Here is a 57671-nt window from a genome sequence, read left to right as displayed (position 1 = left end):
TTGGTTGATAGGGAGTGTATCGAGAAATTCATTAGCAATGAGGAAGAGAGGTTTTGAAGGAATTTGATTAAAATTTTCAATGCTATGGATTTGTTTTTGATAAGAGAAAAGGCGCTTTTTTTGTTCTTTTGCAAGTTTTTTGCTTATTTCGATCAGAAAAATTTCAGCAGCATTAAATGCCGTTTGAGAGAGCTTTTGGATGGTTCGCAAAATGTCATCCATCAAAGTTCCTCGTCCTGGACCTATTTCAGCGAGGATAAAAGGGTGAGGGCACCCTTGAGCTTTCCAGCTTGCAAGAGTCCAAATGCCAATCATTTCTCCAAATAATTGGCTTATTTCAGGTGCTGTAATGAAATCACCAGCACGTCCAAAAGGGGTTTGTGTTTGATAATAACCAAATTGGGGATCGGTGAGTGCCAACGTCATATATTGGCTAACAGTGATTGGTCCATTAAGGACAATCATTTCTTTAATTTTTTCTTTGAGATTGGCCATTTTCTGTCGATTTATATTTAAAGGCGTGGAGAAGAAGATAACCCCCTAAAAGAAGCATGGGAAGAGATAAAGCCATGCCATAGGTAAAACCAGTAGAATGGAAAAGAGTCGAAAACCATTCTGGATCTTCTTGAGGCGCACGGTAAACTTCAGAAATGCTGCGTGTTACTGCGTAGCCTATAATAAATGTTCCTGATACAGTACCGGGACGCTTTAATGCTTTGAATCCAAAAATAAGAAGACACAGGATGATGAAGAGAAGAAATCCTTCCATAAATGCTTCGTAAAGCTGGCTTGGATGGCGCGGTAAATAGTAAGGATCGAGAGGAAAACAAACAGCCCAAGGATGTGTAGTGATATTGCCCCATAACTCTTGGTTGATGAAGTTGCAGATTCGTACAATGCCGATACCAATAGGAGCACCTGCAGCAATGATATCAAACATGGCTCGTATGTTAATATAATTTTTACGGGCAAACCAGATCATAGCAATGATAATACCAATAAGTCCGCCATGAAAGGACATTCCCCCATCCCATACGGCAATAATAGCACTTGGATGGTTAAAATAGTAAATGGGATCCCATACAAGAACTTGTCCTAAACGCCCTCCGATAACAACACTTATGGCAGACCAGACAACAAAATCTCCGATCTTTTCTTTATCCATAGGAGGGTGGTCTCTATACCATAGAGATGTTTTTTTTAATAATTTTTGCGCATACCACCAAGCAAAAAGAATACCCAGTACGTAACCAAGTCCATACCAATGAAGTGCTATGGGACCTAGCTGGATAATGACAGGATCAAGGAAAGACGGAAAAGCAATGGCTGGACAAGACAGATTGTTCATGAGTTAAGCATTTTACATTATACGAGATGAATATGAAGTGACTCTGATGGTCAGAAATGACAGATGAATGCACAATGGTCAAGTCAGTAGGGAGGCTAGTCAGAAAGGGAGATAGATTTCCACTGATTTATCGCGGTAAAAAATATGGTGATAAAGGAATATTAAAAAATCTTAAACAAAATCGTTATGAAAAGTCTACATAGTATGTAAAATATAGAGTAAAAGGAACAAATTACAGTATCTAAATGTTATGAGAATACGCTATAATGCGTGCGTCAATAATTAAAATTTAAGGAAAAATGTTATGCGTAATGGATCAAATCGTATTCTTGATGAATTAGCAAAATTAGCAACGGATGCTGCTGACGTTGCGCAAGGCATACGACGTGAAGCTGGAACAGCTTTTCGTGTGCAGGCTGAAAAGATAGCAAACAAACTTGATCTTGTTTCTCGCGAAGAGTTTGAGACTTTTAAGGAGATGGTGCTGAAAATCCATGCTGATAATGCTGATTTGAAAAGGCGCCTTGATGATTTAAAAAAAGATGATTAAAAAAACGCAGACACAAAAAAGTAAAATAGTTTCTTAAAAAAAGAATCTTCAAAAAATATCCCCAATTTTTCAATGTGATGCGTGAAACTAAAAAATGCTTAATCTTGAGTCTGTTAGAGCGGATCATTTGTTTATTTTTGATTTTTTTTTTGGGTAAAATACATTTTTTTGAATCAGGGGGGCTGGCGCTATGAAATTGTATCAATACACTGAAAAGACTTGATGATTCGTTTTATGACTATCAGGTTGCCCTAAACAGCGCGATTGTGTTCTGGGTGTTTGTGTACTGTCGATGTTTTTATGTGTATTTGTTTGGTGTAAAGGTTCTGATTGTAGCAAAATATTGTTACAGTTTAGACGGTTTATATTCTGTTGACAATGTTTTAAGATGATTGAGGATTGTGATGAGGCTTGCATTTTGCGCCACAGAAAGAAAAGAGCACCCTGTTGACTTTATCGAACAGATTGCCTGTGAATATGATTGGTCGTTTGAGCGGGATGCACAAGATGAAATTAGCGTTTGTGTGGAAGGAAAACGCGCAAACTATCGTCTTGCTTTTTCATGGATGGAAGAGCATGAAGCACTTCATTTAGCTTGTTCGTTTGATCTCTCTACTAAAAATGCTCGAACAGCTGAAATACAGCGCTTATTGCTAGCAATTAATGAAAAGTTGTTGTTGGGACATTTTGATTACTGGCAAAGGAATAATTCAGTCATTTATCGACAAGGTCTTCTTTTGGCTGGTGGGATGCATCCATCTCATATACAGGTTGAAACATTGTTGATACATGCACTTAAAGCTTGTGAAAGCCATTATGTTGCATTTCAGATGGTTGCTTTGTCGGGAGAAAGTGCTTACAAAGCACTGCAATACACTTTGTTTGAAACTGTAGGGAATGCCTAAAATATACAGTCTGTTATTTTTACAGACGGTTTGCGGAAATATTGCTCATAGGGGGACATCAAGAATAGCGCGCACTCCCCCGAGTGGGCTTTCATCTAATTGTATATTGCCACCATGGCTGCGTGCTATGTCTTGAGCAATAGAAAGACCAAGTCCTGTTCCACTTGCATCTTGATTTCGCGCTTTATCAAGTCGAAAGAATGGCTTAAAAACTTCTGTGCGCATATTTTTATGAATTCCAGGTCCATTATCATCGATTATCAATATAAAAGATTCTTGTTGAGAGTTAGCGGTTAGTTTAACAGTCGTGCCGTAACAAAATGCATTTGTTACAAGATTGCTGACTAAGCGTGTGAAAGCACGGGGACGTACTTGTATTTCTGTAGGACCTTCAATGGTGTAAGAAAATTGACGTTTGTGAAGACGAGCATCGGTGGAGAATTTTTTCATAAGAGCATTTAAATCAAAAGTCTTGACACTTTCACTTCCTTCACCACGAGCAAAAGCAAGATAATCTTCTAACATATTTTGCATGTCACTTACATCTTGCTCAAGCGGTTTAATATCAAAGCCAGTATTTGCTAATGCTAGCTGAAGTTTAAAACGTGTAAGAATGGTTCTTAAATCATGACTTACTCCTGAGAGCATCATGGTGCGTTGTTCGATTTGGCGTTCAATACGTTCTCGCATACGTAAAAAAGCGATGCCTGCACGACGGACTTCATCAGCTCCTTGTGGTTGAAATCCTTTTGGTAAAGGACGACCGCGTCCAAAGCTTTCTGCTGCTTCAGCCAATTGTTGAATCGGTTTGATTTGATTGCGTAAAAAGTAAATTGCTATCAGCAATAAAACAAGAGCTGTTCCTACCATCCAGCTTAAAAAAATAGCAGTATTGGAAGCATAGGCTTGGCTGCGTGGAGCAAAGACGCGTAAGATGTTGTGACCAAGGTGGATACGGATTTCAACAAGATCAGAATCTCCTACGGTATCGATCCAGAAGGGACGGTTAATTTGGCGGGTGATTTCTTCACTTAAAAAATAGTCAAGAATTGCAAAAAATGGCTTAGGTCCTGGAGGGGGTAAGGAGGTAGGAGATAGAATAGAAATATTTAATCCCATACGTTGTTGTGCAATACGCTTGATATCTTCATAGTTATCTTGTTGGGGATATGTTTCAAGAATATCAATAATGGCTGAAATATCATGCACGACAGCCGTTGAAAGACGCTCCGTTACCATTTGCCAATGGCGTTCCATAAAGACATAAGCAATCACCGTTTGCAGAAGCACCATGGGAGCAATGATAATGATCAAAGAGCGAACATAAAGCCGTTTAGGCATTTTTTTCGTTAACCATCGAAGAAAAAATCTTAAAGGTTTGATCATTCTTGTGCCTATTCAATAGAGAGTTTATACCCTATTCCTCGCACGGTTTGGAGCCATATAGGCAGTGCTGGGTTTTTTTCGATCTTACGACGAAGGCGGTTGATCTGCACATCAATGGCACGTTCACTTATATTGCTGTCATCGGTCGCGAATTTATGGCGCGGAATTGTATCGCCTGCATTTTCGGCAAACATGACCATCATTTCTTGTTCTTTATCTGTTAATTTAATAATTTCTCCTCCTTTTTTGAGTTCGCGTCGTGAAATTGAAAATATATAAGGACCAAAAACTATTTGCTCAATTTTAGGTTGGTGAGGGGGAAAACCACGTCGTAAAATGGCGTTGATGCGAAGGAGAAGTTCACGAGGGTCAAACGGCTTAGCCAGATAATCATCTGCCCCTGCTTCTAATCCACGGATACGATTGTCTATTTCTGATAAAGCTGTTAACATAAAGATAGGGACATCTTTTGTTTGGCGGAGTGAATGAGTGAGATCAATACCGTTTTCGCCAGGCATCATGACATCAACAATAAGAAGATCAAAATCTAAACTTGCTAACAGTCGTCTTGCTTCATTCGCATTAGCTGAAACTGAAACACGAAATCCATTTTTAATGAGAAACTGAAATAAAAGATTGCGAATACGTGTATCGTCATCAATCACAAGAAGGTGAGGGGCATCGTCACACAAAACTTGAACGTGATTGCTCATTCTTAAAAAAAACCTTGATAAAAATTTAGTTTACACAAAATGCAAGTTTACATAAGTTGTATAAAGCTGTCGAGCAGCACCTTTACCTTAAAGGAAAGAAAGTTTTATTTATAAATTTAAAAAAGTTATTTTTGAAAAGGATATTATGGGTAGTCTTAATATACATATTATTCCAGTTACGACATTCCAACAAAATTGCACTTTGCTTTTTGATAGTGAAAGTAAAACGGGGGTTCTCGTTGATCCTGGTGGTGATTGGCCACGAATTCAAGACGTAATCGAAAAGAATGGTGTTATCGTTGAGGCTATTTGGATAACACATGGTCATTTTGATCATGTAGGAGCAGCAATGCAAGTGAAAGAAGCGCTTAATGTAAAAATTATCGGTTCACATCGCGATGATAAGCCTGTGATGGATGCCGTGAGCGAAAGCGCAAAAAATTATGGCATCACTGATGCTTGCATCTGTATTCCTGACCAATGGTTAGAAGATGGTGAGTGCGTTCATTTTGCTGGACATGTGTTTAAGGTTTTTCACACCCCAGGACATTCCCCTGGTCATGTTATTTATTTCAATGAAAAAGAGCGCTTAGCCCTCTTGGGTGATGTTCTCTTTCGTGGTTCTATCGGACGTACGGACTTCCCCTTCTGTTCTTATGAAAAATTGATGCAATCCCTTCGAGAAAAAGTTTTACCCTTAGGCGATGATGTTTGTTTTATCTGTGGGTATGGTCCCAAAAGTAGCATAGGCTATGAGCGCCAAAATAATCCTTTTCTTCAAGATTTTAATATATGAGCAAATAAAAAAACGCTTTGAAGCGTTTTTTTGTGCCATTTAAGACTTTTTAGTAGGGCAGAACAGAAGTTAATTTATTGGGGCATAACAAACGTGTTCCAAACCATTACGGTCTCGGAAAGTTCCTGTTTTAGGGTTGAAAGAACGGTATTTTTTCTTGCAATATTGAAGCCAATCAGACTCTAATGATTGTTGTACTGGCTCATATTCCACCGTTTGCGGAGCTTCATAAATTATCTGTTCTTGTGGAACCTGTTGATATACAATTTGATGCTGTGGTGCGGTTTGATAAACAACTTGTGGCTGTTCTGATTTTTTAAAAATTTTGCCGAGAAGTGCACCTGCTGCAAGAGCAAGAATGCCCATTGCTAAAGCTTCTCCTGAGTTATTTATATTAATACTACTGTGTTTTGTCTTTTTGCGCTCGACATAATGATATGTCTTGTGTTCAACATGATGGTGTTGTTGTGCTCCCCATTTATGGCTAACATAATGACGCGTGTGGGGGTTATCAAAAGAGTGATGTTCACTATGAGAAAAATGGGAGCTAAAATTGTGAGACGGTAAACCAGCCTCCCTTCTCATGTCATAGTTATGATACCATGCCATATCCGCAAGCGTTGGATCTAATGGCATCAAAACGGTTGCAGTAGACATTGCTGATAATACCGCTAATCTGATCACTTTTTTCATAATGATGCTCCTTGTGTAAATTCGTATTTTTCACATCCTACACGTTTCAAACTGAATAGAGCCTGAACAATTTTGGACTTTATTGTGACAAAAAAATAAAAATTCATTTAGTTAAAACTATTATCAATACAGTAAAATAAAATCATGACAGAATTTTGATTTCAATTAATGTACTCTTCTTAAGGTTAATTAAGCAGCTTGTATTTAGAGCACCAGATTTTTTACTATTGGTTATAAATTATTTATTGATGAGTACTTTTTTATTGCTTGATACAATATGAATTGAACAATAGGTGTATGAACAAAAGTTATCGTTTTTTATTATAGGCTTATGGTGCTAAGATAGAACCTTATTTGTGTGATTGAATACAGTCCTGTTTGACTACTCTCTTGTGAGGCTAAATATTGAGTTCGATATCATATTATAACTGTATAAATATAATATATTGCGGGAACTTTTTTTGATATATGGGAAACATTCTTGTTGGGATATGGCTGTTAGTTTGACAGTATTGGCATGACAAAATGCATTTGACACAAGATTGCTGATGAGACGCGTGAAGGCACGTGGGCGTGCTTGTATTGGTGTAGGGCTTTCAATGGTGTAGGAAAATTGACGTTTGTGAAGATGCGCATCGGTAGAGAATTTTTGCATAAGAGCATTTAAATCAAAAGTTTTAACACACTCACTTTCTTCACTACGGGCAAAAGCAAGGTAATCTTCTAACATATTTTGCGTGTCGCTCACATCTTGTTCAAGCGGCTTGATATCAAAGTCAGTATTTGCTAACGCTTGCTGAAGTTTAAAACGGGTGAGAATGGTTCTTAAATCATGGCTTATACCCGAAAGCATCATGGGGCGTTGTTCTATATAGTTAGAAGATGGTGAGTGTGTGTATTTTGCTGGACATGAGTTTAGGGTTTTACATACACTGGGGCATTCCCCTGGTCATGTTATTTATTTCAATGAAAAAGAGCGCTTAGCCCTCTTGGGTGATGTTCTCTTTCGTGGTTCTATCGGACGTACGGACTTCCCCTTCTGTTCTTATGAAAAATTGATGCAATCCCTTCGAGAAAAAGTTTTACCCTTAGGCGATGATGTTTGTTTTATCTGTGGGTATGGTCCCAAAAGTAGCATAGGCTATGAGCGCCAAAATAATCCTTTTCTTCAAGATTTTAATATATGAGCAAATAAAAAACGCTTTGAAGCGTTTTTTTTTGCCATTTAAGACTTTTTAGTAGGACGGAACAGAAGTTAATTTATTGGGGCATAACAAATGTGTTCCAAACCATTGCGGTCTCGAAAGGTCCCTGTTTTAGGGTTAAAGGAACGGTATTTTTTCTTGCAATAGTTAAGCCAATCAGATTCTAATGATTGCTGGAGTGGCTCATATGCCACCGTTTGCTGCACTTGATAAACTCTTTGATTTTGCGGAACTTTTTGATAAATTACCTGATTTTGTGGTACTATTTGATAAACCACTTGTGGCTGTTCTGGTTTTTTTAAAATTGTACCAAGAATCGTACCTGTTGCAAGACCAAGAATACCCACCGCTAAAGCATCTCCTGAGTTATCTATATGAATATTACTGTGTTTTGTCTTTTTGCGCTCGACGTAATGATATGTTTTGTTTTCAACATGATGATAATGGTGGTGGTGGTGGTGATGGTGTTGTTGTTGTTCCGTCTTACTATGTTTGGCTACAGACCTTTCATGTTTGGCTTTAAATCTTCTCTTGTCGTCATCAGAACTCTTGTGGAAATCATCAACAAACTTTTGGAAATCATCAGATAAAAAGCTACGTTTTTTATCAGAACAATGGGAGCGAGAAAAACCGCAAGGCAGAATATCAGCTTTCTTCCTCATTTCCCTTATCGCATCATCTGTTTCTTTACGCATCTTCCTCATCATATCATCTATTTCTCTCGAGATAGAGTCACTACGATTCCATGCCATATCCGCAAGCGTTGCATTTAGCGGCATCAAAACGGTCACAGTTGACATTGCTGATAATACCGCTAGCCTGATCACTTTTTTCATAATGATGCTCCTTGTGTCAATTCGTATTTTTCACATCCTATACGTTTCAAACTGAATAGAGCCTGAACAATTTTGGGCTTTATTGTGACAAAAAAAAATAAAAATTTATTTAGTTAAATCTATCGCGGAGACAGTAAAATGAAATCATAACAGAATTTTGATTTCAATTAATGTACTCTGCTTGAGGTTAATTAATAAGTTTGTATTGAGAGTCCACGATTTTTTACTATGGAATATAAACTCTTTATTTAGGGATAATTTTTTATTGTTTGGTACAATATGAATTGAACAATAGGGATATGAATAAAAGTTATCATTTTTTATCATAGGCTTATGGTGCTATGATAAAGTCTTATTTTACTTTATTTGTGTTATAGGACAGTGCCCTATTTGAATATTTTCTTGTAAGGATAAATAATATTGAGTTAGATATCAGAGTATAACTTTATAAAGATAATATATTTTAGAAATTTTTTATAAAATGTTCTCTCTCATGTTGTTTTAGACAAATTGAAGCACCGTTGATGTTGGAGGTTGTCTATTTTTCGGATAACGCTGTTTGCTTTTGAGCTTTCGTCTTTTTTAGAAGAGCTGAAGATTATTTTATGCGGTTTGAAATTTTTTGCTCCTTCATTGATTGCGTTTTTTTCGTTTTATTGTTGCTTGATTAGGGGTGTTTTTACGAGATTTTCCTTTTTGATTTTCCAAAATACCAGTGTCCATGGTTGGTCCCATGTGTGCAAGGTCTGGTTTGGAGAAAAGACTTGGTTGTAATACGCGCTCATGGGTGGATTGTTCGCTATGATGTGTTAAGGGATTTTCCGCGAGTTCTAGTTCTATCTTTTGTAATTGTTTGATTTCATCGCGAAGGCGTGCTGCTTCTTCAAAATTAAGATCAGCAGCTGCTTCATGCATTAATTTTTCGAGGTGTTTAATATGAGATGCTAAATTGTTGCCAACCATATTTTTTTTCTCGATGACATCAGGGATATTTGTATGAATATGGTTGGTTTCATAGCCTGAATTAAGAATATCTCCGATATTTTTTTTGATACTTTTCGGTGTGATATGGTGTTCTTCATTATAGGCTATTTGTTTTTGTCGACGTCTTTGTGTCTCCTGTAAGGCTCGTTCTATGGAACCAGTGATCGTATCTGCATAGAGGACAACACGGCCATCTACGTTACGTGCAGCACGTCCGATTGTTTGTATGAGGGAAGTTTCAGAGCGCAAAAAGCCCTCTTTATCGGCATCTAGAATGGCAACAAAACCACATTCTGGAATATCTAAGCCTTCTCGGAGCAAGTTGATACCGATGAGGACATCAAAGGTGCCAAGCCGAAGATCGCGTAGAATCTCAATGCGTTCTAATGTATCAATGTCGGAATGCATATAGCGTACACGAATACCTTGTTCGTGCAGATATTCCGTTAAATCTTCGGCCATACGCTTGGTTAGGACGGTCACTAGTGTGCGGTAGCCTTTTTGAATTGTTTTACGAATTTCATTCACAACATCATCGACTTGATTTTTGGCTGGACGAACCTCTGTTGGTGGGTCAACAAGCCCTGTGGGGCGAATAACTTGTTCTGCAAAAGTACCGTGAGATTGTTCTATTTCCCACCGTCCAGGTGTTGCGGAGACAGCAATCGTTTGTGGGCGCATAGCATCCCATTCTTCAAAGCGCAAAGGACGGTTATCCATACAAGAAGGGAGGCGAAAACCATATTCTGCTAAGGTTGCTTTTCTGCGAAAATCACCTCGGTACATACCACCAATTTGGGGAATGGTTACATGGCTTTCATCGATAAAAACAAGAGAATTGAGTGGAATATATTCGAATAAAGTTGGGGGTGGTTCACCGGGATTTCGTCCTGTTAAATAACGTGAATAATTTTCAATTCCCGGACATGAACCGGTGGTTTCCAACATTTCCAAATCAAAAACTGTACGTTGTTCTAAACGTTGTGCTTCTAAAAGACGTCCAGCTTCGTTCAACTCATCGAGGCGTTGAACGAGTTCCATTTTGATAGATTTCATCGCTTGGTTAAGTGTTGGGCGTGGTATTACGTAGTGTGAGTTGGCATAAATTTTAATTGATTGAAGATCGCCTGTTTTTTGTCCGGTGAGAGGATCAAATTCCGTAATTGTTTCCACTTCATCGCCAAAGAGCGAAATACGCCAAGCACGATCTTCGAGGTGGGCAGGGAAAATTTCGATTGTATCCCCTCGTACACGAAAGGAACCACGAACGAAGTTGATATCTTGTCGATAATACTGTTGAGAGACTAAATCAGCCAAGAGTTTTCGTTGATTGAGTTTGTCCCCTTTTTCTATTTCGAAGGTCATGGCCGTATAAGTTTCTACTGAACCAATTCCGTAGATACAGGATACAGATGCGACAATAATGACGTCATCACGCTCTAAGACAGCACGTGTTGCAGCATGGCGCATACGGTCGATTTGTTCATTAATTGAGGATTCCTTTTCAATATAAGTGTCTGAGCGTGCAACATAGGCTTCTGGTTGATAATAGTCATAATAGGAAACAAAATATTCGACGGCATTATGGGGAAAAAAACTTTTAAATTCCCCATAAAGCTGCGCTGCTAGAGTTTTATTGGGAGCTAAAATCAGAGCTGGACGCTGTGTTTTTTCAATGATATTGGCCATTGTATAGGTTTTCCCTGAGCCGGTAACACCCAAAAGCACTTGTGTGCGTTCATTTTTTTGAATTCCCTCGACCAGAGTTTTAATGGCTTGAGGTTGATCTCCCGCTGGTTTAAAAGATGTTTCGAGTTGAAATGGAATACCACCTTCAGATTTTTCAGGACGAATGGGGCGGTGAGGTGTCCATAATGCACCATTCTTAAAAAGAGGATTACCTGAAGCAATAAGAGCAGAAAGAGCTTCTACTGTTGCAGTAACACCATTTTTCATTGTTGTATCCTTTGATAGAAAAGTGCTGGTGATTTTAAAGAAAATACTAATTTTTACAAATTTATTACGACAACAGCAAAACGTTATTGAACAGATTTATTTTGGTTTATTAGAGCTTTCATTAGGATATTGATCAAGTTTTTATGAGACAAATTCTTCGAAGTATTTCTTTGGAAGGAGCATATTTGTGGTTGTTCGTGAACACTATTGCATTTTTGCCATGATGATATTCAAGAGGGCATAAGTTATTATGGCTGTTATGGAGAATAATCGGTACGTTTGGGCATTAAAGACATTGTATATGTGTGATAAAGATCATTTCCATCTTTAAATGAAAGATAACGAGATGACACCCAACCTATTTGAGTGTTATATCGGATATGGCACCAATTTCCTTCACAGTTTTTAACAAAAACTAATTCTCCAGCAGAGATTAAGCCGCAAAGTGCATATTGAGTGCTGGGACCTGTTCTAAAATTAAGATTTCTCGTAACAAAAGCATCTGCTGCCTCTGATATTGTTGTGGCTAAAAAGAAAGAGCCAAACATAAAAAAAATGACGATTTTTTTCATTTTTCTGTAAAGAATTTCTTTAGAGATTTTCTATCCTTCTCTCTTCATATTCTATATAATTTCTTTTACTAGATTATGATAAAACAGAAAAAAATACAATTCTTTCTTCTTTAGGACACTTTAAAGAGAAGAGTGAAGTTTAACGTTTTAAACACCAAAATGAGATGTTTTAATCACTATTTGTGCATGTTTTGTTTCCTTTATTTATTTTTATATGGAAAACAGCGATACTGTACTATATAATAAAAAAGATCGTAGTTTTCGGATTCCAAAAGTAATTTTGGAAGCCGTTTTTTGTATTTTTATTAAACCTTCCGTGTAATAGAAAGGGACGGATTATGGAAAAAGTTCCGATGACTACAGCTGGTTTTGAGAGTCTTAAAGAAGAGTTGCGTTGGCGTCAACAACAGGAGCGTCCGCGAATTATTGAAGCAATTTCTGAGGCGCGTGCGCATGGTGATTTATCTGAAAATGCTGAGTATCATGCAGCTAAAGAAGCGCAAAGTCATAATGAGGGGCGTATAAATGAGCTTGAAGATTATATCGCACGAGCAGAAGTTATAGATGTCTCGCGTCTTTCAGGTGACAAAATAAAATTTGGCGCAACCATTAAACTCTTGGATGAGGATACTGAGGAAAAAAAAGTGTATCAGATCGTAGGAGATCAAGAAGCTGATGTAAAGGTTGGTAAAATCTCTATTTCTTCGCCTATCGCACGTGCACTTATTGGCAAGCAAGAAGGTGATGTGATTGAGGTGAATGCACCAGGTGGTGCGCATAATTACGAGATCATTAAGGTTCAGTACATCTAAATAACATATGGATTATTATGCGTGTATCTTTGGACGAAACTGAAATTATTGCGCCTCACTTTAAAAGGCGTTTGTCGGGAGTAACATCTACGATTATTCAGCTTATTCCACTGCAACGCGAACAGGGTGTGCGTATATCCACTTTGGGGTTTGGTTTACCACGAACTTTACCAACACTTGCCTTTAAGGACCTTTTCGGACTTTGGAAAAGTCCGAAAGGGAAGCCGTTTCGTATTTGGCATGCACGACGCAATATTGAGATGCTTTGTGGGATCTTTTTGCGCGATGTTTTGCGAATGAAGCTGAAACTTATCTTCACATCGGCTTCACAACGTCATCATAAGCCTTTTACCAAATGGTTGATTCGCTGTATGGATAGGGTTATCGCTACCAGTACACGTACGGGCGTCTATTTAGAAGTGCCTCATAAGGTTATTATGCATGGGGTGGATGTGAGGCGTTTTACTCCACCACACACTCTTGATGATTGCTTTTCTTCGACAGGATTTCCAGGAAAATATGCGGTAGGATGTTTTGGGCGTCTGCGCTACTCAAAGGGAACAGATTTATTTGTTGATGCCATGATAGCATTATTGCCTGACTATCCTGAATGGACAGCACTTATCGCTGGTCGTACGACAGAGCAATATTATCATTTTGAAAAAGAATTACGCCAAAAGATTGCTAAGGCTGGTCTGGATGATCGCATTATTTTTCTTGGTGAGATTCTGGACATCCCTTTATGGTACCGTCGTTTAACACTTTATGTTGCACCCTCTCGTACAGAAGGTTTCGGTTTAACACCATTAGAAGCAATGGCATCACAGGTTGCGGTTGTAACGAGTGATGCAGGAGCTTATAAAGAATTGGTTGTAGAAGCGACAGGAACAGTTGTAAAAGCAGGAGATGGAGCGGCTTTAACAGCAGCAATTGAACCTTATTTTGCTGATGTAGAAAAAACATTGGCATCCGGAAAGAAAGCTTTAACCCATGTTCGTACGCACTTTCCTTTGGAAAAAGAGGCAAGCAAGATTGAAAGTGTTTACAAAGAACTGTTTGCAGAAAAAAGACTTTGATTATTATATCAAAAATCTTCTTGAGGAATGATAAAAGTATTTTCCTTAAAGGTTTTTCATAGTTATCAAGAAAACAGCTCAATGATATAAATGTTATTTTACAAAATTTATATTGTCTTTAGTAGAACACTATAAGAAGTTCCCAAAATTTTGGATAAAAGATTAAAAATGTATACGCTTGAGAGCGATATGTAGTTTATGATAAAGCATACTAGGAGAGAAGAAAGCTACTTTTATTCATTGATATTTTAGAATAAGAAAATAATGCTTTAACTCAAGTCTGGGGATTTATGCACTATCTTATACGGTGTCGTGCTGATATTGTTGGTTTTGTAAGACTTAAATAGATAGCAAAAAAAAACGTTTTCTTGTCTTAAAAAGATAATGATGGTATCTCCATGGATAAAATAGTCGTACATATTTTCAATAAATTCATGATAAGATGGATTTAAGATCAATATATATATATATGATTTTTATAGATAATTTACCTTTTCAATTTGAATAAGAGCTTTGAGTAGCGTAAGATTTTCTTATGTCAAATCTGTTGATATTAACAATGAGAGCTATCTTCTTGCACATCACAATTGGAAGAAGGCATGTGGTGGATAAAAACTATTGAAGACAGGGTGTAAAGAGATTTCTTATAAATTGTCTGAAATGCAGGCTGTTACGACATTAATAGAAAGAAAATAATATGGTGGTACTAATTTATATCTTATTTTTTTGTACCGACTTGCACCTTATTGTTATTTAAGTAAAAATGATGGTGCCCATTTTATATCTTTCATGAGGGCTGTCGTGAAATGGGGGTGATGAGTATTGTGAGATGTTTTTTACAAGCTTGTGAGTTCGTAATATAATAGCATTTTTTTCTATAAGGGTGTAACTCTATTAAAGAGAAAAAACACTTTTATCAGCAAATATTCATATTTTTTGCATGAGAGATTATTCGTAAAAAAGAATGTTCTATGCGTCCACTTTATTTGATAAAGAAGATCAATAAAGTGAAGTTTTATATGTTATGGCTTTGAAAATATTGGTATTTGATTGTTTTTGTTGAATTATTTTTATATCATTGATATGATGATTTGTATGGAAATTTTAGAAAATCTTCAGTGGATTGAGTAAGGGGTGAATATTATGACGCATACTGTTCTCGCCTTTTTATCTTGTCAATTTTTTATCATGGTAGCATAAAATACTCTCTGCATTAGAATTGTTCACGCCAGAAAGCGGGAATAAAAAGGACGAATATTGTTATGATTTCAAGGCGTCCAGCTAACATTAGAAAACTTAAAATCCATAAAGCATGGTCGTTGATTGTAGAGAAATTACCAGTGGGGCCAATAATATCTCCAAAGCCTGGACCAACATTTGAAAGTGCGGTTAAGACCCCCGTAAAGGCAGAGGTAAAGTCAAGACCGGTTGTAAGCAAAAGTGCAGTGCCGATAACAAGGCAAAACATATAAAGACAGACAAAAAACAAAACGGCTTGAGCAACATCATTTGATATATTTGAGTGATCGTAGCGCGCTTTTACAACGACATTAGGAGAAAGAAGTTTTTCTATATTTGTTTGTGTAATACGCCAAAGAATAATGAGGCGATTGATTTTCATGCCACCAGAAGTAGAACCAGCACATCCGCCTGTAAAAGAAACAATGAAGAAAACTCCAAGCGCAAACGGTCCCCAAAGTTGATAATCTTCAGCGCTGTAACCGGTGGTGCTAATAATGGATGAAAGGTGAAAAATGACATCAAGAAAAATCAAGTGGAACGCGCGATGATCATAAAACCGTAGCCATGCCGCTAAAGCAAAGCTGAAAAGGAGAACGATATGGAGAAAAACAATCACTTGTGGGTCAAGGAAGCGTTTAGAGTGTCCAGGAAGGACTAATTTAACATAAAGTACGAAAGGTAAAGCAGAAAGCAACATGAAGATTGTTGAAATAATTAAGATGGCTGGTGTATCAGAAAAATAGCCAAAAGAAGCATCATGCGTTGAAAAACCAGCTGTTGCTACTGTACTCATTGCATGGTTAATGGCATCAAATAAATTCATGCCTGCAGCAAAATAAGAAAGCATACAAGCCAATGTTAACCCAACATAAGCGATGATAATTCCGTTAGCAATTTGGTTGATGCGAGGCAATATTTTTTCAGATTTATCAGATGATTCCATATGAAAAAGTCGCACGCCACCCACACGCAGTGAAGGCAAAATTAAGAGGGCTAAACCGATAAAACCAATGCCCCCAATCCAGCATATAAGAGAACGCCATAATAAAATACTTCGCGATAAATTATCAAGATCAGAAAGGACTGTGGAGCCTGTTGTTGTAATTCCAGAAACAGATTCAAAAATGGCTCCTGCTAGAGAAATGGGAAGAGGAGAAAGATAAAGAGGTAAGGCACCTACGATGCTTCCTGTAAGCCAAAGACAAACAGTGAGCATAAAGCCAAGTCGTGCTGAAAAGCGACAAGTAGCTCCCTTAGTTGCTAAAAGAATCAGCGTTGCTAACATGGTGGTTATGGCACAAGAATAGAGAAAGCTTATCCAATTACGATTGTTGTCGTGCAAATCCACAAAAATTGGCAAAAGCATTGCTCCTCCCATGATTAAGGCAAAACGTGCACAGACATTGATAATAAATTGAAAAATGATCGTTCCCTATCTTTGTATCTCTTTTTATTATGGTTTTGTGCTCATAAGAAGTTACATTTTTCTCTTTATAGGATAAGGATTAATTCTTAACATTAGCGTGCCTTGATGAATTAGTAATCAGACCTTTTCATAAAACTTGAAAAGAAGTATACATAACATAATTAGGGCTCTTGAAAAATATTTTTTTAAAAGGCTGCATTCCGTTATCATTTATAGAATAATTAATTTATAATAAAGTGAAGGGGATTTAATGGTACAATCGCATATTCGTCTGCTGATTATTGGCTCAGGTCCGGCTGGTTATACAGCGGCGATCTATGCAGCAAGAGCAATGCTTAAGCCTGTTTTGGTGACGGGCTTGCAGCAGGGGGGACAATTGACAATTACAACTGATGTTGAGAATTATCCAGGTTTTGCAGATCCCATTCAAGGACCATGGTTGATGGAACAAATGGCAAAACAAGCTGAGAATATGGGGACAAAAATTGTTTATGATACAATTATAAAGGCTGATTTGTTGAAGTATCCTTTTGTCTTATATGGGGATTCAGGAACACAATATTCTTGTGATGCACTGATTATTGCAACAGGAGCTCAAGCGCGCTGGCTTGGTTTAGAAAGTGAACAGACCTTTATGGGCGGAGGTGTTTCCGCTTGTGCTACATGTGATGGCTTTTTTTATCGTGATAAGGACGTTATTGTCGTGGGAGGAGGAAATACGGCTGTTGAAGAAGCACTTTATTTATCGCATTTGGCTAAGAGTGTAAGCGTGGTTCACAGGCGGGGGCAGTTTCGGGCAGAAAAAATTTTGCAAGATAGGTTGCTGGCTTGTAATAATGTGCGTGTTCTTTGGGATCATGTGGTTGAAGAAATTGTGGGGCTGCCAGCTCAAGATTCAATGGGCGCTGTTGTAACAGGGGCACGTCTGAAAAATGTTAAGACAGGTCACGAGATGAAAGTTAATGCAGAGGGCATATTTATTGCCATTGGGCATGATCCTGCTGTTTCTCTGTTTGAAGGACAGCTGAAACAAAAACGAGGCGGCTATTTATGGACAGCACCCAACTCAACAGCAACAAGCATTGCTGGTGTTTTTGCTGCTGGGGATGTGACAGATGAAACATTCCGCCAAGCTGTAACAGCTGCGGGAAGAGGATGTATGGCAGCGTTGGAAGCAGAACGGTTTTTGGATATACCCAGGCGTTAGTCACTCATTGAGAACATAGAGAATATAGAGGTAGAATTAATTGTGGCGCCACCGTTGGATTGGGATAAGTTAAGGGTTTTTCACGCTGCAGCAGAAGCGGGATCTTTTACGCATGCTGCTCAAAAACTTCATTTATCTCAATCAGCCGTTTCACGACAGGTTTCGGCTTTAGAACAAGAGGTTGGGGTATCCTTATTTCAACGTCATGCGCGTGGTTTGATTCTTACAGAACAGGGAGAAACTCTTTATCGTACAGCTCATGATGTTTTGATGAAGCTTGAAAGTGTGCGTTTGCAATTAAGTGAAAGCTATGCAAAACCAACGGGGCACTTGCGTGTGACCTCGACCTTTGGAATGGGGGCAGGGTGGATTGCAGAGCGTATGCCAGAATTTCTTAGTCTTTATCCTGATATGCAGGTTCAGCTTTTGCTTTCCGATGAAGAGCTTGATTTGACAATGTGTCATGCGGATTGTGCTGTTCGCTTACATCAACCCAAACAACCTGATCTTATACAAAGAAAACTCTTTACAATTCATATGCATGTTTATGCTTCGGAAAAGTATATTGCAAATTATGGAAAGCCGGAAAAATTGTCTGATCTCGATGAGCATCGTATTATTTCGTTCGGTGAACCTGTTCCACCTTATTTGTCTGGTTTAAATTGGTTGGAAAAGGCTGGTAGAAGTGATGGATCATTGCGCGTTTCAGTTTTACAAATCAACAATATCATCTCAATAAAGAATGCGCTTATGCGTGATCTTGGGATTGCTGTGCTTCCTGATTATATCGTCAATAATGATGAGCATTTAGTGCGTCTTTTTCCTGATATGGTTGATATTCCCTCTTTTGATACTTTTTTTTGTTATCCTTATAATTTAAAGAATTTGGCAAGGTTAAATGCTTTTCGAGATTATATTTTTTTAAAAGCTCGCCAGTGGTCTTTTTAATATTAATATCTTAATTTATAAGGAATAATTAGCTGTTTTGCAACTTGAGACTCCCGTAATATTCTTTCGTTTCAAATTTGCCTATATTGAATCAATTAAAATTATTTGTTGCACATTAAAAGTGGAGGGAGTCCGTACGGGTAAATATTTTTGAAAAGAGGGATAAATGTTTTTTTACAAATGCTAGCAAACATGAGAGCTATTATATATTGAAAAATGGACAATCGTGTGATGGTGTAGTTAACATTTTTACTATTTAATTAAAGAGAGTGGTACATGATGGAGACAAATTTAAAGCTATGTGTTTATTGCATAGCAGATACGCTTAAGTCTTTATTGTGCTTTTCCTTATAAAATGACATAGAGTACTATCTCTTGATTATGTTGCCTCCCAGTTTCGTTTTCTTGAGTGTTCCCTTACGAAGATCTATCAGATTGATTTTATCTCTGAGGATCTTCCAAATTTGCCGGACATATGTCCGGCTTTTTTTTAATTTTTGAAAGAGTCCCTAGAAATTGCAATATATGGGAAGATGATAAAGAAAAAATTTCGAAACTGGTGGATATCCAAAAATTTTTTAAGAATACTAAAATTCAATGAGGAGTTTGAGAGGGGGTATTCTATTGTACTGTAAAAGTCTGTCTTTTAGGGGCGTGATATAAAATATTTAAAACCTTATACATGAAGTGCTTTTTATTAGAATGTGAGGTGAATATTTAAGGCAGGTCTTGTTCATAAAGCCTATGAAGTAAATCAAGTAGTTATTAAATAGAACTTAAAGGAAATTGGATTGCTTACACAACGATGGGAGGTGGCTTCTTCTTCGTTTTAGGACGAAGAAGAAGCTGAGAAATAGAAGAGATTTTATTGTAAGGGCCTTTGATTATAAGGGCAATTGTGTTTAAAAGTGCTCGGTCTTTTTTAGAGTTATAAATTGAATGGAGAAAGTAGAATAGGCGTGTCATCTCTTATGATAATAGACCGATTCATTTATTTGATAGCTAATTTTTTTTGATCTTTATCTACAGCATCTATTTTTGTGTTTATTCATAGATATTTTTGCTGAATCGATAGATTTAGTGACACAGTTTCAGATATTTTCTCGGATATACTAACATTCGGCAAAAAACAATCACAAGAGATGATATTAAAAATTTTAAATTAAACTGTTGCAAAAACGCTGTATACGTATACAAGCTTTTTCAAGTAATTCTTCTGATGTTGCATAAGAAATACGAAAAGTTGATCCAAGTCCAAAAGCAGATCCTTGGACGACAGCAACAGCTTCTGTTTCTAGAAGCGCTATGGCAAAGTCTTCATCATTCGTAATACGTTGACCATTGGGTGTTTTCTTTCCAATAAGTCCGGTGCAAGAAGGATAAACATAAAAAGCACCCTCAGGCGTTGGACAGTAAATGCCAGGAGCTTGATTTAGCATGGAGACAACGAGATCACGGCGTGCTTGAAAAATACTTTTATTTTTAGCAATAAAGTCTTGTGGTCCGTTGAGTGCTTCAACCGCAGCCCATTGTGAAATGACACTTGTTCCAGATGTTTGCTGTCCTTGAATGGTATCCATGGCTTTAATTAATTCTTGTGGTCCGCCTGCATAACCGATCCTCCATCCCGTCATCGCATAGGCTTTAGAAACACCATTCATTGTGAGTGTACGCTCATAAAGCGCTGGTTCTACCTGAGCTGGAGTCACAAAGGTAAAACCCTCATATGTGAGATGTTCATATATATCATCGGAAAGGATATAAACATGAGGATATTTTACTAAAACATCTGTAAGTTTTTTCAATTCATTATGTGTATAAGCGGCACCTGATGGATTTGAAGGAGAGTTAAAGATGAACCATTTGGTTTTGGGGGTAATGGCAGCTTCTAGCTCTTGTGGTTGGAGTTTATAAGAAAATTCGGCTTTTGTTTCTAAAAAGACAGGCGTACCATCGTTGAGTGCAACCATTTCTGGATAACTAACCCAATAAGGGGATGGAATGATGACCTCATCTCCTTTATTCAAAGTTGCCATGAATGCATTAAAGAGAATTTGTTTTCCACCAGTACCAACAATAATTTGTTCTGGTTGGTAAAGAAGGTTATTTTCTCTTTTAAACTTTGCAGAAATTGCTTGGCGCAATTCTGGAATTCCAGATATGGGAGGGTATTTTGTTTCTCCCCTTCGAATAGCTTCAATAGCCGCGTTTTTGATGTTGTCTGGGGTATCAAAGTCTGGCTCTCCAGCACTTAAAGCAATAACATTTCGCCCTAATGCTTTTAAATGACGGGCCTTTTGAGAAGCAGCAATTGTTGCAGAAGGTTTGATACGAGACAGCTTGTCGGCAATAAAAGCCATAATTTTAAATCCTTATATTATATCAACAAATGGTTATTGCTTTAAGGATATTCTATAAGAGATTATATTGTATGCAATAAAAAACTTCCAAAATACTCTTACACGGGCTTTATATTCTTCTTTTTTGAGATCTTTTACAAGATAATCTCTTCGTAGATTTTATGAAAGTTTTTGAGGAAGTATAAGAGAGGTTTGATAAATTGTGCAAAGGAGATAAGCAGTCTTTTATTTTAACAAGGTAAAATAATGCTTTATACAAAATAAAAAAATCTTCGTCTTTACAGACGAAGATTTCTAAATAAAATATTGCAGAATTTAAACTTTAAAGTGCTGCAAGGTTACCAGCGGCAAATTTTCCTGAACGACGATCTTGAAGAACATCATAAGAGATTTTTTGCCCTTCATTAAGACTGTTTAGACCTGAACGCTCGACGGCAGAAATGTGTACAAATACATCTGCACTACCATCGCTAGGCTGAATGAATCCGAAACCTTTTGTTGTATTAAACCACTTAACTGTTCCTGTAGACATAGGAAACTCCTTAGAATATATAATTATATTGAGCATTGAAGCTTTCATTTCTTCAATACGGTTGTAGATCGAAATTAGGTGGGAGAAGTTTCGCCGAAAGTGCAGATTGCACAGGAAAGAAAGTCACGTAACCGAAAATTCGATGAAACCTCTATAAAAGTTTTTAGAACAAAAAGCAAGTCTTAATCAATTTTTATATAAAGAAAAAATAAGAAAACAGTGTACATTTTGCTAAGTAGAAAAAAATTCAACTAAAATAACTTTGTAGTGAACGTACCTCAAGGTGCCTTTTTTTGAGTGCTTTGATCGCTTCTACGACGGCTTCGGCTCCAGCTATTGTTGTATAATAGGGAACATTTTGCATGAGTGCTGCATAACGTAATGATTTTGAGTCTGAGATGGCACTGGCAGTGCTAGTTGTATTAAAAATTAATTGAATTTGGCGATTACGAATAGCGTCTTCAATATGGGGATGTCCCTCTAGAACTTTGTTGATTTTTTTTGCTTCAACGTGGTGTTCGGTGAGAAATTTTTGTGTTCCACTTGTGGCGACAACAGAAAAGCCAAGCTCAGTTAAACGTTTTACAGGATTTAAGATGCGTTTTTTATCTTCATCCCTTACAGAAACGAACAAAGTTCCCTCTTTAGGGAGTTTTACACCAGCTCCAAGTTGGGCTTTAGCAAAAGCAAGCGAAAATTCATAGTCAAGTCCCATAACTTCACCGGTTGAGCGCATTTCTGGACCAAGAAGTGTATCAACACCTGAAAAACGAGCAAAAGGAAATACTGCTTCCTTGACGGCAATATGTTGTTTTTTTTGCAAAGAAGGTAATCCACCATAAGCTTGAAGAGCATCATGAAGCGTTTCTCCTGCCATAATACGTGCAGCCATTTTAGCAATAGGGCGACCAATCGTTTTTGCAACAAATGGGACAGTACGTGAAGCACGGGGATTGACTTCTAAGACATAAATGGTGTCATCTTTTATAGCATATTGTACATTCATTAAGCCGCGAACATGAAGTGCTTGTGCTAATGCTTTGGTTTGGCGCTCTAATTCAGTAACTATTTTATTTGAGAGCGTATGGACTGGTAGAGAACATGCTGAATCACCAGAGTGGATACCAGCTTCTTCAATATGTTCCATAATACCAACGATTAGTGTTTCTTTGCCATCACATAGACAATCAACATCTACTTCAATTGCTTCTGTTAAATAGGTATCAAAGAGAAGCGGATTTTTACCAAGCAATATATTGATTTGTCCTGTTGTGTCGTTAGGATAACGGACTTTGATATCTTCTGAAATTAATTCAGGGACACTCTCAAGTAAATAATTTTGTAAGCTACGTTCATCACGAATAATTTGCATAGCACGTCCTCCTAAAACATAAGAGGGACGTACAACCAAGGGGAAGCCTAGTTCGTGGGCAATGAGGCGTGCTTGTTCAATGGAGTGGGCAATACCATTTTGAGGTTGTGTTAAATTAAGTTTAAATAACAGTTTTTGAAAGCGATCTCTATCTTCTGCTAAGTCGATAGCGTCAGGTGAAGTACCTAGGATGGGGATGTTGTGTTTTTCTAGAGCGCTTGCCAATTTCAAGGGTGTTTGTCCGCCAAATTGGACGATGACTCCAACCAAATCTCCTTTTTCCTGTTCTGCTTCTAAAATAGCGATAACGTCTTCTGTTGTTAAAGATTCAAAGTAAAGGCGATCAGAGGTATCATAGTCGGTTGAAACTGTTTCAGGATTACAGTTAATCATAATCGCTTCAAATCCTGCATCACGCAGTGCAAAAGCAGCGTGGCAGCAACAGTAATCAAATTCAATACCTTGCCCAATGCGGTTTGGTCCACCGCCTAAAATAGCAATTTTTTTGCGTTCAGAAACGTGTGCTTCCGAGTGCTCTACACCTGCAAAGGGAACTTCATATGTTGAATACATATAGGCTGTAGGAGAAGAAAATTCAGCGGCACAAGTATCAATCCGTTTGAAGACGTGTTTAACATTCAGTGATTTACGTAAAGCTGCGATATAATCGGGTTCTTTCCCTGTAAGGGAGGCTAATCGCGCATCTGAAAAGCCCATAGCTTTTAACATACGTAAATTATCTGCATCTTGGGGTAATCCATGAATGCGGATACGCTGCTCCATTTCAATGATGGAGGCTATTTGTTCTAAAAACCACGGATCAATTTTGCTAATTTGGTGAATCTCATTTAAGGGTAAGCCTGTGCGCATGGCTTGAGCAATATAGCGTAGACGATCAGGGCTTGGTATGGCAATGGCTGAGCGTATAGAACTTTTTTCATCACCTTCAGCATGCTCTGGAATCACAATTTCATCAAGACCCGTAAGCCCTGTTTCAAGTCCACGGAGTGCTTTTTGTAACGATTCTTGAAAAGTGCGTCCAATTGCCATGACTTCTCCTACAGATTTCATCGCAGTTGTGAGGACAGGTGATGAACCGGGAAATTTTTCGAACGCAAAACGAGGAATTTTTGTCACAATATAGTCAATAGAAGGTTCAAATGATGCTGGTGTTGCACCACCCGTGATATCATTTGTTAATTCATCAAGTGTATAACCAACAGCCAGTTTAGCCGCTACTTTGGCAATGGGAAACCCCGTTGCTTTTGAGGCAAGCGCTGAAGAGCGAGAAACACGCGGATTCATTTCAATAACAATGAGGCGCCCATTTTCAGGATTGACAGCAAACTGTACATTGGATCCGCCCGTTTCAACACCAATTTCACGCAAAACAGCAATCGAAGCATTACGCATACATTGATATTCTTTATCGGTTAAGGTGAGAGCAGGTGCTACAGTGATCGAATCACCGGTATGAATCCCCATCGGATCAATGTTTTCAATAGAACAAACGATGATACAATTGTCGTTTTTATCACGAACAACTTCCATCTCATATTCTTTCCACCCTAAAACACTTTCTTCAATTAATACTTCTGTTGTTGGTGAAGCTTCAAGCCCACGTTCAATAATTTCATAGAATTCAGAGCGGTTATAAGCGATTCCACCACCAGTTCCACCAAGGGTGAATGAAGGACGAATAATAGCTGGAAGCCCAACAACATCAAGAGCTTGAACTGCTTTTGCTGTTGCATGAGCGATATAATGTTGTTTGCGATCAGCTTCGGTATGTCGCCAGTTGCGCTCAAGTTCTTCGAGTGCTTTGTCAAGCGCAGCACCAGAAAGCTTTGCTTTAAGTTCAGCACACGTTTTTGCGTGTTGTTGGCGATTTTCTTCTTTCAGTTCTGTTGCATTGGCTAACATAGAGCGTGGCGTTTCCAAACCGATTTTTGCCATCGCTTGGCGGAATAAAGCACGATCTTCAGCTTTATCAATAGCATCAGCATTGGCTCCTATCATTTCAACATGATAGCGGTCTAAAATACCCATACGCTTTAATGATAAAGCAGTATTGAGGGCTGTTTGTCCTCCCATAGTGGGTAAAAGGGCATCGGGACGCTCGTGGGCAATAATTTTGGCAACTATTTCAGGAGTAATGGGCTCTATATAAGTTGCATCAGCTAGATCTGGATCTGTCATAATCGTGGCAGGATTAGAATTTACCAAAATAATTCGGTAACCTTCTTCTTTTAATGCTTTACAGGCTTGAGTGCCTGAATAATCAAATTCACATGCCTGACCAATGATAATAGGTCCTGCTCCGATGATAAGAATAGATTTTATATCTGTGCGTTTGGGCATGACTTTTTCCTATGACAAATATCTATGTGCGATTGTTGCGGGCAAAATATTTCAGTTCTGAGGCTACAATCATTTTATAAGTTAAGTGACAAAGAAAGTAAGCATTAAAATACCTTTTCCATGCTTTTTTTCATAAAATTGAAGATAAATTTCCTTTTTGAGTTGAGTCATCTCGTCAGTCTATCAAAAGTATGACCTTTGATAAAAAAATAATAACAGTGCTCTAACAAATTAGAATATTCAAGCATACGTGGAGCATAAAAAGCCGGAACATCTTTCCAATCCATTGCCGGTATATTTTGTGTTTTATGACATTTTTTGCCTAAGAGAGCACGCGCTTTTTCTATTGCTTGTAAAACATAAGCCATTATTTATGGTTCAATGGGATTTCGTAAAATGAAGTGGAAAGCTTATCGTGTTGTTCTGTAAAATACTGCCGTTTAGAGCTGTGATATAAGGTATGAAAATTTACCACATTAAGGTATTTTTTGTTAGTATATGATAAAATTCAGGACAAGATTTGTCTGTAGAGAGCTTATGAAATAAACTATATCAAATGGTTTCAGTTGGAATCTGTTAGATAAATAGCAAGATTGTTGATAAATCAGCTCTGGTCGAAGTTTCTGTTTTAGGGTAGGGAACGTCAATCTATAGATGTGTCCGTTTCATAAAAGGATGAGAGTGTATTTTAATACAATGGCTAAGGAGATCATTTCAGAATGATTTTATTTGTTTTTAAAAGAGAGTGAATACTCTCCTTTTACTTTATGGATGATGTTCAAGACTTATTTAAAATATAAAGAAGGCTAAAATGCTAAACATTTCCCAAACAAGAGTATTCTGTTTGAAAGATGTATCAATAGGGAAACTTTTGGTGGCTAGGTCTCAAAAAGGGATTTGTCATATAGCGTTAGGAGATACTATAGAGCAATTATTACAGGAGTTTACGATACGCTTTGGTGATGCACAACAAGTTGTAGGTGATAATACATTTAAGAGAGAAGTTGCCCATATTATAGCCATGATAGAAACACCTAAGCTGGTAAAAAAATATAATTTTCCCTTAGATATAAATGGTACAGTTTTTCAACGACAAGTATGGGCAGTATTATGTGATATACCATGTGGTGAAACAATTTCCTATGAGATCTTAGCGTGCCGTATTGGTATGCCGAAAGCTTTTCGTGCCGTTGCTAATGCCTGTGCACGTAACGAATTGGCTGTTATCATTCCTTGTCATCGTGTTGTGCGTAAAAATGGTTTTATTTCAGGGTATCGTTGGGGGGACAAACGGAAACAGATTTTACTACAACGAGAACAAAATGGAGAAATTTAACTTTGTGTGATGGGCATTATAATCGTTACAGTTGTTCCTTTCATTTCTTTTGAAGTAATTTCAAGTTTTCCTTTGTGGAGTTCTAGCAAGGAGCGTGAAATGGCTAATCCAAGACCTGAGCCTGTATGAGACTTAGTAAGCTGATTTTCAACTTGTTCAAAAGGTTGCCCAAGTTTTTTAATTGCTGATTGGGGAATACCGACACCTGTATCTGTAATTTTAAAAATAAGGTTATTTTTTTTCTTGAAAGCGCAGACATCAATATTTCCGCCAGAAGGCGTAAATTTAACGGCATTAGAGATGAGATTAAGGAAAATCTGTTTCATTGCACGACCATCAACTTCAGCATGAAGTTCTGGGGTAATGTTTGTTGTAACAACAATATTTTTTTCTTGAGCTTGAGGCGTTAGTGTTCGTACTGCTTCACTAATGATGGGCTCAAGATCGGTATTTTTACAATCAAGCGTAAATCTTCCTGCTTCGATTTTTGACATATCAAGAATGTCATTGATAAGGGTTAGAAGATGGGTTCCTGAATTGTAAATATCATGCATATATTCCTTATAGCGTTGTGAGCCAAGAGGGCCAAAAGTTGATTGCAACATGATGTCTGAAAAACCAAGAATAGCATTCAGAGGCGTGCGCAATTCATGAGACATATTGGCTAAAAATTCTGATTTAGCCTTATTAGCACTTTCGGCGCGTTCTTTTTCTGCTTTCAAACTTTTATTAAGTTTTTCAACTTCTGTTGCGCGTTGTTGAGCACTCCCTCGTGCGCGCTTGAGTTCTTGAATGAAAGAAAAAAGACGCCTTTCACTGTCTTCAAATTTTTCCTGTTGTTGTTTAAGCTCAGAAATGTCAGTACCAATACAAACCAATCCTCCATCTTGGGTTCGTCGTTCGTTAATTTTGAGCCAACAACCATCTGCCGTTTGGCGAATACTGGTTAAGTTACCAGTACCATCATCTTTAAGGGGATATTCACTGAGTGCAGGGCGTGCCATGGCTTCGACTGTTGCACGTTGGATACCTGATTGGAGAATTTGTTTAGGAATAGCGGCATATTCGCAAAATTTGCTGTTGGACATGACTAAACGTCCTTCAGCATCCCACAAGACGAAAGATTCTGAAATGTTTTCAATCGCATCACGGATACGAAGGTCGGCTTGCGCCGTTTGTTCAGCCAATTGTTGCTGTTCACTAATATCGAAGGAAATACCAACCAAATGGGGTTCTTCTTCTTCAGTCACTTCGGCACGAATGCGCATCCATACATAATGACCATCAGCATGACGCATAGGAACGTTAATATCGATATGCTTTTTTTTACCGCTCATTAATTCCTGAGCAAGGTCAAAAAAATTTGCATCATTTGGATTGATAATGGCGCTAATTTGGGAAATTGAGAGCAATGCATCTTGAGGGACATAGCCGAGCATTTCGTACATTGCTCGTGACCAGTAGACGCGTCCACTTGCCATATTCCAATCCCATAGTCCACAGCGTCCACGCATCATTGCCATATCAATACGGTTTTGAATTTTTTCTGAAACAAGATCTGTTTTGCGTGCTCGTACAATTTGGTTATAATAAGCATAAAGAAGAGCGAGGATAACGCCACTAGTTCCAATGAATATGGTTATATTTAACGAGAGAGTTTTCCGCCATTCCATGTAAATATGTTGCATTTTTTCACTGATGAATACCCCATATTGTCCATTTTCTGTTTGCTGAAAGGAAGCAAGAGCAGGAATATCTTTTCCTATTGTAATTTTCATGATTCCAGCATGTTTTCCTAGAGCTTGCAAAGTAATGCTTTCAGAGGTAAAATTCTGTAAGGGTTTTCCTAAGACAATCTCGGAACTTGATGAAGCTAGGACATTGCCTTTTTGATCGACAATAGCAATAACAGCGCTGGTTTTTATAAAACCTTTGTTACGAAAATTGGTCAGGATATTTTGTAAATGATTATGAGAAAGAGCAGCAGCTTTTCCTTGTCGAGTGGCGGCAAGTATGTCACGGTCGATTGTATTGGTAATATGAGAAGCTAAGAGAGCGATGGTAGAATGCGTGTTTTTATCAATTGTGTTGCGCCAATCATAGATTGATAGGAAACGGATTGCTGCTAGCATAACAAGAAATGCAAGAATTACAAATGGGAGTGAATGTCGCAGCCAAGGTTCAATAAAAAGAAGTTTTTGATAGGCAGAACCAGAAAACAGATTGGTACGCTCTGTGCGCTCCTTGCGGCTTTGAGCGCTTGATTTTGAATCAGCATACACCTCCCTTGGCGCATTATATGCGTCCAATTTAGCCATCTCGCGTTCCTTTAATTCTGGAATAATGTGATTTAAAAACTGCTTCGATATTCATAGTAACCCCATCGAATGCAATGAATCAAAACAGGAGTCTTCTGTCCAGTCTTTTTTTTAAAAAAAATAATTTTACTTTTATGATTTTGGAATATGAAAAGAAAAAAGTACTTTAAACGTGATCTATAAACAGGCTTAGATTGCCTGTTTATAGATTTAATGATGATCGAATAGTTTATAGAATTTATTTTAAAAAATATCATAGCATATTGATTTAAAATAATTTTTTGTTTCAAGTGAGTAGACGATTGATGATATCAGAAACATCGCTTGATAATTTTGGCGCGGCAGCAATCGTTTTTAATGCCATTTCAAGTTTTTGTTGCCGAATAGATTCTAATTGTCGCCAAGAGCGCAAAGTTGTTAATAATCGTGAAGCAAGCTGTGGATTTTTTTTGTCAATTTCTAAAATGATTTGGCAAAGAAAATCATAGGAGGCACCATCAACTCTGTTAAAGCCTGTTAGGTTGTTAGAGGCAAAGACACCGATCAGAGATCGTACACGATTAGGATTATCCTTTGAAAATAGCGGGTGTTGCATGAGCTTTTGAACATTTTCGAGTGTTGATGTGCCAGCAACCATTGCTTGAATAGAAAACCATTTATCCATAACCAAAGGGTCATGTCGATAGCGGTTTTCAAAATCATTTAAGGCATTTTGTGCCTGCTCATTTTCATTAAAACGCTTCACGAGAACAGCGATGCTGGCCATACGGTCAGTCATATTATCAGCTGTTGCATATTGTATAGCAGCTCGATTTGGATTGGCTTCAGCAATGGAAAGGTAATCCAGTATGATATTCTTTAATGCTCGCTTTCCGGCTTGTACAGTGTCTGGTGAATAGGGTTCTTGGGTTTGCATTTGTTCATAAAATTTTGTTAAGAGTTTTTGATGTGTTTGTGCAAGTGAAGCGAGAAACTGATTGCGCACGTAATGAATACGATCTGGATCAATATTTTTACCGATTGTATGAGCAAGCTCAACTTCACTAGGTAAATTTAAACAGAAGGCACGAAATTCAGGCTCTAAGGTTTCATCTGTTATGATTGTTTCAATCAGCTTTAGCAAAGCAGAAGGGAGAGTTGCTTTTTCTTGTGTTTTATCTTGAATGCTTTGAAGCAAAGCTTGCGTCATTAAATGATTAAGAGATTGCCAGCGATTAAGGTGATTGTCATCATGTTGTGCAAGAAAAATAAGTTCATTTTCATTAAATGGCGTGTGTAGAATAATTGGTGCTGAGAAGTCTCGCAGCAGTGATAAAACGGGTTTTTCACGCAGTCCTTTTAATGTAAACGTTTGGCTTTCCTTGGATAAAAGCATAACATCTGATTGAATATCTGTATCCGCTTCATAGGTGAGGTTTTCTCCGTTAGGTCCTAACAAGCCAAATACGATAGGGATAAGCATAGGCTTTTTTGTATTTTGTTGTGGGGTTGCGGGAATATGTTGCTTTGCATGAATTGTTAAAACACCATCGCTATAATGACTATCGATTTCTACATTGGGTGTTCCTGCCTGTTCATACCATAGCATGAATTGGGAGAAGTCTTGACCAGACACTTCAGCAAAACAGGTAATAAAATCTTCAATTGTACAAGCTTGTCCATCATGACGTTGAAAATAAAGATCAGTGCCTTTACGAAAAAGAGTAGGACCTAAAATAGTCCGTATCATGCGAACAACTTCAGCACCTTTTTCATAAACAGTTGTTGTGTAAAAATTATTAATTTGGCTATATTGACGAGGACGCACAGGATGCGCAAGAGGTCCTGCATCTTCTGCAAATTGCGTCGCTTTTAATGCTTTTACATTTTCAATTCGCTGTAGGCTGCGTACATTTTGATCTGATGAAAATTCCTGATCACGATAAACAGTGAATCCTTCTTTTAAACAGAGTTGAAACCAATCGCGACAGGTAACACGATTACCGCTCCAATTATGGAAATATTCATGTGCAATGACACGTTCAACATTTCTATAATCCTGATCGGTTGCTGTTTCAGGATCGACAAGAACATATTTATCATTAAAAACGTTAAGGCCTTTGTTTTCCATTGCTCCCATATTAAAGTCGGAAACAGCAACAATATTGAAAACATCAAGATCATATTCGCGCCCAAAACATTGTTCATCCCAATGCATGGAACGTTTAAGAGCATCCATTGCATAAGTTGCGCGTTCGGTTTTTCCTTTTTCTACATAGATACCAAGCTCGATACGTCGTCCAGATACAGTTGTAAAATGGTCTTCTAACTTATCAAGATCTCCACCTACTAAAGCAAAGAGATAAGATGGTTTGGGATAAGGATCTTCCCAAATGGCAAAATGGCGATTATTTTCTAAAGTTCCTGTTTCCACCAGATTACCATTTGAAAGCAAGATTGGGATTGTTTGGGTATCTGCTTCAATTTTCACTCTATATGTAGAAAGAACATCTGGGCGGTCGTAAAAATAAGTAATACGACGAAAACCTTCCGATTCGCATTGTGAGCAATAAACACCATTTGAAAGATAAAGCCCCATAAGTTGGCGGTTGCTTTCAGGATTCAGTTCCGTAACCAATTTCAATGTAAAAGGAACCGTTGGTGGCGTTGTAATTTCTAAACGTGAAGGCGTCACTTTATAAGTGTTTGGGGCTAATATCTCATCATTAATAGAAACGGAAATTAAAGTAAGATCATCACCAGAAAGAACAAGAGGTGTTAATTCTTTTGTATCGTGACGAGGCTCAATAGACAATATGGCTATAACATAGGTTTTTGTCGGTGCTAATTGGAAAGAAAGTTGTGTTTTAGGGATAACGTAAGGGGTTGGTTGGTAGTCTTCCAAACGATAAATAGATGTTATTGGCTGTTTCATAGTTTTTTCCCATTTGTATTTTAAGAGTTAAAGAAGGGTGTGTTAATTTTAGAAGCAATATAGGATTAAAGAATTACAAAAGGCTGTCGAGGCGATTTTTTACTTCTAAGAAGTCTATCCATGTAAGCTTCTTTTGACTAGGGGTTCTAAGAAGGTAAGCAGGGTGGAAAGTTGGCATAACAGGTATTTTTATATTATCCTCGCTTTCATAAATATGCCATTTACCTCTTGTTCGGATAATCCCATTTTGAGATCCGGTAAGAAACTGTGCAGCAACGCCTCCCAGTGCTATAAGAACACGAGGACGCGCTAAATAAATGTGCCGTTCAATAAAAGGGCGGCACAAGGTAACTTCTCTTGGTGTTGGTGTACGATTTCCTGGCGGACGCCAAGGAATAGTGTTGGCAATGTAAACATTATTTCTTGTTAAGCCAATTGATGCGAGGATTTTATTAAGCAACATCCCAGCTTTTCCCACAAAAGGAATTCCTTGTATATCCTCGTCTCGTCCTGGTGCTTCGCCTATAAGCATCAGGGGGCTTCCTGCTGTTCCATCTGAAAAACAGGTATTTTTTGCTGTCAATTTTAATGAACAGCCATTAAATGCAAGGAGAGCAGATTTTAATTCATCAAGTGTCTTTGCATTTTTTGCACTCTCTATAGCTGTGGATTCATTTTGTATAGTCCTAGAGTTATGCAGCTGATGATGATCTAATTTTACGGTTGGAGATGTTTTGGGAGATGCTTGTTGATTATGAGAAATGTTCACGACAGATATTAATTTTCTCTCTGAACAAGCAGACTGCTTAAAACGATCAATAGGAAAATCTGTCAGAACGGCATCCGCACCACTTTCTTTATAAAAGTTTAAGAGTTCTTCATAGGAAATTGAGCATGGTGTTTGATTTAACATTTTATTTTTTCTAATGATCTAGCGATTATAGATCAAACAAAATTATCCTTCAAGTTTTATTAAATGTATTCGCTAGCCATTAATGTATAAGAACGCTGATAGGATTCTCTCTTTTCACAAAAAAGGCAAATCGTAAAATGCGAATGTTCGCGATTATATGCATCTTTAAATGTATAATTTGTTTAAATTGCGTTATTTCAACTTTTTAAACAGACTAAACTCACTCATACTAAAAGAATTTTTTACTGAATGCAAGTGGTGTGATAATATTTTTTATCATTATATTCTATATTTAATACTTAATGAAAGTGAATTTTGTAGTATTTTCTTTATAAGATTAATTATAAATTTTATATTATTATATTTTTTTAATAACTTTTATTAAAAAAATTAAATATATTAATTGAAATATATAAATATTACTTTTATATGAGAAAATACTAAGACGTTATAAACTATTTTTACAATGGGTTAAAAGCAATGTGTGGATATATGCTTTTGCTTTTTTTACAGCTGAAATGAGAGGTTCATTTAATGCTAAATGCGCTGCAATAGCGCTTGAGAGAATGCAACCTGTTCCTCGCATTGTTCCTTTTAAACGTGGAGTAGAGATATTTATGACTTCAGTTTTGTCAATGAAGCTATCAATTGCAAGAGGCCCCTCTGCATGTCCCCCTTTTACTAAAATAGAGCGAGCTCCCAATGACAAAAGTTTTTTTGCTTGTTGTATTGCTTGCTTATCATGAGATGCCAATGGACTTTTGCTAAGAAGAGCGAGTTCTTCTCTATTCGGTGTTAAAAGATCAACATGAGGAAGCAGTTTATCGATCATCGTGTCGATGATTGTTTCCGTTATTAGTTTTCCTCCTGATGAAGCGACAAGTACAGGGTCCAAAATAACTGGAACATGGGGATAGTCTTTGAGTACGTTACAGATTGCTGCTATAATTGCTTTTGTCCCCGTCATACCGATTTTTATTGCGCTTATTGGATTTGCTTCTAGGGCAGCACGCATTTGCGCAGCGACGAGGTCTCCACGCATTGGAATGATTTCGACAACGCGATTATCATCTTGTACGTTAACACAAGTAATTGCTAAATTTGCTTTTATTTGAAAATGTGCAGAGGTTTCTATATCACGAACAATACCAGCACCTCCTGTTGGATCAGTGCCCGCAACAATAAGAATAGAAGGTATCAACGCCATGTTTGTGTTACTTTTATCCACTGCTGTACACGCTCTTCTGGTTTTTTATGGAGGATAATATCAGTCACAACAGCAGCACTATTTGCTCCTGCTTTTAAAACACCCACTGCGCGTTCTGGTGTTAAACCACCAATACCCACCAAAGGTAAAGCACCAATCCGCTTTCTCCATTGTTTGATTTTTTCTAGTCCTTGCGGCATCCATTTCATTTTTTTTAAGATTGTCGGATAAATAGGACCAAGTGCAATATACTCAGGATTAGCAGAGAGTGCGATAGCCAATTCATGTTCATCATGTGTACTAAGACCAACTTTTATACCACTTTTACGAATTGCGTGAAGATCAGCATTGCTTAGGTCTTCTTGTCCCAGATGAATAAAATTACACTTTTCATCAATTGCTATTTCCCAATGATCATTAATAATTAATTGTGCTCCCAATTTATTGCATATGTTTTTTGCACGCTTAATATGTTGACGGATTATTTGTTGATTTTCATGTTTCATACGCAATTGTACGAGCTTGATACCAAGAGGAAGCAAACGTTCAATCCAATCAGCGTTATCAACGATGAGGTAAAATGGATCCAGTTTCATGAAAATACCGCTTTTCCAATGATTGGTGTTGAAGGGACTGCTACATTGCGTGCTTCGATCATGCCAGCTTTATATCCCATACGTCCTGCTTGAACAGCTTTAGAAAATGCTTCAGCCATTAAGACAGGATCACCTGCTTTAGCAACTGCGGTATTAAGCAGTACTGCATCATAACCGAGTTCCATCGCAATGGCGGCATGTGATGGGCGTCCAATGCCGGCATCAATAACAAGAGTAGCATCAGGAAGGTAAGCACGGATAGAACGCAATCCATCAGTATTATGAGGTCCTTTGGCAGAACCAATAGGAGCACACCAAGGCATAATAACACGGCAACCAATGTCAAAAAGTTTTTCAGCAACAATGAGATCATCCGTTGTATAGGCAAAAATTTTGAAACCTTCATTGTTTAAAATTTGAGCAGCTTCGATTAAGGAAAAAATATTTGGCTGTAAGGTATCTGAATTACCGATAATTTCGAGTTTAATCCAAGCCGTTTTAAAAAGATCTCTTGCTAATTGGGCTGTGGTTACGGCCTCTTTAACAGTATAACAACCAGCAGTATTAGGAAGCACTGTTACCCCAAGTTCTTGAAGAAATTTCCAAAATTGTCCACCTTGTTTTCCACCTGCAGTTTCACGGCGCAAGGAAACAGTTACAATTTCCGTATTCGATTTATGAATAGCATCACGAAGGATTGCTGGTGAAGGATATTGCGCTGTACCTAATAGAAGACGGGAAGAGAATTGTCGTCCATAAAGATTCAGCATAATTTTAGCCTCCTTGCATTGGGCTTAAAATTTCAATTTTATCTCCTTCATGCAAGACAAATTGGCTTCGTGCATCTATGGGAACAACTTCAGCGTTAACAGCAGTTGCAAGCCAATTTCCTTCATACCCCAATTCTTCAAGCAAGAGACCGAGAGTCATAACTTCTGTTTGGACTGTTTCACCATTAACAAATATTTGCATGTTTTATTCCAATGCCAATTCCATTGCTCGTTTTGCCATTTCTGGAGACAACAGAAAACCATGTCTATAAAATCCATTAATAGAAATAAAGTTACCATCTTTATGCACAGAAGGGAAGTTATTAGGATAACATGGACGAACACCAACGCCAGATTCAATAATTTCTGCTTCAGCAAAAGCAGGATGTAAAGTATAAGCCGCGTTGAGCAGTTCCATCATTGATCTTACAGAGATTGCACCATCAAAGTCACTTTCAATCATCGTTGCACCAATCATAAAAATATTATCTTGTCGAGGTACAATGTAAAGAGGAAACCGTGGGTGAAGAAGACGAATTGGACGCGAAATTTTAATATCGGTGCAGCGCACGAGAAGCATTTCACCGCGTACGCCCCGTATATTTTTATCTTTTCCTAAACGTGCTATTCCTGTCGCATCAATAACAATATCAAATTTTTTTTCAGCCTTCTCTACATCAACAAAACAGGCTCCATTGTTGAGAAGCTTTTCTTTTAAAGCCATAAGTGCTTTGCGAGGATCAATATGGGCTTCATTTTCATAAAAGAGTGCACAGTTAAAACGTTCAGCAAGATCTGGTTCAAGATGAGCTATTTCTGTATTATCTACGGTTTTGTGATTATGCGTACGTACAGAAAATCGTTCAAGCTCTCCTCTATCTCGTGTAGGTGCAACCACTAAAGTGCCTTTTTGTATGACAAGGTTGGGGAGCGTTTTACGCCACCATTGTATAGCTTGTACACCAAGATCTTCAACAATTTGTTCTGCACTTTCCCTTTCACAGTAAGGTGCGAGCATTCCTCCTGCATACCAACTAGCACTTCCTATAGGTGAATGAGGGGGGGCTGATACAGTAACAGAAGCACCTTTTTGCTGTAACATAAAGGCAGCTGTTAAGCCGCCTACACCTGCACCTTTGATAAGAATGTTCTTCAACTATTTACTTTCTTTTTTTGAGGAGGAACAATTTCCATATAAAGGTCACCATTTTTCTGATATTTTTCGGCCATGGCGATCATACCTTCCCCTTTTGTTTTTCTTATTGCAGCTGCCTCACGAATATCATGGGAAATACGCATAGAACAGAATTTTGGTCCACACATGGAACAAAAATGCACTAATTTATGGGCTTCTTTAGGCATTGTCTCATCGTGAAAGGCACAGGCTGTTTCTGGATCAAGAGAAAGGTTAAATTGATCATGCCATCTAAAATCAAATCGTGCACGCGAAAGAGCATTATCGCGCAATTGTGCTCTAGGTAAACCTTTAGCAAGGTCAGCGGCATGAGCAGCAATTTTATAAGTGATCACACCAGTTTTTACGTCATTCCTATCGGGGAGTCCTAGGTGTTCTTTAGGTGTTACATAACACAACATAGCAGTTCCAAACCATCCAATCATAGCGGCACCAATTGCTGATGTAATATGGTCATAACCAGGAGCAATATCCGTTGTAAGAGGTCCCAAAGTATAAAAAGGCGCCTCATGACAAAGATCTAATTGTTGCTCCATATTTTCTTTAATTTTGTGCATTGGGACATGTCCTGGTCCTTCAATCATAACCTGTACATCCTTTTTCCAAGCAATTTTTGTCAATTCTCCCAAGGTTTTAAGCTCTGCAAATTGGGACTCATCATTGGCATCGGCGATAGAGCCAGGGCGTAACCCATCTCCTAATGAAAGAGAGATATCATATGTTTTTGCAATATCACAAATTTCATCAAAATGTTCATAGAGAAAGCTTTCTTTGTGATGATGGAGACACCATTTTGCCATAATAGAACCGCCTCGTGAAACAATACCTGTTACACGATCAATGGTCATAGGAATAAATGGTAATCTTAATCCTGCGTGAATGGTAAAATAATCAACACCTTGCTCTGCTTGCTCAATAAGGGTATCACGGAAAATATCCCATGTTAAGTTTTCGGCAATACCCTGTACTTTTTCGAGTGCTTGATACAGAGGAACAGTCCCGATGGGCACAGGAGAATTTCGAATAATCCACTCACGAATATTATGAATATTTCGACCTGTAGAAAGATCCATAACTGTATCTGCTCCCCAGCGAATGGCCCAAACCATTTTATCAACTTCTTCTTCCATAGATGAAGTTACTGCTGAATTGCCAATATTGGCATTAATTTTAACACGGAAATTACGCCCAATAATCATGGGTTCGCACTCTGGATGATTAATGTTTTGTGGAATAATGGCGCGTCCACAAGCAATTTCATTGCGAACAAATTCCGCAGTATAAATTTCTGGTATTGATCCAGCAAATGTTTCATTTGATGGTACATTCTGCCGTTCTTTTACTGCTAATCCTTCATTTTCTCGTATAGCCACATATTCCATTTCTTCGGTAATAATGCCTGCGCGTGCGTAAGCCATTTGTGTAATTGCTTTGCCATTTTTTGCTCGTAAAATAGAACGTTTTTGCTTAAAGGCTGGTGTAAGGTTTTTATCAGAAGTCAATCCATTATCTTCAGGTTTAACTAATCGTGCAGGATAAGTTTCAGTATCATCCCGCTTAGAGAGCCAAGGCAAACTAATTGCTGGCAGGCCTTTTGTAATATCAATGATCATATCTTTATCTGTGTAGGGGCCAGAAGTATCGTAGACGTTTAAAGGTTTTTCACCACTGCCATCAGCCAGTGAAATTTCACGCAATGGTACGCGCACATCAGAAAAGAGAAGGCTCTGTTGATAAATTTTGCGTGAAGCGGGAAAGGGGCTACAACTGATTGATGGAGTATTTTTCTGCACAAACTTTTTCCTTATAGACACGGAGTTCAAAAATAGGTTGCGATGTTAATGGAGTTACGATGTTAATGGAGATGTATTCAAATTATCAATCACGAGCATTCAGATGAATAGGGATAGTATTGCTTTGTAGCAAAGAAAACCCAATACAGCTCAAGAAAAGTTATTTTGAAAAACTGATACAATATCTATTCTAATATTTGCATGCCTCCTCCCACTTGAAGTATTTTTGTTAATACGAATATGGTTGGCTTAAATATCTATATTGTCAATCATAAAAATATATTTTAAACGATTTTGGTGTGTTTTTAAGAGTGAAAATAGATATTATGAAGTGATAAACTATGATATTGAAGCTTTTATAAACCAGAATAAAGTTAAAAACGGCTTATCAGGGAAAAGTAGATAGTTTATGGCTTTGATTGAGATTTTTTTCATATTAAAATAATAACTCAGAATACCATAAGATCCTCTCATCATATATCTTTTCGTATAAAAACACTTCCTTGCACGTCATAAGTGGGAGCGTATGGGGCAAAGCACTTGAAGAAAGGAAGCCAAATGTCATTTAATGAACATTCTAAGAGTGAGGCTGTCAAAACGTGGGAGCCAACAAAATGTATGATGGATTCCACTTGTATCTTCAAAAGCTTAAAGCTGATGATCTATAATGGCTTGCTATTGTATCATTGACGTGCGCTGTCGTAAAATGAAAGGAGTATATTTTGAGCAATATTTCTTAAAAAGTGCGTAATATGCAATATCATTATATTTTGTTTGGGGCATTCTATTCTTCATGAGGGGGATGTTCCCATTAAGAATGCGATAAATAAAAGCGAGAAACAATACCTAATCTTTATTATAAAAATAATATTGCCTTGAATTAAGAAGAACACCAATAATTGCAAGATGTTATTTAGAATGATTTATTGTTCTTGCAAAAAAAATATACATATAATAATATATAGAGGGGGATATGCTAAGTGTGGGAGGGCAAAGGTTGGTTATGGGGCGTTTAATAAACAAGGATATTGTTCATAAAAATTGGGGGAGGGGGTGGGTTATGCTTTTTAATTTTTTCCGGATCGGATACAACCTTCAAATTTTGTGAAGGTGTGTGATATTTAATATTTCAAAGTATTTTATTTCCAGTTTAATGAAAGTGTGGAGCAAATGTCCATATTGAATATATTCTCTGTGATACATTTAGATTGAACAAAAGCTTATTCAAAAAAAACATTGGTGCTAATCTTGTGACACAATTTCAGAAATCAATTGAATAAAATAGAACAAAGTATCTGCATGTGGATAAAAACATAATGAAGCATGCAAAAAATTTGAAGCTAATTTTTAAAATTTTAATACAAATGATAGCCAAAAGATAGAATTTCTTTGTTTAAAATATATGGTATGAAATATCGACGAGATAGATTTAAACTATTGAAAAAAATAAAAAAAGATAATGTTTAAGTCAGAAATTTTCTATGTGGATGATAAGTTATTACATTCAGTAATGGTTATATGAAATCCATAATAGGAAAAATTTTGGAAGTATTTATAAATTTTGCAACAAGATGCAAGATTGAAAAAATAATTATATAACAACAGCAAAGCAACAAAACAAGATATTAAGTAACATCAGATGAGGTGTTACATTATACATTAGAAGAGAAAGCATTAAGACTAATGTTATGAAAAGCGTCTGGTGAATTTAGGTTATAAAATTGGAAGGAGTGAAGAGAGATAAAATGCGTAAATAAGGATGGTGCAGTGGTTATGATGTACCAATAAACAGCGGCAGCACATTTTAGTGCACAGAACGAGAAGTTGTTAGAAAAACTATGAAAATAATGGGGGATTTAAAATGTCTAATATCTATGATTGGTCTCTAAAGGCTGATGAAAATGCTTATTCAGATAGTATCATTAATTGGGCAGAAGGACAGCCGCCTAGTTCTGTTAATGATAGTGCAAGGGCGATGATGCAGCGCGTGCGCGAATATCTTGCAGATAATGGTGGATCTATTAATTCAAGCTTTATAGTAAATTTGGAAGATAAAACAACATTAATTACCTTAAAGACAGTTTCGCCTATAAAGAAATACAACAATGATATCGTCATACGTTTTAAAGCTTGTGGTGTAAATATTGGCGTGACAACAATAACTGTTAATAATATAGGAGAAAAGCTTATCTATAAAGCCACTGATACGGGGGTTATACCATTAGAAGGTGGAGAATTTCAAACAGATGGCATTTATGAAATGGTATACAATAATGGTGTTTTAATAAAAGAGCATGAGGGTTGGTATTTATTAAACCCTACACCACCAAAGATAGAAAGTTTCCCCTCTGGATTCATTGCAACATTTGCTATGCAAAATGTGCCAAATGGTTGGCTTTTATGTGATGGTAAGGCCTATAAGCGTGAAGATTATCCGCAGTTATTCGAGGCAATAGGTGATAAATGGGGAAAAGACAGCAATAAAACTTTTAAAGTTCCTGATTTTAGAGGCATGTTTTTACGCGGCTTTGATAATGGTCGGGGTTTAGATGGTGGTAGAAAGTTTGCAGATGAACAACAAGATAGCATAAAATCACATACGCATATTGGGAGTATTGAAAACGCAGGCGAGCATGCGCATAATTTTGAGTATCAAGGGGTAGGATGGCCCGTTGGTGATATTGGGAGACTCCCGAATCATTATACTTATAATGCAACCCTGAAAGGGAGAACAGCTTCTGCTGGTGCACATACACACAAGGTAACTCTTTCCCATACGGGTGAGGCAGAAACGCGCCCTGTTAATACAACCGTTGTCTATGCTATAAAATCATGAGTATGTTTAAGTAATAATAATCTATACACCTTGATAATTTTGTTAACGCGGAGCAATTCCGCGTTATTTTCTATGCATATGAAAAGGAAATCTATATTGTTAATAGAATACTTGAGAGCGTCAAAAAACAATTTTAAAATGATTGAAAGAAAGAGTTAAGGATATAATTTATTTTATAATTATATGATAACATAGGGAAAATGTGTAAAAATCATTTAAACTGTGCCGTGAAGAGATCTGGAGATATATTTTTTCATAAGGTGTTTTGATAGGGGAAGGTAATAAAATTATTCAACCTGAGGCATAAAAAAGTACAATATTTTTAGCGTTTTTTGTGCAAAAATAGCATACCCCTGTATGAGTTAATTCATCTTATAAAGATATTTCTCACCTTGTTGTCGATTTCATTTCTTTGCATTCCATGGTAGGAGGCTTTATCTGTAAATGATAGTTCCCCTTTGAGTGGAATCATCATTATGCTTATGAAGCAGAAGACAAACGCTATTTCTATACTCTCTCCTCATCCCTATATTCCGCATTGTTTTTGCATTAGGGGGCTTACAAAAAGCGTTATTGAGTTTATTTTAAAGTTTTTATTCAATAGGTTAATTCTTTGTGATATGCCAATAAACAATTTTTTAATAGAGAGAGAAAAGTAAAAATATCATTGTAAATCAATATTTATTTATACAAATAAGCTAAAGTATATGTATTATAAAGAAAACATTACCATTAAAGCTACAAATAAATCTTTTATGCAGGGGAGAAAGGTACTTGATTTCTATATGGTCCTTAGAAGATATAATAATACACCCGTTATTATAACAAAGGCATTTATATGTATTTCTTGAATCATTTTTATAAAGATAAAAGTGATAGAAAGAGTGGGAAAACGCATGTTTATGTTGTATAAATTTGTATGATATAACAGTTTGATAACAAAACAAAACTTCACATGTTTTTAGTTACGTAAAATCTTAAAAGATTTTAAACTGGTGTTTTTTTCCAAAAATATCTTTAGGGTAATTGGTCTTCTTTTTTAATGACAGATGACAAAAAGGAGTTCATATGAAAATAAAAAAGATTCTTGAATATTTGCGTGTTTTATTTTGCTATGGACTTTAGTTTTTAGATTGAAGCCGATAGCCTAGAGATCTAATTTCATAGGAGGATGTCGTTTGAGGGAGTATAAAAGGGATATCTTCTTTAGGTAATTCAGAAACGTTTAAAGAACAATGATAAACATCGCGGAGATTTTGTGTTGTCAACACATTAGTTGCATTTCCTTCGCAATAAATCTCACCTTCCTTGAGCAAGATCATGTTATCTGCATAATGTGCCGCGAGATTGAGGTCATGAAGAACAGCAAGAACGCCGCCACCAGAATGAGCAAATTGTTTAGCAATATCCATAACGATGATTTGATGTTGAATATCGAGGCTAGCAATAGGTTCATCTAATATCATCCAGCGAGGAATCCCATTATGAACAGGTTTCCAGACTTGGCAAAGTACACGGGCAAGTTGTACTCTAGCTTGTTCTCCACCTGATAATTGGTGATAATACAGGTTGCCATAATCAGAAAGGTCAACGCACTCTAAAGCTTTCTGGATAAGATTTTGCAATTCGGCTTTGGCAATGCTAAATTGGTTTACAGAAAGGCCAAGCCCTACAACTTCATGGACTAAGAATGGAAATACGAGCGTTGTTGATTGTGGTAGTACAGCGCGCATTTTTGCCATTACATGAGTTTTTGTTTGGCATACATTATAACCATTTAAGGTTATTTTTCCACTGTAAGGAATTTCACCACTCAGAGCTTTGATAAAAGTACTTTTTCCTGATCCATTAGGACCAATAATAATGGTAAAAGCACCACTTTTAGCTTGAAGATTAATGTGTTTAAGAATCTGCTTCTTTCCGCGCTGAACACAAATATTTGTCGCTTCAATCATGAAAAGTCTGTTCCTCGTTTGCATATAAGGATCCATAGAAAGAAAGGTGCACCAAAAAGTGCTGTTACAATCCCAATCGGCAATTCAGCGGGGGCAACAATTAAGCGTGCAAACATATCAGCAAAAATAAGTAATGCTGCTCCCAAGAGAGCAGAGCAAGGAATGAGATAGCGATGATCAGGACCTATGAGCTGACGTAAAATATGAGGAACAATAATACCAATAAAACCAATACCACCACTGACAGCAACAGCACTACCGCACATAAGAGCAACAAGGGGAATAGCAATATTTTTGACGCGTTGAATATGGAAACCAATATGGCCAGCAACAGCTTCTCCAAGAGCAAGGGCATTAAGTGCTCGTGATAAAAAGGGAGAGAAAAGAAGACCAATAACGATAAAAGGGAGAACAAGCCATACTTTCAACCATGTAGCGCCCGCAAGAGAGCCCAGACTCCAAAAAGTGATATCACGCAGTTGTTGGTCATTTGCGACAAAAATCAATGTTCCGACAACAGCACTGCTTAATGCACCAAGAGCAATACCAGCAAGCAGCATGGTTGCAATAGAGGTAAAGCTGTTATGCGTTGCTATTATGTAGAGAATAATTGTTGATAAAAGTCCACCAAAAAAAGCACCTATGATAACTTTATAAGGCTCTAGAAAAGGTGCAAAAGAAACAGGAAAAGCAATGCCGACAACAATTGCTAAGACTGCTCCAAGTCCAGCACCTGCTGATACACCTACAATTCCGGGATCTGCAAGAGGATTACGAAAAAGCCCTTGCATAAGAACACCGGAGACAGCTAAGGCTGCTCCAATCAATAATCCCAAGATAACACGGGGAAGCCTTATGTCGATGAGCACGAGGTAATCACGCGTTTTACTACTTACCGAAAAATCTTGTGTAAGTATCACATGGAGGAGATCAACGAAAGAAACCTTTGCTGCACCATTCAAGAGCCCACCAAAAATACTGAAAATAAGGAATATTATTAAGCTTAATAATAAAATTTTTCCCTGCTTTGAACGGTTTATTTTTTTACCTTCTTTTTCTTTAGGTAAATGCATCCTAGATGTACCGTCTACCATTTTTATCAGCTCTTACCGTTTTGATGTGCACCATAAAGTATCTCAATAAGCTCTCTTGATGCATCTGCAGTACGTGGACCAAATCCCAAAAAATACATAGCATCCATCTGTTTTATGGCATGATTTTTCGCTGCAGTTGTTGCTTGAACTGCCGGTATGGCTAAAATCTTATCAATGCTGGTTGATCTTGCACCATGTTTTATAAGCAAAATAACATCAGGATCTGATTTCAATAATGCTTCGCCGTTGAGAAGTTTATATCCTTTATAATCGGTGATAGCATTGATAGCGCCTGAAAGTTTGATCATACTATCAGCTGCAGTACCTGTCCCAGATGCCATGACGCGTCCATTTTGCACAGAGAAAACAAAAAGAACACGCTTTGGTGTTGTTACTTTCGCCAAAAGCGCATCGTTGTCTAAAAAATTACGCTTCAATTTCTCAATTAACGCCGCGGCTTGCACTTCCCGATGAATGGCTTGACCAACGAGGCGAATCTTTTCTATCACATTTTCACGGGAGTAGTCTTCTGGTATGATCACCAGAGGTATTGATGTTTTTTTGAGAATATCAATTGTTGAAGCGGGACCACTTCCTTCAACAAGCAATATACCCTCAGGAGCAAGTGATAAAACCCCCTCAGGTGAAAGAGCACGCATATATCCAAGCACAGGAAGCTTGAGCGCTTCTTGTGGGTAGACGCTTGTACTATCACGGGCGACAAGTTGATCTTGGGCTCCCAATGCATAGACAATTTCTGTAAGTGCTCCGCCGATAGAAACAATTCGAGCATTTTCAGGAAAACGCGTTGCAGGTTCAGCAATTACTTGTTTAGAAAAACAAGTAAGAGAGAGCAGTAAACACGTAAGAAAAAGGTTTGATAACCTATGTAAAAGAGATATGAACATGTCTAACCTTATCTTATCTTAGTTACTGCTGTTTTCTTGGCATGATGGCAAACTATTCAATAAAGAACGCCAATCTTCACGTTCTTTTTGCCCCTCCTTGCGTACGCCAAAAAATTGAATAACCATCTCATCATCTTTATCGAAAACTTCAAGTGAACTGACATAACCATCACGGGTAGGTTTGCGAACATGCCATACTCTAGCAATCCCGGACGTGAGTAAATGAAGGTCAAATCTTGGATCAAGAACATTAAGCCAAGGTCCCATTTGCTTAATATTTTTTACAGTCCCACTAAAAATTTGAATACACCCTTTATTCCCAACAAAACACATGATTGGCAGTTCTTGTTGTGCGACTTGGTTAAGCATCATTTCAACAGCATTTACCTGTAATTCATCGGCAAATTCATTACCAACATATTTTACAGCATGATGTCGATTAATTTTAAATTCGGAAATAATTTTGTGAAGTTGGTGTACATCTGTCATTTTCCGCCAACGATCCCGAAAACTCTCAATATCCAATTCTGCTATGTCACATTGGGCTGGGAGAGAAACGGGAAGAATGTTAAGAACAGGAGACTGATCTTCAAGAAGGAGCTTTTCAACAAGTTTATTCCACTCTTCCATATTTGTCATATCTTTAGAATAGACCTTTAAAATAGCAACGCCATGTTGATCAAAGAATTGCAGACTTTTTGTAGGTTTTCCAAGAATAACGACATCATATTCAAAACCGAACTTCCATTGTTTTGTAAAAATACGCAAATCAATTTCACCAAGTGTGATAGGAATATGTTCGTTTTGAACAATTTTTTCAAAGCGTCCCGTTATTTCGTGAACAGCATATTCATTGCGAGTTAAGACCATGACGGTTCCAAGTCGAGGTGCATTTTCCAAGAGAGTAGCAACATCAGTTTGTAGCCTTTTTGCTTTTCCAATGGTACAATAAGCCGCAATAAGCTCCGCTTCAGATATACCAATCGAAACCGCAAAATCGCGGTTTCGCATTTCTTTTTTTTCTTCACGCAAACGAAGAATCATTTCAGCTGTATGTGCCATGAATTTACCTTATGTTACTTAACTCAAAAACTAACTTTCAAATTTTACAATTCCAAGGCAATAAATTAAATTCTTTTAAGAGTTCAATCTATCACAAAATAACACTCTATCGTCAACAGCTGAGCAATCAAAAAACGATAAAACAGAAAGAATTAAAACTTTTCTACCAAATCTTTGTAATTTTAAAGATGTTGAAAATAGAAACACAATAATTAATCCTTTTATCAATACGATTTTATTGACCGAATAATTAACAGAAGTGACTAAAACTTTTGTACAAACGACACCTTAAAGTTACGACCAGGCTGGCTATAATAATCTTTTGGTGTTGAACTTTTACCTGAAGGAAGTTCAGATACATTCCAATATTTTGTATTGAAAAGATTATAAACACCGGCTCTTAGAATAGGTCCCGTTTCACCGAATGGTTTCCACCACCCTGTCATATCAACGACATGATATCCTGGAATTTTTTGGTAATCAGATTCTCCGGCTACTTTGTCACGTTTAGCTGCCAAAGTAAGGATAATATCGCTTCCCCAAACCTCTTTTGCATATCCTAATCCGATAACTGCTTTCAAAGGAGGAATTGAGTTAAGATACTCCTTTTTATCAAGATCTTTTCCTTGTGAATAAGCAAGAGCAACATTGCTATGAAAACCATTTTTAAGAACTAAATGGGCTTTTGTCTCAACACCAAAAATTTGCACGTGAAAACGATTCATGTAATGCCGACGCGCAAATCTAAATTCCTCTGATGGCCCTCTATCCTCAGTATCTATGAAATTCTTATATTGATTGAAAAAGGCATTGAAGGAACCACCGAAATTTACATTTCCATACCGTAGACCAACATCATACCCATTGCTTGTTTCTGGTTGAAGATCAGGATTCCCTTTCACGTAATAAGCAGAAGGTTTGATATAAGAGACGTAAAGTTCTGAAATACGTGGTGCACGAAAAGCCTGTGCCCACTGAGCATAGAGCGTTACTTGATTACGAACATCCCACTCCACGCGTAATTTAGGAGAAAAGCGTGAACCACTTCTTTCTGGAGGGAATTTATCAGAAATCAGTGCTTTCTCATAAGAAGGTGTTTTCTGAGGAACATATTTGTACCAATCATACCGGATTCCCGGTGTTACACGAAAACGATCATCAACCAACCCAATTTCATCTTCAAAAACAAAACCTAAATTGTAACCATTTGTGTCTGGTGAATCTGATCGATTAGCAGGAACAAAAAGACATCCCCGAGCGTATTCTTTTATATGACAATTGTCTTTACCTAACAAATAGTGATGAAATTTAGATGACGAAACATTCATTACAAACTTTAACGTATGGTTTATAGTGCCAAAATCCACTTTTTTAAGGGCATCAGCATTGAAACCATAATTGATATTACGCAAGAAATTATCTCTCAAATAATCCCCTTTGGGAGCTGAAACACGAACGCCTGTCATAACGTAACGACTTGATTGCCTTTGCCAATAAAGCTGCCCATTAAACGCATCAAGAACTGCATCACCATTACCATTATAATTATAAGAAAGAGAAAAGCGCTCACGAAGTTTATTATCCTGCTCATAAACGGAACCTGGAGCGTATCTTTTAGACGAATTTAATTCATGTGTGTTACTATTATGACCAAAACGCTCTGCGGTAAAACCAAGGCGGTGATTATCACTCAAATATTGATGAATTTTAAAAAGCAAGTTATTTTTATCAAAGTGAGAAGGGTTTTTGCGCGTGCGTTCCTCATACCCTTCTACTGTTCCCATATTTTTGCGCTCATGACCTTCTACATAAGATCCTTGAAAAAGTAAAAATGTCCGGTAATTACGCACAGCAAAAGCTTGATCGATGCGCCAGCTGTTATCAACAGAATTATAACCACCTTTTATAAGGCTTCCCCAATTCTTTTCTTCCACGATCAGGTCTTCAGGATCAAGGGTACGCAACGCAATGATTCCCCCTAAGGCGCCAGAACCATAAAGACTAGAATCTGATCCTTGAATAGTATCAAACGTAGAAAGAGCATTGAAATCAAAAGTTGTGTTTCCACCTCCACCACGGAATATATCATTAAACCATGGAAGAGAAATACCATCCATTGTCGTAAGAACACGGTTTGCATCTAAACCCCGAATAACGAAACTGTTATTTTCTGAGTTATAGGATACGGAAGGATTAAGACGACTCACATCATAAACATCAGTTATTTGTCTTTCATCAATATTCTTGTTGGTCTTACGATCAGTCAGAATGGTTATTGAATTTGAAGCATCTTCTATTTTTTTTCCTTTAATAAGGATTGGTTTGAGTTCAGTGACAGCACTTCCATCTTTATTTTGTGCAAAAACAAATGAAGGTATACAGACCGATAATGCACTTAAAATTACACAGCTTTTATAGATATTTTTTCGTCTTATTTGCATAACACATCATAACCCTTTTAAACATCCCCTCTCTGTTTTGAAATTTTTAATACAAAAAGGCTGGACTCACTGATTAAAACTTGCCAGCCAAGTAGGAATGATTTTGACAATGGCACAAAATCATTAGAAGACCATATTAAACATGACAAAATCAGTCAAGAAAAAAGTTGCAATTTCAAAATAGCCTGTTTTAATGAGATTGAACACCAATATTAAGCTTAAAATAGTGGCAGAAGAAACGATGAATTTTGCAAATACGAAACAATTATTAACTCTTTGGATTGGTGCATTTATTGGGGCTTTCTTTTTGCATGTATTATTGGCAGCACAGTTTTATTTTCAAAGTACTGGTATAAGTAATGGTTTGCTCTCGTCGGAGATTATGCTGACTTTTATGCAAGAAACTGTATATCCGGATGTTGATACAGACTTGCCAGATATTCATAGAGAGTCGGATATTAATACAGAGCAAGAATTATTACAGTCTGATCTCCTAGAGCAGGAGTCAGAAGGATTGGAATCCGTGGATGAAGTTCAATCGGAAGAACCTCAGCATATAGTAGAACAAGATGACTTAAAGCCTTTGGAAGAACCCCTACCTCAAAAAGTGGAGCATAAAGCGTTTATCAAAAAAACAATACCGATGCCAAAGGCTGTAGTAAAGCGCTCCAATGCAAAGGCGGTACGTTCTTCTTCCATCAACAAGGGTGGCGGTACAGCAGGGCTTGAAGATATGTTGTTAATGGAGTGGTTAGCAAAGGTACAGTCACAATTAGAAAGGCAAAAAAATTATATTGTGGGACAGCGCACCAATCGTACAAAAGGAACGGTGAAGTTAGAATTTATGGTGCATGAGCAGGGGAGTATTTTTTCTAGTCGTGTAGCAGTCTCTGCTGGTGACCCGGAACTTGATCGATTAGCGATGGCAGCCCTTCGACGCGTTGGTTCTTTTCCACCACCACCACCATCAAAAGTGAATAAAACAATTAGAGTATCCCTAATATTTAGCTGATTTTTTATGCGGGGCGCTTTTCTTATAATATATTGATTTATAATGACTATTTATAATTTTAATGAAAGTTCAAATACAATTTATTCGAATTTTTTTGATGTTGAATCAATCAAAACCATCCGCTTACGTATGATACAAGTTGAGGAGGAGCATGGATAAAAAACTTCTAAGAAGCAGTGAATATACTTCTTATGAGTGCTCTAAATGAAAGGGCTTTTGCATCATTGGGAGTTAAGGGATGATAGAGCTATAGCTTTTATTAATTAAAGGTCTAATCGATTTTTATACCATTCGTGAGAGGATTTTCGTAAGTACTTTTCAGATACACCGTTGTGAAATGGACTTAGAAACATTAAAATAAAACAATAATATAAATAAGAAAAACATACTATTTGGGGATACTCTGTTTTGTGTGAAGGATGTGAGCTTATATGTAAAAATAAGAAAAAAAGCAAAGCTTCATCTTCATCATTAAAAGATATTGACATATTTAAAAGTCGTAGAACCGAATGAAAAGGGAAGGGGCAGAAGAGAATTGTTTGTCTTTAAGGCTTTCTAACTCAATGAGTCTGTCTTTCTGTTATCAGAGATAATCCAAACGATATATATAATAACGTACTCTTATTTGTTATAGAAATGTTATAAGCAGGAAAAAATAGTCTTAAAAGATGCTGTTTCACAAGATTTGAATATTGACTAATAAGCAACAGTAAAAGGATGAGCTATTTGTTTCACTCTTCTCTTATATTTGTAATCTCTATGATATTGTCGTCTATGTTGAGAAGAAATGAATTATTTGTACTACCTGTTGATTTATAATGATAATTCATCATTTTGTATTTAAAATAAAAGACCCAAATAGCGTAGGGTTTCCTCATTTCGAATTTATTAATACTGAATCAATTAAAATTACTTTCTTATACGTCCTAAGAAAGTGGGTATGGTACTATTTAAAAAGGAATAAAAACACTTCTTATCAACGCTTTCAAATGCTATTTGGGAAGTTAAGGCATATTATTTCCGTCGACCAGAAAGCAAGTCGGTTTTTATATCTATTTTCCCAGTGAGTCTTGCTTTGTAGACACCATAATTTTCCATGACACGCATCACGTAATTACGTGTTTCTGTATAAGGAATACGTTCAATCCAATCAATGACGTTATCGAGAGATTGACCTCGAGGATCGCCATAACGTTTTATCCATTCATTGACTCGACGGGGACCCGCATTATAGCCAATAAGAGTTAGTATATAGGATCCATTAAAACGTTCTAATTGTTCATTGAGAAAATGAGCACCTAATGTTGCATTATAATGAGCATCACTGCTAAATTTTTTAGGAGACCATGCGATTGAGTATTTTTTTGCCAGTGCTTTTGCTGTTGTAGGAAGCAATTGGAGTATACCTTGTGCACCTGCTTTTGATATGGCTGTTGGATTAAATTCGCTTTCTTGGCGTGCAATGGCATAGATAAGCGATTTTTCTTCTACAGAAATATTAGCAGAAGCTGGTATAGCTCCCAGAGGATGAGAGAGTGCACCGACATTTTTCCCCTGAAAAACAGCCATTTTTCCAATTTTGAGGCTGGTATAATAGTCTCCATTTTTTTCTGCCATAACAGCCAGAAGAGCTAATTCACCGGGGCTTTCTATTTTTTTTCCGAGCTCTCTATAAAAAATTTTAGCAAAATCAGCATAGCCGGCTGCTTCAAGACGTTGAATTGCTTTGATCGCTTTTCGTGCACTAAAATGTTGTCGCTCAGCGGTTGTTGGTTTGGGAAAGAAAACTTTAAGCTTTTTTTGGTTGAGTCGTGCAGCGGCTAATTGACCATAGTAAGTTGCACCAAAATGAGCTGCGCGATGAAAGTATTGCTGGGCATTTTGATGTTCTTTTAGCGCTTCTGCTGTTCGTCCCATCCAGTAATATCCACGTGATGCATAAAAAGGTAAAGAAGAGAGTTGAGGAATACGTGAAAAATGCTGCATTGCTAATTTAGGGTTATGAAGAAACCGTAGTGCATACCATCCTGCATGAAACTCAGCATCGATGGCTAATGCAGATGTTATACCAGTGTGCATTGCAACGAGTTGATAAGCAATTTTTGGTTTGTTTAAATCGAGCATTTCACGAGAAAGGGCGCGTTGTTCTTTCCACAATGAATGAGGGTTCATAAGGCGAAATGCATCTTTTGATGTTTTCATCATGAGTGCTGCGGCCGCATCATATTGCTCTGTTCGTCGAAGATGGCGTATTCGAGCAAACTGAAAAAGAGGATCTTTTTGCCATGATCTCTCTACAGCTTTTAATTTTTGTGTAGCTCTAGGATCATTTTTTTCAACGGCCACAAAAGCATTAAAAAGAGATTGAGCATGGGCTAATTTTGCAACGCGTGCTGCTGAATCAAAACGATGTGCATACAGCATAAACTGCATGCGTTTCAAATGATCAATAGGTTTTAATGTAGCGCTTGCATTTTTAAGAACAAATACTTCTTCTTTTGCATTAAGCTGTGTTTTATGCCACCATGGCGCAATAACGTGTTGAGCACGAGTGGTTTGTCCCGTTGCGATAAGTGCTTTAGCGAAAAGAGCCATCCCTTGTGCTGTTTGGGGCGGGTGATGAGAAAATTTTTGGATGATTGCGCGTGTGACGTTGGTTTCGTTAAGAAAAGCACGTTCAGCATTGCGTTGCATCGTTTCTATACCTGGCCATCCTTTTAGCATGTTGATTGCATTAAATATTTCAGAACTGGATATATTAGCTTGGTTTGACACCCCCAGCGCCCATGTCAAAATATGACGATCAAGGCTATGTTTTTCCATTGAATTACGAAGATTTATTGTTTTTGCAATATTGTTGTTTGCTAGTGCATCTAGCCCAGTTTTCAGTTGCTGAAGTGTAGCAGTATTGTGTGATGTTGTGTGTGTCTGTTGAAGAGATTCTTGAGCTTCTTTTGCGGTAAAGGGAGTAGGGCGAACCAAAGGGATTGGTACTTTCCCTTGCAAAAGGGGTGTTTGCGCGTATGCACTTGAAAATAAAATTCTTATTGCCAGTATAAGTGCAGTAAAGGTTGATACGAAAAGAGAGGTGGAAAATACACGCATAGAGAAAAGACCTTGAGACCTTGCTTTTTGTAAAAACTTAAGGATTTATAGAACACAAGCATGAAAAACGCGTTAATATAGACGGCTTATTTTAAAGAAATGTTCAACATTTAAGGAGGGACATTTTCATCTTATGGGGGCTTTTTTTGAAATTCATCTTGCTTCAATGATAGAGCAAGATTATGCTCTATTTAAAATTTATAAAAGGCGATTATTAAAAAAATAAAAGCAAACATTATAGGGAGTTTGTCATGCTCAAGGGAGCTATAACTGCGCTTATCACACCGTTTGATAACAAGGGCGCAATTGATGAGAAGGCGTTTTGTGATTTTGTTGAATGGCAGATCACACAAGGGATTAACGGTGTAAGCCCTGTTGGGACAACAGGTGAATCAGCAACGTTAAGTCATGAAGAACATAAGCGGATTATAGAATTGTGTGTTGAGCAGGTTGCAAAGCGTGTTCCTGTTGTTGCTGGAGCGGGATCAAATAGCACAAGCGAGGCTGTAGAGCTTGCACAATACGCGCAAAAAGCTGGCGCAGATGCAGTTTTGGTTGTCACTCCCTATTATAATAGACCAAATCAATCTGGCTTATATAAGCATTTTTCTTCCATTGCCAAAGCTGTTTCTATTCCGATTATAATTTATAATATTCCTGGTCGTTCTATTATCGATATGGCTGTAGAAACGATGAAAGACCTTTATCAAGATTTTAACAATATCATTGGTGTTAAGGATGCAACGAGCAGAATTGAGCGCGTTAGTGAACAAAGTGAAAAGTGTGGAAAAGATTTTGTGCAGCTTTCCGGTGATGATTGTACGGCGTTAGGTTTTAATGCACATGGAGGTATGGGGTGTATTTCAGTTTCCTCCAATGTTGCTCCGAAGCTTTGTGCAGAACTTCAAGCAGCTTGTTTTCGTGGTGATTATAAAACAGCACGAGAATTAAATGATCGCTTGATGCCTCTTAATCGTGCTGTGTTTATTGAACCTAGTCCAGCAGGTATTAAATATGCTGCTGCAAAATTAGGATTTTGTGGTGATACTGTGCGTTCTCCTATTGTTCCATTAACAGAAAGAACAAAGAAGATTATTGATGCAGCCCTCAGTCATGCTGGTCTTTTAAAAGCATAAAATGATATTGACAAAGCCATGAATAAAAAAAAGAACGCGCCCGTACGGAAAATAATTGCTGACAATCGTAAAGCACGTTTTAATTTTGAAATCCTTAATAATCTTGAGGCTGGTCTTGTCCTTCAGGGAGCGGAAGTGAAGTCCTTACGTTCTAATCATGCCAATATTGCTGAAAGCTATGCGAGTTTTGAGAATGGGGAATTGTGGTTAGTAAACAGCTATATTCCTGAATATACGCAGGCTAATCGTTTTAATCATGAACCACGACGTTTGCGCAAATTATTACTTTCAAAACGTGAGATGGCACGTTTTTTTAATGCAACGTCTCGTGAAGGAATGACACTTGTTCCTCTCAAACTTTATTTTAATGAACGAGGGCGCGTTAAGTTGGAGATCGCTCTAGCGCGGGGGAAAAAGCTTCATGATAAGCGCGAAACGGAAAAAAAACGTGATTGGGGACGTGAGAAAGCAAGACTTTTAAAAAGGTATGGCTAATGGATGCGATCTAGATATTCTTTATTCATAGCGCTGTTTAAAACAGTTTTAGCATTGATCTAAGTATGTTTTTGCTGCTTGAAAGATTTGATGAAACATGGCGTCTGTCAAACGTCCAGTATTTGTATTATAACGAGAACAGTGATAGCTCGAAAAGATGCGTAATCTGCCGATGTTATTGATTTCGCCGTGTCCAAAAGGGTGAGCTAAAACTTTTGCATTAAGGGCACGTATCGTTGAATGGTGCGCAATGGTGCCTAAGGTAATAACGGCTTTAAGTTTGGGAAGATTTGTTAAAAGAGGTGAGAAGAAATAGCGGCACGTGTTAATTTCTGCACCGGTGGGTTTATTTTCTGGTGGAACACAACGAACAGAGTTAACAATTGCTGCATCAATAAGTTCAAGAGTATCGTCTGCTCTTTCTTCAAAGGTTCCTTGGGCAAAACCAAACTTTTTTAAAGTTGAATAAAGTAAGTGCCCAGCATAATCACCAGTAAATGGACGTCCAGTTCGATTTGCTCCGCGTAATCCAGGAGCAAGCCCAACAATAAGAAGGCGTGTTGTATCTGGCCCTTTATAAGGAAAGAATGGGCGCACCGGTGCGTTATACCAACTTGGTTCTTTTACACGCCAGCCAGCGATAAATTGATGAAGCCTCGGACATAAATTGCAATTTTGGGGTGGTTCTGGGCACAGTGATGTTAATTGGCTATTCATGGTGTTAGGCATCAATCGTTTTTCTATTTTGTGAGTCTTTATATAGCGTATATGACGGGTTATGTTTTGATAAACAATCTATAATGAATATAAATAAACTTTTTTAGAAGAAAGTTTAATATAAACTTATTGCTCATTATTGTGTAAAGAGAGGTCATCTTTCAGTAATTTATTCGATGAATAAGAGTGCGATACACATGATGTTCAAAGAAAAAAGTTTTCTCTTTAGATAAAGATATTATCATAAAAAGTATGTATAAGACTGCTGTTATTGCAAAGGGTTTAAACAGCAGGTATTCCTTTTAAAAGGATAAGGACTCCAGACAAGTCTTTTGTCAAGAAAGACCTCCCTTTGTTTGAAGTCAATCTATTGGAATGCTTTTAAAAGAAATTTTGATAACGAGCATGAATAGGTTATACATTTTTAAATTTTCCAAGAATTTTTTTAAATAAGTTCTTTAATCAAAAAATATAAAAGTTTGTGTTGTTTTTCTTGTGTTTTATTTTGATTATTGTATATACTCCTTTATCCGCTATTAAATTTTTTTATTTGAGAAAGAGGCATAAATGGCCCGCGTAACGGTAGAAGATTGTATTGATAAAGTTGACAACCGCTTTGAATTGGTACTTTTAGCAGGTCATCGGGCGCGTCAGATTTCACAAGGAGCGCAGATTACGGTTGATCGTGATAATGATAAAAATCCAGTTGTTGCTTTGCGTGAAATAGCAGAAGAAACATTGTCGCCTGCTGATTTAAAGGAAGACCTTATTCATTCGTTGCAAAAGCATGTGGAAGTAGATGAGCCAGAAATGGCAAGTGAATTTATTACCCATTCAGGTGAAGCTGAAAGTGTTTTTAATACGTCGTCGCAAGAAGAAGGTACTTCATTTGATCATATGTCAGAAGAAGAGCTTTTAGCGGGTATTGAAGGTTTGGTTGTTCCAGAAAAAAGTGACGATTATTAATTGCAGCAATTTATGTTACAGGAGTAAAGATACCTTGTCATGTAAGGAGCAATTATTTTTCTTGTCTTTTATTGATAGGACATGTTCAATAAAGATTAGAGGTGTGAAAAGATAAAGGATATGCTCGTATGATGCGTCAGTGTGAGCTTGTTGGACGTGTTCAACGTTACAAGTCTGACGTAGATGAGGCTCTTTTAAACAGGGCCTATGATTATGCAATGAAAAAGCATGCACATCAAAAGCGTGCATCAGGTGATCTTTATTTTTCTCATCCTTTAGAAGTTGCTGCTATTTTGACAGATATGCGGTTGGACGAGGCAACGATTGCTGTTGCTCTTTTGCATGATACAATTGAAGATACAAGCGCTACACGAGCAGAAATTGATCAGCTTTTTGGTTCTGAAATTGGGAAGTTGGTTGAAGGGCTTACAAAGCTTAATAAGCTTGATCTTGTATCAAAGAAAGCCGTACAAGCAGAAAATCTTCGTAAACTTCTTATTGCTATTTCTGATGATGTTCGTGTTCTTTTAGTCAAACTTGCTGATCGTCTTCATAATATGCGTACCCTTGGTGTTATGCGTGATGATAAACGTCGGCGAATTGCTGAAGAGACGATGGATATCTATGCGCCACTTGCAGGTCGTATGGGTATGCAGGATATGCGTGAGGAATTAGAGGATCTCTCTTTCTTTTATTTAAATCCAGAAGGTTATCGTACGATTACCAATCGACTTTCTGAATTATTGAAACACAACCGTGATTTGCTTTCCACAATTGAAAATGAATTGACAAAACTTTTTTTGGAAAATGGCATTAAAGCAGATGTTAAAAGCCGTCAGAAAAAATCTTATTCAGTTTTTCGCAAAATGGAAAGTAAAGCATTATCTTTTGAACAATTATCGGATATTTTTGGATTTCGTGTGATTGTTGAGTCCGTGAATGATTGTTATCGTGCTCTTGGTGTCATTCATACGACATGGCCAATGGTTCCTGGTCGTTTCAAAGATTATATCTCTATACCAAAGCAAAATGATTATCGTTCTATTCATACAACAATTGTTGGCCCTTCAAGACAACGTGTTGAGTTGCAAATTAGAACGGCTGCTATGGATGAAGTTGCTGAATATGGGGTTGCTGCTCATTCCATCTATAAAGAGCATGGTTCCAATTATTCGACTGTGAAGTTATCAAGTGAAACGAATGCCTATGCATGGTTGCGTCAAACGATACAATCTTTGTCTGATGGAGATAATCCAGAAGAGTTTTTAGAACATACAAAACTTGAGCTTTTTCAAGACCAAGTTTTTTGTTTTACGCCGAAAGGTCGATTAATTGCTTTTCCTAAAGGAGCTACGCCTATTGATTTTGCTTATGCCGTCCATACAGACATCGGTGATTCTTGTGTGGGTGTAAAAATCAATGGTCGTATTATGCCTTTAATGACCAAATTAAAAAATGGTGATGAGGTTGATATTATTCGCTCACACGCTCAAATTCCGCCAGCAGCATGGGAATTTCTTGTTGTCACGGGTAAAGCACGTTCAGCTATTCGACGAGCAAGTCGTGCAGCGGTACGTAAACAATATTCGGGTTTAGGATATCGTATTCTCGAGCGTTCATTT

The 57671-nt window shown here is 37.4% G+C and carries 42 protein-coding genes and 3 pseudogenes (2 of these 45 running past the window's edge); 15 read left to right on the top strand and 30 right to left on the bottom strand.

Annotation, left to right across the window (positions count from 1 at the left end; all coding sequences use genetic code 11):
- Positions 1–495, bottom strand: the 5' portion of a protein-coding gene (locus ACFINM_RS02640; protein ID WP_375640209.1) for a class I SAM-dependent methyltransferase. The gene continues 585 nt to the left of window position 1, outside the view; only the first 495 of its 1080 coding nucleotides appear in the window; its start codon is at positions 493–495; its stop codon lies off the left edge, out of view.
- Positions 470–1348, bottom strand: coding sequence for a prolipoprotein diacylglyceryl transferase (lgt, locus tag ACFINM_RS02635; RefSeq protein ID WP_375640205.1), 879 nt, complete (start codon positions 1346–1348; stop codon positions 470–472). Before lgt ends, ACFINM_RS02640 begins: the two co-directional genes overlap by 26 nt.
- Positions 1349–1652: 304 nt before the next feature.
- Between lgt and ACFINM_RS02630 the strand changes: the two genes are divergently transcribed.
- Both ACFINM_RS02630 and ACFINM_RS02625 read left to right on the top strand, forming a co-directional pair.
- Entirely contained in the window at positions 1653–1898 is a 246-nt protein-coding gene (locus ACFINM_RS02630) for an accessory factor UbiK family protein (protein WP_273791228.1), read from the top strand.
- A gap of 404 nt (positions 1899–2302) precedes the next feature.
- A complete protein-coding gene (locus ACFINM_RS02625; protein WP_375629408.1) occupies positions 2303–2803 on the top strand; it encodes a YbjN domain-containing protein in 501 nt (166 codons plus the stop codon).
- A gap of 45 nt (positions 2804–2848) precedes the next feature.
- Here ACFINM_RS02625 and ACFINM_RS02620 read toward each other — a convergent pair whose 3' ends face one another.
- Together ACFINM_RS02620 and ACFINM_RS02615 are read right to left on the bottom strand one after the other, a co-directional pair.
- Positions 2849–4189 (bottom strand): ATP-binding protein, encoded by a 1341-nt coding sequence (locus tag ACFINM_RS02620; protein ID WP_375640201.1) that lies wholly within the window; start codon positions 4187–4189, stop codon positions 2849–2851.
- A gap of 8 nt (positions 4190–4197) precedes the next feature.
- Positions 4198–4902 (bottom strand): response regulator, encoded by a 705-nt coding sequence (locus ACFINM_RS02615; RefSeq protein ID WP_375612976.1) that lies wholly within the window; start codon positions 4900–4902, stop codon positions 4198–4200.
- Between the two features lie 145 nt (positions 4903–5047).
- On the opposite strand from ACFINM_RS02615, the gene ACFINM_RS02610 reads away from it, so the two are divergent.
- Positions 5048–5698: an MBL fold metallo-hydrolase gene (locus ACFINM_RS02610; protein WP_375640197.1), complete on the top strand. Its 651-nt coding sequence runs from the start codon at positions 5048–5050 to the stop codon at positions 5696–5698.
- 69 nt (positions 5699–5767) lie between these two features.
- Here ACFINM_RS02610 and ACFINM_RS02605 read toward each other — a convergent pair whose 3' ends face one another.
- Together ACFINM_RS02605 and ACFINM_RS02600 are read right to left on the bottom strand one after the other, a co-directional pair.
- The gene (locus tag ACFINM_RS02605) at positions 5768–6391 is read right to left on the bottom strand and encodes a BA14K family protein (protein WP_375640192.1); all 624 of its coding nucleotides are present in this window, start codon (positions 6389–6391) and stop codon (positions 5768–5770) included.
- Between the two features lie 472 nt (positions 6392–6863).
- A pseudogene (locus tag ACFINM_RS02600) lies at positions 6864–7262 on the bottom strand (sensor histidine kinase); the annotation flags it as partial.
- A 4-nt stretch (positions 7263–7266) separates the two neighbouring features.
- Here ACFINM_RS02600 and ACFINM_RS02595 point away from each other — a divergent pair.
- A pseudogene (locus ACFINM_RS02595) lies at positions 7267–7578 on the top strand (MBL fold metallo-hydrolase); the annotation flags it as partial.
- A gap of 68 nt (positions 7579–7646) precedes the next feature.
- Here the strand turns inward: ACFINM_RS02595 and ACFINM_RS02590 are convergent.
- The 3 genes from ACFINM_RS02590 to ACFINM_RS02580 all read right to left on the bottom strand — a co-directional run bounded on the left by ACFINM_RS02590 (position 7647) and on the right by ACFINM_RS02580 (position 11944).
- Positions 7647–8432: a BA14K family protein gene (locus ACFINM_RS02590; protein WP_375640187.1), complete on the bottom strand. Its 786-nt coding sequence runs from the start codon at positions 8430–8432 to the stop codon at positions 7647–7649.
- Between the two features lie 630 nt (positions 8433–9062).
- Positions 9063–11372 (bottom strand): excinuclease ABC subunit UvrB, encoded by a 2310-nt coding sequence (uvrB, locus tag ACFINM_RS02585; protein WP_375640182.1) that lies wholly within the window; start codon positions 11370–11372, stop codon positions 9063–9065.
- 257 nt (positions 11373–11629) lie between these two features.
- Positions 11630–11944: an SH3 domain-containing protein gene (locus ACFINM_RS02580; RefSeq protein WP_375612971.1), complete on the bottom strand. Its 315-nt coding sequence runs from the start codon at positions 11942–11944 to the stop codon at positions 11630–11632.
- 338 nt (positions 11945–12282) lie between these two features.
- Between ACFINM_RS02580 and greA the strand changes: the two genes are divergently transcribed.
- A complete protein-coding gene (gene greA, locus ACFINM_RS02575) occupies positions 12283–12756 on the top strand; it encodes a transcription elongation factor GreA (protein ID WP_007347010.1) in 474 nt (157 codons plus the stop codon).
- Positions 12757–12773: 17 nt separating this feature from the next.
- On the top strand, positions 12774–13832 hold the full coding sequence (locus ACFINM_RS02570; protein ID WP_375631662.1) for a glycosyltransferase family 4 protein: 1059 nt from the start codon (positions 12774–12776) through the stop codon (positions 13830–13832).
- Positions 13833–15045: 1213 nt separating this feature from the next.
- Here the strand turns inward: ACFINM_RS02570 and ACFINM_RS02565 are convergent.
- A complete protein-coding gene (locus ACFINM_RS02565; RefSeq protein WP_375620704.1) occupies positions 15046–16440 on the bottom strand; it encodes a TrkH family potassium uptake protein in 1395 nt (464 codons plus the stop codon).
- A 310-nt stretch (positions 16441–16750) separates the two neighbouring features.
- Between ACFINM_RS02565 and trxB the strand changes: the two genes are divergently transcribed.
- Both trxB and ACFINM_RS02555 read left to right on the top strand, forming a co-directional pair.
- Complete coding sequence (gene trxB, locus ACFINM_RS02560; RefSeq protein ID WP_375620705.1) at positions 16751–17707, top strand: thioredoxin-disulfide reductase; 957 nt, start codon at positions 16751–16753, stop codon at positions 17705–17707.
- Between the two features lie 42 nt (positions 17708–17749).
- On the top strand, positions 17750–18655 hold the full coding sequence (locus ACFINM_RS02555; RefSeq protein ID WP_273791217.1) for a LysR family transcriptional regulator: 906 nt from the start codon (positions 17750–17752) through the stop codon (positions 18653–18655).
- A gap of 1157 nt (positions 18656–19812) precedes the next feature.
- Here the strand turns inward: ACFINM_RS02555 and ACFINM_RS02550 are convergent.
- From ACFINM_RS02550 to ACFINM_RS02535, 4 genes and pseudogenes are all read right to left on the bottom strand, one after another.
- Positions 19813–21015, bottom strand: a complete 1203-nt coding sequence (locus ACFINM_RS02550) for a pyridoxal phosphate-dependent aminotransferase (RefSeq protein ID WP_375634296.1) — start codon at positions 21013–21015, stop codon at positions 19813–19815.
- A gap of 322 nt (positions 21016–21337) precedes the next feature.
- Positions 21338–21547: a cold-shock protein gene (locus tag ACFINM_RS02545; RefSeq protein ID WP_012754908.1), complete on the bottom strand. Its 210-nt coding sequence runs from the start codon at positions 21545–21547 to the stop codon at positions 21338–21340.
- Between the two features lie 247 nt (positions 21548–21794).
- Complete coding sequence (gene carB / locus ACFINM_RS02540) at positions 21795–25280, bottom strand: carbamoyl-phosphate synthase large subunit (RefSeq protein WP_375640173.1); 3486 nt, start codon at positions 25278–25280, stop codon at positions 21795–21797.
- 257 nt (positions 25281–25537) lie between these two features.
- Positions 25538–25636: pseudogene (locus ACFINM_RS02535) on the bottom strand (integrase); the annotation flags it as partial.
- A 455-nt stretch (positions 25637–26091) separates the two neighbouring features.
- Here ACFINM_RS02535 and ACFINM_RS02530 point away from each other — a divergent pair.
- Positions 26092–26616, top strand: a complete 525-nt coding sequence (locus ACFINM_RS02530) for a methylated-DNA--[protein]-cysteine S-methyltransferase (RefSeq protein WP_375620707.1) — start codon at positions 26092–26094, stop codon at positions 26614–26616.
- On the opposite strand, the gene ACFINM_RS02525 is transcribed toward ACFINM_RS02530, so the two are convergent.
- The 9 genes from ACFINM_RS02525 to thiC all read right to left on the bottom strand — a co-directional run bounded on the left by ACFINM_RS02525 (position 26613) and on the right by thiC (position 38322).
- Positions 26613–28934 (bottom strand): ATP-binding protein, encoded by a 2322-nt coding sequence (locus tag ACFINM_RS02525; protein ID WP_375629385.1) that lies wholly within the window; start codon positions 28932–28934, stop codon positions 26613–26615. The genes ACFINM_RS02530 and ACFINM_RS02525 overlap by 4 nt on opposite strands.
- Before the next feature lie 286 nt (positions 28935–29220).
- The gene (gene pepN, locus ACFINM_RS02520; RefSeq protein ID WP_375640168.1) at positions 29221–31848 is read right to left on the bottom strand and encodes an aminopeptidase N; all 2628 of its coding nucleotides are present in this window, start codon (positions 31846–31848) and stop codon (positions 29221–29223) included.
- Positions 31849–31921: 73 nt separating this feature from the next.
- On the bottom strand, positions 31922–32761 hold the full coding sequence (locus ACFINM_RS02515; RefSeq protein WP_375640164.1) for a uracil-DNA glycosylase family protein: 840 nt from the start codon (positions 32759–32761) through the stop codon (positions 31922–31924).
- A 448-nt stretch (positions 32762–33209) separates the two neighbouring features.
- The gene (locus ACFINM_RS02510) at positions 33210–33968 is read right to left on the bottom strand and encodes a hydroxymethylpyrimidine/phosphomethylpyrimidine kinase (protein ID WP_375611294.1); all 759 of its coding nucleotides are present in this window, start codon (positions 33966–33968) and stop codon (positions 33210–33212) included.
- On the bottom strand, positions 33959–34564 hold the full coding sequence (locus ACFINM_RS02505) for a thiamine phosphate synthase (protein WP_375640160.1): 606 nt from the start codon (positions 34562–34564) through the stop codon (positions 33959–33961). The genes ACFINM_RS02510 and ACFINM_RS02505 overlap by 10 nt, the downstream gene beginning before the upstream one ends.
- Positions 34561–35334, bottom strand: coding sequence for a thiazole synthase (locus ACFINM_RS02500; RefSeq protein ID WP_375629378.1), 774 nt, complete (start codon positions 35332–35334; stop codon positions 34561–34563). Before ACFINM_RS02500 ends, ACFINM_RS02505 begins: the two co-directional genes overlap by 4 nt.
- A 4-nt stretch (positions 35335–35338) precedes the next feature.
- A complete protein-coding gene (gene thiS / locus ACFINM_RS02495; RefSeq protein WP_273791115.1) occupies positions 35339–35536 on the bottom strand; it encodes a sulfur carrier protein ThiS in 198 nt (65 codons plus the stop codon).
- Positions 35537–35539: 3 nt separating this feature from the next.
- The gene (locus ACFINM_RS02490; RefSeq protein ID WP_375611201.1) at positions 35540–36490 is read right to left on the bottom strand and encodes an FAD-dependent oxidoreductase; all 951 of its coding nucleotides are present in this window, start codon (positions 36488–36490) and stop codon (positions 35540–35542) included.
- Positions 36487–38322, bottom strand: coding sequence for a phosphomethylpyrimidine synthase ThiC (gene thiC, locus ACFINM_RS02485; RefSeq protein WP_375640155.1), 1836 nt, complete (start codon positions 38320–38322; stop codon positions 36487–36489). The genes ACFINM_RS02490 and thiC overlap by 4 nt, the downstream gene beginning before the upstream one ends.
- A 1861-nt stretch (positions 38323–40183) precedes the next feature.
- Between thiC and ACFINM_RS02480 the strand changes: the two genes are divergently transcribed.
- Positions 40184–41158 carry a tail fiber protein gene (locus ACFINM_RS02480; RefSeq protein WP_375611203.1) on the top strand — a complete coding sequence of 325 codons (975 nt, stop codon included), beginning with the start codon at positions 40184–40186 and terminating at the stop codon, positions 41156–41158.
- A 1121-nt stretch (positions 41159–42279) separates the two neighbouring features.
- On the opposite strand, the gene ACFINM_RS02475 is transcribed toward ACFINM_RS02480, so the two are convergent.
- The 5 genes from ACFINM_RS02475 to ACFINM_RS02455 all read right to left on the bottom strand — a co-directional run bounded on the left by ACFINM_RS02475 (position 42280) and on the right by ACFINM_RS02455 (position 48618).
- Positions 42280–43113, bottom strand: a complete 834-nt coding sequence (locus ACFINM_RS02475) for a heme ABC transporter ATP-binding protein (protein ID WP_375611204.1) — start codon at positions 43111–43113, stop codon at positions 42280–42282.
- A complete protein-coding gene (locus tag ACFINM_RS02470; protein WP_375612958.1) occupies positions 43110–44207 on the bottom strand; it encodes a FecCD family ABC transporter permease in 1098 nt (365 codons plus the stop codon). Before ACFINM_RS02470 ends, ACFINM_RS02475 begins: the two co-directional genes overlap by 4 nt.
- A 5-nt stretch (positions 44208–44212) precedes the next feature.
- A complete protein-coding gene (locus ACFINM_RS02465; RefSeq protein WP_375620711.1) occupies positions 44213–45115 on the bottom strand; it encodes a hemin ABC transporter substrate-binding protein in 903 nt (300 codons plus the stop codon).
- Positions 45116–45133: 18 nt separating this feature from the next.
- A complete protein-coding gene (locus ACFINM_RS02460; protein WP_375640153.1) occupies positions 45134–46177 on the bottom strand; it encodes a hemin-degrading factor in 1044 nt (347 codons plus the stop codon).
- 263 nt (positions 46178–46440) lie between these two features.
- Entirely contained in the window at positions 46441–48618 is a 2178-nt protein-coding gene (locus ACFINM_RS02455; RefSeq protein WP_375620713.1) for a TonB-dependent hemoglobin/transferrin/lactoferrin family receptor, read from the bottom strand.
- A 241-nt stretch (positions 48619–48859) separates the two neighbouring features.
- Between ACFINM_RS02455 and ACFINM_RS02450 the strand changes: the two genes are divergently transcribed.
- Positions 48860–49630, top strand: coding sequence for an energy transducer TonB (locus ACFINM_RS02450; RefSeq protein WP_375640336.1), 771 nt, complete (start codon positions 48860–48862; stop codon positions 49628–49630).
- 1014 nt (positions 49631–50644) lie between these two features.
- On the opposite strand, the gene ACFINM_RS02445 is transcribed toward ACFINM_RS02450, so the two are convergent.
- The gene (locus ACFINM_RS02445; protein WP_375620714.1) at positions 50645–52735 is read right to left on the bottom strand and encodes a lytic transglycosylase domain-containing protein; all 2091 of its coding nucleotides are present in this window, start codon (positions 52733–52735) and stop codon (positions 50645–50647) included.
- Between the two features lie 251 nt (positions 52736–52986).
- Between ACFINM_RS02445 and dapA the strand changes: the two genes are divergently transcribed.
- Positions 52987–53871 (top strand): 4-hydroxy-tetrahydrodipicolinate synthase, encoded by an 885-nt coding sequence (gene dapA, locus ACFINM_RS02440; RefSeq protein ID WP_375620715.1) that lies wholly within the window; start codon positions 52987–52989, stop codon positions 53869–53871.
- A gap of 18 nt (positions 53872–53889) precedes the next feature.
- Positions 53890–54366 carry an SsrA-binding protein SmpB gene (smpB, locus tag ACFINM_RS02435; RefSeq protein WP_012231306.1) on the top strand — a complete coding sequence of 159 codons (477 nt, stop codon included), beginning with the start codon at positions 53890–53892 and terminating at the stop codon, positions 54364–54366.
- A 48-nt stretch (positions 54367–54414) separates the two neighbouring features.
- On the opposite strand, the gene ACFINM_RS02430 is transcribed toward smpB, so the two are convergent.
- The gene (locus ACFINM_RS02430; RefSeq protein WP_375620809.1) at positions 54415–55083 is read right to left on the bottom strand and encodes a uracil-DNA glycosylase; all 669 of its coding nucleotides are present in this window, start codon (positions 55081–55083) and stop codon (positions 54415–54417) included.
- Positions 55084–55650: 567 nt separating this feature from the next.
- Here ACFINM_RS02430 and rpoZ point away from each other — a divergent pair.
- Entirely contained in the window at positions 55651–56049 is a 399-nt protein-coding gene (gene rpoZ / locus ACFINM_RS02425) for a DNA-directed RNA polymerase subunit omega (RefSeq protein WP_273791104.1), read from the top strand.
- 128 nt (positions 56050–56177) lie between these two features.
- Positions 56178–57671: the 5' portion of a RelA/SpoT family protein gene (locus tag ACFINM_RS02420; protein ID WP_375620716.1), read on the top strand. The gene runs 732 nt beyond the window's last position; only the first 1494 of its 2226 coding nucleotides appear in the window; its start codon is at positions 56178–56180; the stop codon falls past the right edge of the window.

The organism is Bartonella sp. AA168HLJHH (assembly GCF_042197365.1).
In the GTDB taxonomy this organism is placed as follows: domain Bacteria; phylum Pseudomonadota; class Alphaproteobacteria; order Rhizobiales; family Rhizobiaceae; genus Bartonella.
The sequence above is the reverse complement of the archived record's forward strand: the minus strand, read 5'-3'. Positions and strand labels throughout refer to the sequence as shown.

Coding starts and splice junctions, on each gene's coding strand:
- thiS (WP_273791115.1), bottom strand. CDS start 35,536: ATGCAAATATTTGTTAATGGTGAAACAGTCCAAACAGAAGTTATGACT.
- ACFINM_RS02615 (WP_375612976.1), bottom strand. CDS start 4,902: ATGAGCAATCACGTTCAAGTTTTGTGTGACGATGCCCCTCACCTTCTT.
- ACFINM_RS02565 (WP_375620704.1), bottom strand. CDS start 16,440: ATGCTTTTGCCAATTTTTGTGGATTTGCACGACAACAATCGTAATTGG.
- dapA (WP_375620715.1), top strand. CDS start 52,987: ATGCTCAAGGGAGCTATAACTGCGCTTATCACACCGTTTGATAACAAG.
- ACFINM_RS02550 (WP_375634296.1), bottom strand. CDS start 21,015: ATGGCTTTTATTGCCGACAAGCTGTCTCGTATCAAACCTTCTGCAACA.
- ACFINM_RS02450 (WP_375640336.1), top strand. CDS start 48,860: ATGAATTTTGCAAATACGAAACAATTATTAACTCTTTGGATTGGTGCA.
- ACFINM_RS02460 (WP_375640153.1), bottom strand. CDS start 46,177: ATGGCACATACAGCTGAAATGATTCTTCGTTTGCGTGAAGAAAAAAAA.
- trxB (WP_375620705.1), top strand. CDS start 16,751: ATGGTACAATCGCATATTCGTCTGCTGATTATTGGCTCAGGTCCGGCT.
- ACFINM_RS02480 (WP_375611203.1), top strand. CDS start 40,184: ATGTCTAATATCTATGATTGGTCTCTAAAGGCTGATGAAAATGCTTAT.
- ACFINM_RS02510 (WP_375611294.1), bottom strand. CDS start 33,968: ATGGCGTTGATACCTTCTATTCTTATTGTTGCGGGCACTGATCCAACA.
- ACFINM_RS02465 (WP_375620711.1), bottom strand. CDS start 45,115: ATGTTCATATCTCTTTTACATAGGTTATCAAACCTTTTTCTTACGTGT.
- greA (WP_007347010.1), top strand. CDS start 12,283: ATGGAAAAAGTTCCGATGACTACAGCTGGTTTTGAGAGTCTTAAAGAA.
- rpoZ (WP_273791104.1), top strand. CDS start 55,651: ATGGCCCGCGTAACGGTAGAAGATTGTATTGATAAAGTTGACAACCGC.
- ACFINM_RS02620 (WP_375640201.1), bottom strand. CDS start 4,189: ATGATCAAACCTTTAAGATTTTTTCTTCGATGGTTAACGAAAAAAATG.
- ACFINM_RS02500 (WP_375629378.1), bottom strand. CDS start 35,334: ATGCTGAATCTTTATGGACGACAATTCTCTTCCCGTCTTCTATTAGGT.
- ACFINM_RS02545 (WP_012754908.1), bottom strand. CDS start 21,547: ATGTCTACAGGAACAGTTAAGTGGTTTAATACAACAAAAGGTTTCGGA.
- smpB (WP_012231306.1), top strand. CDS start 53,890: ATGAATAAAAAAAAGAACGCGCCCGTACGGAAAATAATTGCTGACAAT.
- uvrB (WP_375640182.1), bottom strand. CDS start 11,372: ATGAAAAATGGTGTTACTGCAACAGTAGAAGCTCTTTCTGCTCTTATT.
- ACFINM_RS02515 (WP_375640164.1), bottom strand. CDS start 32,761: ATGTTAAATCAAACACCATGCTCAATTTCCTATGAAGAACTCTTAAAC.
- ACFINM_RS02430 (WP_375620809.1), bottom strand. CDS start 55,083: ATGAATAGCCAATTAACATCACTGTGCCCAGAACCACCCCAAAATTGC.
- ACFINM_RS02505 (WP_375640160.1), bottom strand. CDS start 34,564: ATGAAACTGGATCCATTTTACCTCATCGTTGATAACGCTGATTGGATT.
- ACFINM_RS02445 (WP_375620714.1), bottom strand. CDS start 52,735: ATGCGTGTATTTTCCACCTCTCTTTTCGTATCAACCTTTACTGCACTT.
- ACFINM_RS02580 (WP_375612971.1), bottom strand. CDS start 11,944: ATGAAAAAAATCGTCATTTTTTTTATGTTTGGCTCTTTCTTTTTAGCC.
- ACFINM_RS02590 (WP_375640187.1), bottom strand. CDS start 8,432: ATGAAAAAAGTGATCAGGCTAGCGGTATTATCAGCAATGTCAACTGTG.
- ACFINM_RS02630 (WP_273791228.1), top strand. CDS start 1,653: ATGCGTAATGGATCAAATCGTATTCTTGATGAATTAGCAAAATTAGCA.
- ACFINM_RS02470 (WP_375612958.1), bottom strand. CDS start 44,207: ATGGTAGACGGTACATCTAGGATGCATTTACCTAAAGAAAAAGAAGGT.
- ACFINM_RS02475 (WP_375611204.1), bottom strand. CDS start 43,113: ATGATTGAAGCGACAAATATTTGTGTTCAGCGCGGAAAGAAGCAGATT.
- ACFINM_RS02570 (WP_375631662.1), top strand. CDS start 12,774: ATGCGTGTATCTTTGGACGAAACTGAAATTATTGCGCCTCACTTTAAA.
- ACFINM_RS02525 (WP_375629385.1), bottom strand. CDS start 28,934: ATGGCTAAATTGGACGCATATAATGCGCCAAGGGAGGTGTATGCTGAT.
- carB (WP_375640173.1), bottom strand. CDS start 25,280: ATGCCCAAACGCACAGATATAAAATCTATTCTTATCATCGGAGCAGGA.
- ACFINM_RS02530 (WP_375620707.1), top strand. CDS start 26,092: ATGCTAAACATTTCCCAAACAAGAGTATTCTGTTTGAAAGATGTATCA.
- ACFINM_RS02625 (WP_375629408.1), top strand. CDS start 2,303: ATGAGGCTTGCATTTTGCGCCACAGAAAGAAAAGAGCACCCTGTTGAC.
- lgt (WP_375640205.1), bottom strand. CDS start 1,348: ATGAACAATCTGTCTTGTCCAGCCATTGCTTTTCCGTCTTTCCTTGAT.
- ACFINM_RS02455 (WP_375620713.1), bottom strand. CDS start 48,618: ATGCAAATAAGACGAAAAAATATCTATAAAAGCTGTGTAATTTTAAGT.
- ACFINM_RS02610 (WP_375640197.1), top strand. CDS start 5,048: ATGGGTAGTCTTAATATACATATTATTCCAGTTACGACATTCCAACAA.
- ACFINM_RS02605 (WP_375640192.1), bottom strand. CDS start 6,391: ATGAAAAAAGTGATCAGATTAGCGGTATTATCAGCAATGTCTACTGCA.
- pepN (WP_375640168.1), bottom strand. CDS start 31,848: ATGAAACAGCCAATAACATCTATTTATCGTTTGGAAGACTACCAACCA.